Origin of the sequence: Pigmentiphaga soli, from assembly GCF_039541095.1 — a bacterium.
Taxonomy (GTDB): domain Bacteria; phylum Pseudomonadota; class Gammaproteobacteria; order Burkholderiales; family Burkholderiaceae_B; genus Pigmentiphaga; species Pigmentiphaga soli.
This window is the reverse complement of sequence record NZ_BAABFO010000027.1, coordinates 1-42,884: the sequence shown is the minus strand read 5'-3', so window position 1 is coordinate 42,884 and position 42,884 is coordinate 1. Positions and strand designations below refer to the sequence as shown.

35 protein-coding genes, 1 tRNA gene and 1 pseudogene are annotated in these 42,884 nt (G+C 69.5%); 15 read left to right on the top strand and 22 right to left on the bottom strand.

The window, feature by feature from the left end:
• Positions 1-140: 140 nt before the first annotated feature.
• A complete protein-coding gene (hemC, locus tag ABD927_RS20865) occupies positions 141-1,103 on the bottom strand; it encodes a hydroxymethylbilane synthase (RefSeq protein WP_425570320.1) in 963 nt (320 codons plus the stop codon).
• Positions 1,104-1,159: 56 nt separating this feature from the next.
• Here hemC and ppc point away from each other — a divergent pair, with 56 nt between their 5' ends.
• On the top strand, positions 1,160-3,982 hold the full coding sequence (ppc, locus tag ABD927_RS20860; protein WP_345251792.1) for a phosphoenolpyruvate carboxylase: 2,823 nt from the start codon (positions 1,160-1,162) through the stop codon (positions 3,980-3,982).
• Positions 3,983-4,325: 343 nt separating this feature from the next.
• On the opposite strand, the gene ABD927_RS20855 is transcribed toward ppc, so the two are convergent.
• From ABD927_RS20855 to metE, 5 genes are all read right to left on the bottom strand, one after another.
• Positions 4,326-5,057 (bottom strand): TerC family protein, encoded by a 732-nt coding sequence (locus ABD927_RS20855; RefSeq protein WP_345251790.1) that lies wholly within the window; start codon positions 5,055-5,057, stop codon positions 4,326-4,328.
• Between the two features lie 224 nt (positions 5,058-5,281).
• The gene (locus ABD927_RS20850; RefSeq protein WP_345251789.1) at positions 5,282-5,992 is read right to left on the bottom strand and encodes a TerC family protein; all 711 of its coding nucleotides are present in this window, start codon (positions 5,990-5,992) and stop codon (positions 5,282-5,284) included.
• A gap of 111 nt (positions 5,993-6,103) precedes the next feature.
• Entirely contained in the window at positions 6,104-6,985 is an 882-nt protein-coding gene (gene sucD / locus ABD927_RS20845; protein WP_345251788.1) for a succinate--CoA ligase subunit alpha, read from the bottom strand.
• Between the two features lie 32 nt (positions 6,986-7,017).
• Positions 7,018-8,178, bottom strand: a complete 1,161-nt coding sequence (gene sucC, locus ABD927_RS20840; protein ID WP_345251787.1) for an ADP-forming succinate--CoA ligase subunit beta — start codon at positions 8,176-8,178, stop codon at positions 7,018-7,020.
• Between the two features lie 422 nt (positions 8,179-8,600).
• A complete protein-coding gene (metE, locus tag ABD927_RS20835; protein WP_345251786.1) occupies positions 8,601-10,907 on the bottom strand; it encodes a 5-methyltetrahydropteroyltriglutamate--homocysteine S-methyltransferase in 2,307 nt (768 codons plus the stop codon).
• Positions 10,908-11,078: 171 nt separating this feature from the next.
• On the opposite strand from metE, the gene ABD927_RS20830 reads away from it, so the two are divergent.
• Positions 11,079-11,999, top strand: coding sequence for a LysR family transcriptional regulator (locus ABD927_RS20830; protein WP_345251785.1), 921 nt, complete (start codon positions 11,079-11,081; stop codon positions 11,997-11,999).
• A gap of 145 nt (positions 12,000-12,144) precedes the next feature.
• Positions 12,145-13,116, top strand: coding sequence for a Bug family tripartite tricarboxylate transporter substrate binding protein (locus ABD927_RS20825; protein WP_345251784.1), 972 nt, complete (start codon positions 12,145-12,147; stop codon positions 13,114-13,116).
• Positions 13,117-13,135: 19 nt separating this feature from the next.
• Here the strand turns inward: ABD927_RS20825 and ABD927_RS20820 are convergent, their stop codons facing one another.
• The 4 genes from ABD927_RS20820 to recA all read right to left on the bottom strand — a co-directional run bounded on the left by ABD927_RS20820 (position 13,136) and on the right by recA (position 16,849).
• Entirely contained in the window at positions 13,136-14,812 is a 1,677-nt protein-coding gene (locus ABD927_RS20820) for a M30 family zinc metallopeptidase (protein WP_345251783.1), read from the bottom strand.
• Positions 14,813-14,972: 160 nt separating this feature from the next.
• Positions 14,973-15,278, bottom strand: a complete 306-nt coding sequence (locus ABD927_RS20815; RefSeq protein WP_345251782.1) for a hypothetical protein — start codon at positions 15,276-15,278, stop codon at positions 14,973-14,975.
• A gap of 25 nt (positions 15,279-15,303) precedes the next feature.
• On the bottom strand, positions 15,304-15,792 hold the full coding sequence (gene recX, locus ABD927_RS20810) for a recombination regulator RecX (protein ID WP_345251781.1): 489 nt from the start codon (positions 15,790-15,792) through the stop codon (positions 15,304-15,306).
• A complete protein-coding gene (gene recA, locus ABD927_RS20805) occupies positions 15,779-16,849 on the bottom strand; it encodes a recombinase RecA (protein ID WP_345251780.1) in 1,071 nt (356 codons plus the stop codon). Before recA ends, recX begins: the two co-directional genes overlap by 14 nt.
• Before the next feature lie 174 nt (positions 16,850-17,023).
• Here recA and ABD927_RS20800 point away from each other — a divergent pair, with 174 nt between their 5' ends.
• The 3 genes from ABD927_RS20800 (at position 17,024) to ABD927_RS20790 (ending at position 21,136) form a co-directional block, all read left to right on the top strand.
• Positions 17,024-17,710, top strand: a complete 687-nt coding sequence (locus ABD927_RS20800; protein WP_345251779.1) for a response regulator — start codon at positions 17,024-17,026, stop codon at positions 17,708-17,710.
• Positions 17,711-17,906: 196 nt separating this feature from the next.
• Complete coding sequence (locus ABD927_RS20795) at positions 17,907-19,262, top strand: sensor histidine kinase (protein WP_425570322.1); 1,356 nt, start codon at positions 17,907-17,909, stop codon at positions 19,260-19,262.
• Positions 19,263-19,510: 248 nt separating this feature from the next.
• On the top strand, positions 19,511-21,136 hold the full coding sequence (locus ABD927_RS20790; protein WP_345251812.1) for an MFS transporter: 1,626 nt from the start codon (positions 19,511-19,513) through the stop codon (positions 21,134-21,136).
• Here the strand turns inward: ABD927_RS20790 and ABD927_RS20785 are convergent, their stop codons facing one another.
• Together ABD927_RS20785 and ABD927_RS20780 are read right to left on the bottom strand one after the other, a co-directional pair.
• Complete coding sequence (locus ABD927_RS20785) at positions 21,137-21,613, bottom strand: cyanophycin metabolism-associated DUF1854 family protein (protein WP_345251778.1); 477 nt, start codon at positions 21,611-21,613, stop codon at positions 21,137-21,139.
• Positions 21,610-23,859 (bottom strand): cyanophycin metabolism-associated ABC transporter, encoded by a 2,250-nt coding sequence (locus tag ABD927_RS20780; protein WP_345251777.1) that lies wholly within the window; start codon positions 23,857-23,859, stop codon positions 21,610-21,612. Before ABD927_RS20780 ends, ABD927_RS20785 begins: the two co-directional genes overlap by 4 nt.
• Before the next feature lie 442 nt (positions 23,860-24,301).
• Here ABD927_RS20780 and ABD927_RS20775 point away from each other — a divergent pair, with 442 nt between their 5' ends.
• Positions 24,302-26,479, top strand: coding sequence for a cyanophycin synthetase (locus ABD927_RS20775; protein WP_425570319.1), 2,178 nt, complete (start codon positions 24,302-24,304; stop codon positions 26,477-26,479).
• A 74-nt stretch (positions 26,480-26,553) separates the two neighbouring features.
• Positions 26,554-29,124 (top strand): cyanophycin synthetase, encoded by a 2,571-nt coding sequence (gene cphA / locus ABD927_RS20770; RefSeq protein ID WP_345251776.1) that lies wholly within the window; start codon positions 26,554-26,556, stop codon positions 29,122-29,124.
• Positions 29,125-29,128: 4 nt separating this feature from the next.
• Here the strand turns inward: cphA and ABD927_RS20765 are convergent, their stop codons facing one another.
• Together ABD927_RS20765 and ABD927_RS20760 are read right to left on the bottom strand one after the other, a co-directional pair.
• On the bottom strand, positions 29,129-29,989 hold the full coding sequence (locus ABD927_RS20765) for a spermidine synthase (RefSeq protein ID WP_345251775.1): 861 nt from the start codon (positions 29,987-29,989) through the stop codon (positions 29,129-29,131).
• 37 nt (positions 29,990-30,026) lie between these two features.
• Entirely contained in the window at positions 30,027-30,437 is a 411-nt protein-coding gene (locus tag ABD927_RS20760; RefSeq protein ID WP_345251774.1) for an RcnB family protein, read from the bottom strand.
• 312 nt (positions 30,438-30,749) lie between these two features.
• On the opposite strand from ABD927_RS20760, the gene ABD927_RS20755 reads away from it, so the two are divergent.
• Positions 30,750-31,022 (top strand): hypothetical protein, encoded by a 273-nt coding sequence (locus ABD927_RS20755; RefSeq protein WP_345251773.1) that lies wholly within the window; start codon positions 30,750-30,752, stop codon positions 31,020-31,022.
• A gap of 133 nt (positions 31,023-31,155) precedes the next feature.
• Here ABD927_RS20755 and ABD927_RS20750 read toward each other — a convergent pair whose 3' ends face one another.
• From ABD927_RS20750 to ABD927_RS20720, 7 genes are all read right to left on the bottom strand, one after another.
• The gene (locus ABD927_RS20750; protein WP_345251772.1) at positions 31,156-31,305 is read right to left on the bottom strand and encodes a hypothetical protein; all 150 of its coding nucleotides are present in this window, start codon (positions 31,303-31,305) and stop codon (positions 31,156-31,158) included.
• A gap of 138 nt (positions 31,306-31,443) precedes the next feature.
• On the bottom strand, positions 31,444-32,394 hold the full coding sequence (locus ABD927_RS20745; protein ID WP_345251771.1) for a LysR family transcriptional regulator: 951 nt from the start codon (positions 32,392-32,394) through the stop codon (positions 31,444-31,446).
• Positions 32,395-32,419: 25 nt separating this feature from the next.
• On the bottom strand, positions 32,420-33,205 hold the full coding sequence (locus tag ABD927_RS20740) for an HpcH/HpaI aldolase family protein (RefSeq protein ID WP_345251770.1): 786 nt from the start codon (positions 33,203-33,205) through the stop codon (positions 32,420-32,422).
• Positions 33,206-33,213: 8 nt separating this feature from the next.
• Positions 33,214-34,290, bottom strand: coding sequence for a 3-isopropylmalate dehydrogenase (gene leuB, locus ABD927_RS20735; RefSeq protein ID WP_345251769.1), 1,077 nt, complete (start codon positions 34,288-34,290; stop codon positions 33,214-33,216).
• A 13-nt stretch (positions 34,291-34,303) separates the two neighbouring features.
• A complete protein-coding gene (locus ABD927_RS20730) occupies positions 34,304-35,554 on the bottom strand; it encodes an aconitase/3-isopropylmalate dehydratase large subunit family protein (protein WP_345251768.1) in 1,251 nt (416 codons plus the stop codon).
• Between the two features lie 33 nt (positions 35,555-35,587).
• Complete coding sequence (locus ABD927_RS20725) at positions 35,588-36,571, bottom strand: tripartite tricarboxylate transporter substrate binding protein (RefSeq protein WP_345251767.1); 984 nt, start codon at positions 36,569-36,571, stop codon at positions 35,588-35,590.
• 76 nt (positions 36,572-36,647) lie between these two features.
• Positions 36,648-37,172, bottom strand: coding sequence for a 3-isopropylmalate dehydratase small subunit (locus ABD927_RS20720; RefSeq protein WP_345251766.1), 525 nt, complete (start codon positions 37,170-37,172; stop codon positions 36,648-36,650).
• 202 nt (positions 37,173-37,374) lie between these two features.
• Here ABD927_RS20720 and ABD927_RS20715 point away from each other — a divergent pair, with 202 nt between their 5' ends.
• Entirely contained in the window at positions 37,375-37,707 is a 333-nt protein-coding gene (locus ABD927_RS20715) for a hypothetical protein (protein ID WP_345251765.1), read from the top strand.
• Between the two features lie 77 nt (positions 37,708-37,784).
• Here the strand turns inward: ABD927_RS20715 and ABD927_RS20710 are convergent.
• Positions 37,785-37,861: transfer RNA gene (locus tag ABD927_RS20710), tRNA-Met, on the bottom strand.
• 436 nt (positions 37,862-38,297) lie between these two features.
• Here ABD927_RS20710 and miaB point away from each other — a divergent pair.
• The 5 genes and pseudogenes from miaB to ABD927_RS20685 form a co-directional block, all read left to right on the top strand.
• Entirely contained in the window at positions 38,298-39,671 is a 1,374-nt protein-coding gene (gene miaB, locus ABD927_RS20705; protein WP_345251764.1) for a tRNA (N6-isopentenyl adenosine(37)-C2)-methylthiotransferase MiaB, read from the top strand.
• Positions 39,668-40,681: a PhoH family protein gene (locus ABD927_RS20700; RefSeq protein ID WP_345251763.1), complete on the top strand. Its 1,014-nt coding sequence runs from the start codon at positions 39,668-39,670 to the stop codon at positions 40,679-40,681. The genes miaB and ABD927_RS20700 overlap by 4 nt, the downstream gene beginning before the upstream one ends.
• Before the next feature lie 43 nt (positions 40,682-40,724).
• A complete protein-coding gene (ybeY, locus tag ABD927_RS20695) occupies positions 40,725-41,153 on the top strand; it encodes an rRNA maturation RNase YbeY (RefSeq protein WP_345251762.1) in 429 nt (142 codons plus the stop codon).
• 27 nt (positions 41,154-41,180) lie between these two features.
• Positions 41,181-42,068, top strand: a complete 888-nt coding sequence (locus tag ABD927_RS20690; RefSeq protein WP_345251761.1) for a CorC family transporter — start codon at positions 41,181-41,183, stop codon at positions 42,066-42,068.
• A gap of 110 nt (positions 42,069-42,178) precedes the next feature.
• Positions 42,179-42,884: pseudogene (locus ABD927_RS20685) on the top strand (apolipoprotein N-acyltransferase); the annotation flags it as partial.

The window sequence follows — 42,884 nt, the reverse complement described above, 5'->3', positions numbered from 1 at the left end:
CGCGGCATCCTCCCCGTGGGAGGACGCGCGCCCTCCGGGCGGCCGCGCGGGCGCGCCGGATGGACCACCCTCCTGCCGCTGCGCGGCATCCTCCCCGTGGGAGGACGCGCGCCCTCCGGGCGGCCGCGCGGGCGCGCTCATCACAACCCGGCAAGAACGCCGCGGGCGCCGGCGGCCAGCAGTTCGTCGGCGATGGCCTGGCCCAGGGCTTGCGGGTCGCCGCCGCCGGTGCGGTCGGCGCGGACCACGCGGCTGCCGTCGGGCGCGGCCACCAGGGCGCGCAGGCGCAGGCCGCCGGCCACGGGTTCGGCATAGGCTCCCAGCGGCACCTGGCAGGAGCCGCCCAGCGCGCGGGAGACGGCGCGCTCGGCGGCGGCCGCCGCCGCCGCGATGGGGTCGGCCAGCGGCTGCAGCAGCTGGCGCAGATCGTCGCGGTCGGCGCGGATCTCGATGCCCAGCGCGCCCTGGCCGGCGGCCGGCAGGCTGTCGTCAGGATCGAGCAGGCCGCGGATGCGCTCGCCCAGCCCCAGCCGCCGCAGGCCGGCGGCCGCCAGCACGATGGCGTCGTAGTCGCCGCGGTCCAGCTTGGCCAGCCGCGTATCCAGGTTGCCGCGCAGCGGCCGCACTTCGAGATGGGGATGGCGCATGCGGATCTGCGCCTCGCGCCGCAGGCTGGAGGTGCCGATCACCGCGCCGGGCGGCATTTCCGCCAGGCTGCCGTAGCGCGCCGATACCAGCGCGTCGCGCGGGTCTTCGCGCGTCATCACGGCGCACAGCGCGAACTCGGGAGCGAGGTCGACGGGCACGTCTTTCAGCGAATGCACGGCCAGGTCGGCCCGGCCGTCGAGCAGCGCGGCCTCCAGTTCCTTGACGAACAGGCCCTTGCCGCCGACCTTGGACAGCGTGCGGTCGAGGATCTGGTCGCCGCGCGTGGTCATGCCCAGCAGCGCGACCTCGGCCGCCGGGTAGCGCGCGCGCAGCGCGGCCTGCACATGCGTGGCCTGCCACAGGGCCAGCCGGCTTTCGCGCGTCGCGATGATGAAGCGTGGTCGTTCCAAGGTATGCGTCTCTCGATGGGCTCGCCCGCGGCCCGGGCAGGGCATTATAGTTTCATGGCGCGGCGCGCCTCCCCCGGGGTGGGCCCATCCCCCGGAGAATCATGAGTACTACGCCTGATACCGATCTGCCCCTGCGCGATGACATCCGCCTGCTCGGCCGCCTGCTGGGCGACATCGTGCGGGCCGCCGAAGGCCAGGGCATCTTCGATACCATCGAAACGGTGCGCCGCACGGCGGTGCGCTTCCGCCGCGACGGCAACGCCGTCGACCGCCGCGCGCTGGAAAGCCGGCTCAAACGGCTGTCGCCCGACGAAACGAACACGGTGGTGCGCGCCTTCAGCTATTTCCTGCACCTGTCCAACATCGCCGAAGACCGCGACCAGAACCTGCGCCGCCGCACCGAGGCGCTGGCCGGCGGGCCGCCGCCGCGCGGCAGCCTGCGCGACGCCGTCGGCCGCATCCGGGGCGCCGGCGTGGCGCAATCCCGGCTGCGGCACCTGCTGGCCGGCGCGCTGGTGGTGCCGGTGCTGACCGCGCACCCGACCGAAGTACAGCGCAAGAGCACGCTCGACGTCCACCGCGAGATCGCCCGCCTGCTGCAGGAGCGCGACCGCCCGCGCACCGGCGACGAAGACGCCGAACTCTTGCAGGCAATGCTCGGCCGCATCGCCACGCTGTGGCAGACCCGCATGCTGCGCTACACCCGGCTGACGGTGGCCGACGAAATCGAGAACGCGCTGTCGTACTACCGCAGCACCTTCCTGCCGGTCATCCCCCAACTGTACGCCCACCTGGCGCGCCTGCTGGGGCGCGACGGCGGCGACCCGCTGGCCGCGCCGCCCGAACCGCTCGAGCCCTTCCTGCGCATGGGAAGCTGGATCGGCGGCGACCGCGACGGCAATCCGAACGTCGACGCCGGCACGCTGCGGCAGGCGCTGCTGCGCCAGACCGCCATCGCGCTGGAGTTCTACCTCGACGAGGTGCACGCGCTGGGGGCCGAACTGTCGCTCAGCACCCTGCTGACGCCGGCCTCGCCGGAGCTGCTGGCGCTGGCCGAGCGTGGCGGCGACGACTCCCCGCACCGCGCCGACGAACCGTACCGCCGCGCGCTGGTGGGCGTGTACGCGCGGCTGGCGGCCACCGCGCGCGAGCTGGCCGGACGCGAACTGGCGCGCCGCGCCGCGCGTCCGGCCGAGCCCTATGCCGACCCGGCCGAGTTCGCGGCCGACCTGGCGGTGGTGGCGCATTCGCTGACCGCCCATCACGCGGCGCCGATCGCCCGCCTGCGCCTGGCCGCGCTGCGGCAGGCGGTGGCGGTGTTCGGCTTTCACCTGGCCACGATCGACCTGCGCCAGAGTTCGGACGTGCACGAACGCACGCTGGCCGAACTGTTCGCCCGCGCCGGCGTGCAGGCCGACTACGCCGCGCTCGACGAGGCCGCGCGGATCGAATTGCTGCGGCGCGAACTGGCCGAGGCGCGGCCGCTGGTCTCGCCCTGGTTCGACTACGGCGAAGAAACCACGCGCGAACTGGAAATCTTCCGCGCCGCGGCGCAGGCACGCCGCAGCCATGGCCTGCGCGCGGTCCAGCACGCCATCATTTCGCACACCGAAAGCGTCAGCGACCTGCTGGAAGTGCTGGTGCTGCAGAAGGAAACCGGCCTGGTCGCCCCCGGCGGCCGCCCGCCCGCGGCCGGCGAAGGGCTGATCGTGGTGCCGCTGTTCGAGACCATCCCCGACCTGCGCAACGGCCCGTCGATCATGGCGCAATACCTGGACCTGCCCGAAGTGAAGGCGCGGGTGCGGCAGGCGCAGGACGGCGTGCAGGAAGTCATGCTGGGCTATTCCGACAGCAACAAGGACGGCGGCTTCCTGACCTCGAACTGGTCTCTCTACCATGCCGAGCGCGCGCTGGTGGAGGTGTTCGCGCAGCGCAAGGTGCGGCTGCGCCTGTTCCACGGCCGCGGCGGCACGGTGGGCCGCGGCGGCGGCTCCAGCTACGACGCCATCCTGGCGCAGCCGCCCGGCACCGTGGCCGGCCAGCTGCGGCTGACCGAGCAGGGCGAGGTGATCCAGAGCAAGTACAAGGACGCCGACATCGGCCGCTGGCACCTCGAACTGCTGGTGTCGGCCACGCTGGAGGCCAGCCTGGCCGACGCCGGCGCCGCCGCCTCGGCCGAAGACACGCTGTTCGAGCGCTACGGCGCCACCATGGATTTCCTGTCGGAGCGCGCCATGCAGACCTATCGCGCGCTGGTGTACGAAACGCCCGGCTTCACGGACTATTTCTTCGCCTCCACGCCGATCCTGGAGATCGCCGACCTCAACATCGGCTCGCGGCCGGCCACGCGCAAGGCGAGCAGCCGGATCGAAGACCTGCGCGCGATCCCGTGGAGCTTTTCGTGGGGACAGTGCCGGCTGCTATTGCCCGGCTGGTACGGCGTGGGCGCCGCGATCGAGGCCTACCTGGACCAGCCCGGCGGCCGCCGGCGCGACCGCGTGCGCCACCTGCGCGAGATGGCGCGCGACTGGCCGTTCTTCCGCACGCTGCTGTCGAACATGGAAATGGTATTGGCCAAGACCGACCTGGCGATCGCTTCGCGCTACGCGCAACTGGTGCCCGACCGCGCGCTGCGCGCCCGCATCTTCGGCGCCATACGCGACGAGCTGACCCGCACCATCGCGGCGCTCAAGCTGGTGACCGGGCAGCGCCAGCTGCTGGCCGACAACCCGGCGCTGGCCCGCGCGATCCGCGACCGCATCGCCTATATCGACCCGCTCAACCACCTGCAGATCGAACTCATCCGGCGCCATCGCGCCCGGCGCGGCACGCGCGCCAAGCCGAACGCCACCGATGAACGGGTCCACCGCGGCATCCACCTCACCATCAACGGCATTTCGGCAGGTCTTAGGAATACGGGGTAACCCCCTGCGCGCTTCGCGCGCCCCCCAAGGGGGGCGATGCGGGCGGACCGGAGGGGAAGTCCACCCCCGCGCGGCCTGCGGCCGCCCCCTCCAGGGGGCGATGCGCGCGGACCGGCGGAGCCGGATCGGCCGCATCCTGGGTGGGGCGGCTAGGTGCGAGGAACTGCGCTCAGCGGATATAGGCTACGGCCGCGGCTATGACGGCGCCGGCGGCGCCTATGACGACCAGCATTTGCATCAGGGTGAGACCACGTTGGAACCGCTTCATTTCAGGACCTCTGTTCGAATTCGGGGCGTGCACGGCGCGCCTGGCGCGCCGCGCGGTCGCCAGCATAATACCCGATCAGGCAGTAGGGGCTTGGACCCGGGCCTTCCTGCGGCGCGCAAGCAGCGTGCCGACCGCGATCACGATCAGCGCGCCGATCACTTCGGCCGCGTAGGTCCAGGCCTCGAGCTGGCCCGCGGTGGCGCCGGCTTCGGTGAGCTGCCTTACCACGGCGACGTCGGTCAGCAGCATGCCACCGGCGATCCAGCCCAGCAGCCCGCCGCCCAGCGTGATGACCAGCGGGAAGCGGTCGATCAGCTTGAGCACCAGCGTGCTGCCCCAGACGATGATGGGCACGCTCACCAGCAGGCCGAAGATCACCAGCGGGATCTGGTGCGCCTGGTCGGCGCCCTGGGCGGCGCCGGCGATCGCGATCACGTTGTCCAGGCTCATGACGAAGTCGGCCACGATGATGGTCTTGACCGCCGACATCAGCGTGGCGCCGCCTTCGATGTTGCCGTGCTCATCATGCTCGGGCAGCAGGAGCTTGATGCCGATCCAGAACAGCAGCAGCCCGCCCACCACCTTCAGGTAGGGAATCTGCAGCATCGTGACGGCGAACGCGATCAGGATCACGCGCAGCACGATGGCGCCGGCGGTACCCCACAGGATGCCCTGCATCCGGCGTTTGGGCGGAAGGTTGCGGCAGGCCAGCGCGATGACGACGGCGTTGTCGCCGCCCAGCAGCAGATCGATCAGGATGATCTGGAAAACGGCCGCCCAGCTGAGCGTCTGGAAAAATTCGAGCACGTGCGATCCCCTAACAAGTGATTAGGTCGTGGAAGGGTGTTCCCCTTCCCTGTTTTTGTGAAAGCGGGCCTCGTTGGGCCCAGGGCCGGTCCGGATGCGCCCGCGCGCATCGGTCCGTTCCCGCAAAAACCAAAAAGAAACGCCGGCTATTTTGCCTCAAGCCGGCATTGTTTTCCCGTCCCAAGTTGCAACCACCGGCCCCCCGCGGGAAGCCGGCGGCACCGTCACGACTGCGCGGCTTCGACGTGCGAGCGGCGCGACAGCAGGATCTTGCCCAGCGCCAGCACGATCACCGCGCCGATGATGCCGAACGCGATTTCCGCGCCATGATGGCTCAGGCCCATCGAGGCCTCGATCGCGTCGGGATGCACCGCCCTGTCGTTGACGAACAGCTCGCCGGCGATGTAGCCCAGCAGCGCGGCGCCCAGCCAGACGATGACCGGGAAGCGCTCGATGACCTTCAGCAGCAGCGTGCTGCCGAAGATGACCAGCGGGATGCTGATGGCCAGGCCGAGGATCAGCAGCACGTCGTCGCCCATCGCCGCGGCGGCCACCGCCACCACGTTGTCGATGCTCATCACCAGGTCGGCGATCAGGATGGTGCGGATCGCCGCCATCAGCGTGGTGTGGATGGCGTGGCCTTCCTCGTCTTCGCCTTCGGGCAGCAGCAATTGCACGCCGATGTAGATCAGCAGCACCGCGCCGATCAGTTTCAGCCACGGCAGCTGCAGCAGTTCGGCCGCCACCAGCGTCAGGATGATCCGCATGACGATGGCTGCGCCGGAGCCGATGACGATCGCCTTCTTCTGTTTGTCGGCCGGCAGCGAGCGCGCGGCCAGCGCGATGACGACGGCGTTGTCGCCGGACAGCAGGATGTTGATCCAGATGATCTTCAGCAGCGCCAGCAGGAACGCCACGGACAAATACGTTTCCATTCAAACCTCCTGGGGGTGGTGCCGCGGTTCCCCCCCGGGGCCGCGGTTCCACTGGTTGTTTTTAGGGGGCAGCCCGCCTGAACGGCGGGCTTCTTGCATGGCAGGCGGTTCTTAGAGGACCGACTTGACCAGCTTGCCCATTTCGGACGGGTTCTTGGTGGTCTTGATGCCGCAGGCTTCCATGATGTCGAGCTTGGCCTGCGCCGTGTCGGCGCCGCCCGAGATCAGCGCGCCGGCATGGCCCATGCGCTTGCCCGCCGGGGCGGTGACGCCGGCGATGAAGCCCACGACCGGCTTCTTCATGTTGTCTTTGGCCCAGCGCGCGGCATTGACTTCGTCCGGCCCGCCGATCTCGCCGATCATGATGACGGCGTCGGTGTCGGGATCGTCGTTGAACAGCTTGAGCACGTCGATGTGCTTCAGGCCATTGATCGGATCGCCGCCGATGCCGACCGCCGACGACTGGCCCAGGCCGAGTTCGGTGACCTGGCCGACGGCCTCGTAGGTGAGCGTGCCCGAGCGGCTGACGATGCCGATGCGGCCCTTGCGGTGGATGTGGCCGGGCATGATGCCGATCTTGATTTCGTCGGGCGTGATCAGGCCGGGGCAGTTCGGGCCCAGCAGCAGCGTGCGCTTGTTCTGGTCGCGCATGCGGGCGCGCACCTCGAGCATGTCGCGCACGGGGATGCCTTCGGTGATGCAGATGACCAGGTCGAGGTCGGCCTCGACCGCTTCCCAGATCGCGGCGGCGGCGCCGGCCGGCGGCACGTAGATGACCGAGACGTTGGCGCCGGTGGCGGCCTTGGCGTCGGCGGTCGTGGCGTAGATGGGAATGCCTTCGAAATCCTCGCCGGCCTTCTTGGGGTTCACGCCGGCCACGAAGCAGTTGCGGCCGTTGGCGTACTCGCGGCTCATCCGGGTGTGGAACTGGCCGGTCTTGCCGGTGATCCCCTGCGTGATGACCTTGGTGTCTTTGTTGATCAGAATCGACATTTCGAATCCTTCTGTGCTGTGCGGCTCGGCGGTTACTTGGCGGCGGCGACGACCTTGGTGGCCGCTTCGGCCATCGTGTCGGCGCTGATGATCGGCAGGCCCGAGTCGGCCAGCATCTTCTTGCCCAACTCTTCGTTGGTACCCTTCATGCGGACCACCAGCGGCACGCTCAGGCTGACCGCCTTGCAGGCGGCGATCACGCCCTCGGCGATCACGTCGCAGCGCATGATGCCGCCGAAGATGTTGACCAGGATGGCCTTCAGGCCGGGGTTCTTCAGCATGATCTTGAAGGCCTCGGTCACCTTCTCGGCCGAGGCGCCGCCGCCCACGTCGAGGAAGTTGGCCGGCTCGCCGCCGAACAGCTTGATGGTGTCCATGGTGGCCATGGCCAGGCCGGCGCCGTTGACCAGGCAGCCGATGTTGCCGTCGAGCTGGATGTAGGCCAGGCCGAACTTGCTGGCTTCGATCTCGGCCGGGTCTTCCTCGTCGACGTCGCGGTAGGCCATGATCTCGGGATGGCGATACAGCGCGTTGGAATCGAAGTTGAACTTGGCGTCGAGCGCGATGATGCGGCCGGCGCCGTCGACGATCAGCGGGTTGATCTCGGCCAGGTCGGCGTCGGTTTCGTAATAGGCGGTGTACAGCTTCTGGATCTGGGCGGCGGCGTCGGCCACCGAGGCCTCGGGCACGCCGATGCCGCGGGCCAGGCCGGCGGCTTCCTCGGTGGTCAGGCCGGCGAGCGGGTCGACGAACACCTTCAGGATCTTCTCGGGCGTGGCGTGGGCCACTTCCTCGATCTCCATGCCGCCTTCGCTGGAGGCCATCACGCAGATGCGCTGCGAGGCGCGGTCGGTCACGATGCCGACGTACAGTTCCTTCTTGATGTCGGCGCCTTCTTCGATCAGCAAGCGGCGCACCTTCTGGCCTTCGGGCCCGGTCTGGTGGGTGACCAGCTGCATGCCGAGGATCTGGCCGGCCAGCGTGCGCACTTCGTCGATCGAGCGCGCCAGCTTGACGCCACCGCCCTTGCCGCGGCCGCCTGCGTGGATCTGGGCCTTGACGACCCACACCGGGCCGCCGAGCTGTTCCGCCGCCTTGACCGCCTCGTCCACGGAGAACGCGGGGATGCCGCGCGGGACCGTGACGCCAAACTTCTTCAGGAGCTCTTTGCCCTGATATTCATGGATTTTCATGCGGAGCCTTCGCTATCGGGGAAACGTTGAATGTTCGGTTGAATCAGGCCTGCGCGGCACGGCGCCGCGCCATGAACCGGATGGCGCGCCTTCCGCGGGTGCCGCCGGCGCCGTGGCCCGCGGCGGCAGCGCGAGGCGGCCGGGAACGGACGGGCGGAAAGGTCGGAAATGCGGAAACTGGCATGCGCGGCTATACCCGGTTGCGTTGTGGCATAGCCGCAACGGGGATGATAAAACCCATCAAGTATAGCGCAGGCCCGGCGGGCGGGCCGGGCGGAAAAAAGAGGTAATGCCTCGGGACACCTAGGGAAATCGAGGGGGCGGCCCCTCGCCGGACATGCCTGGCCGGTGCCTGCCGTGGCATGTCGCAACGCAGCATGAGCTGGCGCCGCGCCCGGACCGGGGCGCGGCGCCAGCGGCGTTCAGGCTTGCGCGCGCAATTGCCGCGCCGCTTCCACCATCCGCGCCAGGGAAGCCTCGGTTTCCGGCCAGGCCCGGGTCTTCAGCCCGCAGTCGGGGTTCACCCACAGACGTTCCCGCGGCAGCCGGGCGGCGGCGCGCCGCATCAGGCCCACCATCCAGCCGACGTCGGGCACGTTGGGCGAATGGATGTCGTAGACGCCGGGGCCGATGTCGTTGGGATAGCTGTAGTCCTCGAAGGCCTCCAGCAGCGCCATGCGCGAGCGCGAGGTCTCGATGGTGATCACGTCGGCGTCCATCGCGGCGATCGACTCGATGATGTCGTTGAACTGCGAATAGCACATATGGGTGTGGATCTGGGTCGCCTCGCCCACGCCCGAGGTGGAAAGGCGGAAGCAGTCCACCGCCCACGCCAGATAGGCGTCCCAGTCGGCCCGGCGCAGCGGCAGGCCTTCGCGGAAGGCCGGCTCGTCGATCTGGATCGCCGGGATCCCGGCCGCCTCCAGGTCCTGCACCTCGTCGCGCAGCGCCAGCGCGATCTGCGCGCAGGTGTCGCGGCGCGGCTGGTCGTCGCGCACGAACGACCACTGCAGGATGGTGACCGGGCCGGTCAGCATGCCCTTGACCGGCCGCGCCGTGAGCGACTGCGCATAGGCGGTCCAGCCCACCGTCATCGGCGCCGGCCGCGACACGTCGCCGAAAATGACCGGCGGCTTGACGCAGCGCGAGCCGTAGCTCTGGACCCAGCCGTTCTGCGTGAAGGCGAAGCCGGCCATCAGTTCGCCGAAGTATTCGACCATGTCGTTGCGTTCGGCCTCGCCGTGCACCAGCATGTCGATGCCGATGCGCTCCTGGAACGCGATGCAGTGGGCGATTTCCTTGCGGATCGCGGTTTCGTAGGCGTGGTCGCCCAGCGTGCCGGCCTTCCAGTCGCGCCGCAACGCGCGGATCTCGGCCGTCTGCGGGAAGGAGCCGATGGTGGTGGTGGGAAAGGCCGGCAGCTTCAGCCGCTCGCGCTGGGCGGCGGCGCGGCGGGCGAACGGCGCCCGGTCGCGCGGCAGGCCCAGGTCTTTGGCCAGGCGCGCGCGCACCGCGGCGTTGCGGGTGCGGGGCGAGGCGCGGCGCGACTGCAGCGCCGCGCGCTGGCGGGCCAGCGCGGCGGCCAGTTGCGGTTCGTCGCCGGCGTCCTCGCCCGGTGCCAGCGCGCGGCCCAGCAGCGCCAGTTCGTCCAGCTTCTGCACGGCAAAGCTCAGCCAGCTCTTCAGTTCGTCGTCCAGCAGCGTTTCGGCCGACAGGTCCACCGGCACGTGCAGCAGCGAGCACGATGGCGCCAGCCACAGGCGCTCGCCCAGCCGCGCCGCGGCGGCGGCCAGCTCGCCGCGGCGCGCATCGAGATCGGTGCGCCAGATGTTGCGGCCGTCGATCACGCCGGCCGACAGCACGCGATCGGGCCCGAGGCCGGCCAGCACCGGGTCCAACTGTTCCGGGGCGCGCGCCAGGTCCACGTGCAGGCCGGCCACCGGCAGCGACAGCGCCGTGGGCAGGTTGTCGCCCAGGCCGCCGAAATAGGTGGCCAGCAGCAGCCGGGGCGCGCCGGCAGTGGCGAGGATGGCGTAGACGCGGCCGAAGGCCTCGCGCCAGGCCGGCGGCAGGTCGAGCACCAGAATGGGTTCGTCGATCTGCACCCATTCCACGCCCTGCGCGGCCAGCCGCGCCAGCACCTGGGCGTAGACCGGCAGCAGCGCGTCCAGCAGCGCCAGCTTGGCGGCGTCGCCGGCGCCGGCATAGGCTTCGCCCTTGCCCAGCCACAGCCAGGAAAGCGGCCCAGGGATCACCGGCTTGGGCCGGTAGCCCAGGGCCAGGGCCTCGTCCACCTGGTCGAACAGGTCGGAGCGGGCGATGCGGAAAACCTGGCCAGGCGCCAGTTCAGGCACCAGGTAGTGGTAATTGGTGTCGAACCACTTGGTCATTTCGCAGGCGGCGGCCGGCGTGCCGGTGGGCGCGCGGCCCCGCGCCATGCGGAACACGGTATCCAGGGCCACCGGCCGGGCGGCGTCCTGGCCGAAGCGCGGCGGCACGGCGCCCAGCGTGGCGCTCCATTCGAGCATGTGGTCGTACCAGGCGAAATCGCCCACCGGCAGCAGATCGAGGCCGGCATCGGCCTGGATCTTCCAGTGCCGCTGGCGCAATTCGCGGCCAACGGCGAGCAGGCCGTCAGCGTCCAGCCCGCCCGACCAATAGGATTCGAGCGCCCGCTTCAATTCGCGGCGCAGGCCGATGCGGGGAAAACCGAGGTTGTGCAGAGTCATGGTGGAAAGTCCCGTTCGTCGCGCGTGATGTACGCAGTCGCGCGGCCGCCCCGGCCGGGGCGGCGCAAACAGGGATTCTGGCGCCGATACTCAATGAATCAAAATCAAGTTTCGCATCCGTACTATGAGATATATTCAAGTCTACAACCCATACCGCATTCCGGGCCCACGATGGTAGAAATACGCCACCTCGACACCTTGACCGCCATCCGCGACGGCGGCAGCCTGCTAGAAGCCGCCGAGCGGCTGCACGTCACGCAATCCGCGCTGTCGCACCAGCTGCGCGAACTGGAAGACCGGCTCGGCACCCAGCTGCTGAACCGCCGGACGCGGCCGCTACGCTTCACCACCGCCGGGCTGCGGCTGCTGGCGCTGGCCGACGACGTGCTGCCCCGCGTCCGGCTGGCCGAGCGCGAATTGCGCCGGCTGGCGGCCGGCCGCACGGGGCGGCTGCACATGGCCATCGAATGCCATTCCTGCTTCCAGTGGCTGATGCCGGCGCTCGACGTTTTCCGAGAGCAATGGCCCGAGGTGGTGCTGGACCTTTCGGCGGCGTTTTCCTTCGCCCCGCTGCCGGCGCTGGTGCGCGGCGACCTGGACCTGGTCATCACCTCCGACCCGATCCGGCAGGACGCCATCCGCTACCTGCCGCTGTTCCGCTACGAGCTGGTGCTGGCCGTGGCGCGCGGCCATCCGCTGGCCGAACTGCGCTTCGTCGAGCCGCGCCACCTGGCCGACCAGGTGCTGATCGCCTACCCGGTCGACCGCGATCGCCTGGACATCTTCACGGTGTTCCTGGATCCGGCCGACGTCGAGCCGGCCGGCATCCGCACCGCCGAGCTGACGCCGATGATCGTGCAGCTGGTGGCCAGCGGCCGCGGCGTGGCCGCCCTGCCCAACTGGGCGCTGACCGAATATCTCCACCAGGGGCTGGTGCGAAGCTGCCACCTGGGCAGCGAAGGCGTATGGCGCACGCTCTACGCCGGCGTGCGGGCAGAAGACGAAGACGCGCCCTACATCCAGGATTTCCTGGGCGTGGCGCGCGAACTGAGCTTTCGCGACCTGGACGGAATCCGCGCCCCCAGGGCGTGACCGGCCGTCGCGATTCCCGCCATTCCGGATTGCGCCTGCCCGGGCACCGGGGACTTTCCCCATGGACGCCGCCGCGCCTTGACGGTGGCACGAGCGGTCTCTTACGTTAAGGCGCTGCACGCCTAAAACGATAACGGAAGAGACAATGAAACAAATGACGCAGAAGGCCCTGCTGGCCGCTGCCGCGCTGGGCTTCGCCCATGCCGGCCTGGCCCAGCCCTATCCCGACCATCCGGTCCGTATCATCGTGCCGTTCCCGCCGGGCGGCAACGTCGACCAGAGCGCGCGCATCATCGCGCATTCGCTCACCGAGGCGCTGGGGCAATCGTTCGTGGTCGAGAACAAGGCCGGCGCGAGCGGCATGGTGGGCAGCGACATGGTGGCCAAGGCCAGGCCGGACGGCTATACGCTGCTGGTGTCGTCCAATTCCGCCATCAGCATCGTGCCGCTGACCAACCCGAACGCGCCCTACGAGCCGCTGCGCGATTTCTCGATGATCGGCATGCTGGCGCTGACGCCGATGGTCATTGTCGTCAACCCGGACGTGCCGGCCAAGTCCGTGACCGAACTGATCGCGCTGGCGAAGAAGAAGCCCGGCCAACTGGCCGTGGCCACGCCCAGCAGCGGATCGATCAACCACATGGCGATCGAACTGTTCCAGGCGTCCACCGGAACCAAATTCAATCTGGTGCACTACAAGGGCAACGCGCCGGCCGTCAACGACGTGCTCGGCGGGCACGTGCAGCTCAGCTTCGACCAGTTGACCTCGTCGCTGCCCCACATCAAGGCCGGCAAGCTGCGGGCGCTGGCGGTCACCAGCGCCAAACGCGCGCCCGAACTGCCCGAGACGCCGACGCTCGACGAAGCGGGCTACCCCGGCCTGCAGGCCGTCACCTTCACGGCCATGGTGGCGCCCAAGGGCACGCCGCCCGAGATCGTGAACAAGCTCAACGCGGCGATCAACGAGGCCCTGAAGACTCCCGCGGTCCAGGAACGCTTCGCCGGCATCGGCGCTCAGGTCAACGGCACGACGCCCGACGAGTTCTACCGCTTCCTGCAGTCGGAGCAGGCGCGCTGGAGCAAGGTCATCAAAAACGCGAACATCAAGTCGGAATGACCGTCCCCGGACGGGGCGCCTAGCGCACGACGACCGACAGGGTGGTCGCCGGCGGCACGGTCACCGATTCCGTATAGCGAGCGCCCGACACGCTGCGCAGCACCGGGAAGTGGGCGTCGGGCTCCAGCGAGGCCGGCACGTGGTCGGGCAGAACGCGCACCGATTGCATGGCCGTGCCGTCGTAGCCGCGCAGGACGTAGCCGTCTTCCTCGCGCTGCGGATAGCCGTAGCCGCCGGGCAGGCCGCTGGCCGGCAGCAGCGCCAGGTTCGCCCCCCAGCGCCGCAGCGCCCCGTGCAGGCCGTCGCCGCCGGCCTGCCGGATGGCGTGGTCGAGCACGGCCTCGGACCAAGTGGAATAGGTGTCGCGCAGCAGGCTGCGATAGAAGCCCAGCCCGAACTGCCGCAGCAGGAAGGAGCCGAAGGCGGAGGCATGATCGTACGAGAAGCAGTCCGAATCCGGGTCGGGATTCCACTGCCGGATGAAGCCGCAGTTCGGGTTGGCGCGCAGCCACTGCCCGAGCTCGGTATCGGCCGCCGGCCGCGACTGCCCCAGCCGCGTGCGCACGATGTCTTCCATCATCAGCGCGGTCATTTCCTCCAGCCAGGTTTCGTTGACGTAGTACTGCGCCGCATGGCCGGCCGACAGCAGCACGCCGCGCTGGTAGAAATTCACCATGTGCAGGAATTCGTGAGCCAGCGTGCTCACCCCCAGGTCGAAACCCGACTGGCCGCCCAGGTACAGCGTTTCGGTATCGAGGAAGATGGCCAGCGCCTCGGCGCTGGTCTGGCCCAGGTTGTTGCCTTCGTTCAGAAAATTGTTCAACGAGAAGAAATAGCCGATGGTGCCGTAGGCCGCGCCGTCGGGCTGCAGGTTGAGCAGCACGATATTGATGTCCTGCTCCGGACCGATCAGCCTCGGCCCGGCGTCGTAGGGGCCCCAGGGCTGGCCGGCCAGCCCGGTGACCATCGGATAGACGGCCGAGTCGCCGGCGGTGAAGCGGCTGGCGAGATCGTCCACCATCGCGGCCGTGATCTTGCCGGGCTGGTACTCAGCGTCGGCCACCCAGAGATTGACCATGCGGCCATCGCCAGCCGCCCGCTGCGCGAGCAACGTAGTGGCCCGCGCCGTGCCGCCATAGTCGTTCCATTCGCGATGCGCCCCCACGGCCACCGCCGCAGCCGGCGCCACCCGCGCCGATGGCCGGCTCGCGGCCCCCGTGGACGCCGCCTCCAGCGCCGCCCGCACGTCGAAATCGCGCACGACCGCCGGCACGCGGTTGAAGCGCGGCACGGGCGCCTCGGCGCGCGCGACGCTGCGCGCTGCGGTCTGCGCGGCATCCAGCCGGATCGATGGAATCGCGACTTCGGTATCCCCCGTATTGGTGAAGACCAGTGTCACGCTTTTGCCGGCCACGCCATCGATCGAGACCGGCACCGTGGCATTGCCGGTGCCGACATTGGCATAGCGCCACACGCCGATGCCGCTGCCGCCATACGTTTGCGAATCCACAGCCCCGCAGCCCGTCCCCGAACAAGCAGCCACGAACTGGCCGACCGCGCCGGTATCGGGCCCCAGGCCCGGCTGCGAAGTATCCGTCGAATCCGCAGCCTCCCCATCGCCACCGCCGCCGCACGCTGCCAGCACGGACAGCAACACCGCCACGGCCGACAGGCCGGCGACACGGATCGCATGCATGAAAAACCGGGCTGGCGCGGTGCTCGAACTCGCAATGCAAAGCCGGCGATACGAGCCGGGAGGGGGCGGCTGGTGGCGGGACATGGTTTGCTCGGCGGAAGGAATGGGTGAACATAGCATGGCGTTGTGGCGGGTTGTTGGGTTCCAACTCCCCAACAAATTACTTACCCCTTTCTTCAATCCGAACCTCTTCCACCCTCAAGACAGCAGGCAACGCAGCCCCCACCTGCAAAACCGTCCCGCTGACCCGCAACATGGTGGATTGCAACCGAAGCGCTTCACTCCGTTCCATCCCGCGCAATTCCCATTGCCCGCCCTGCTCTCCAGCCACGATCAGCACAGGCGTGAACAATGGGTCGCTGCCTTTCAGCACCAGCCGCCCCTGCAAGCTGAGATGGTCCCCCGGCTGCGGCCCGGCATGGGCACAGGCAAGAAGGCTCGAGGAGAAGGCAATGGCCGCGGCCATGCGAAGAACGCGACGGAGGAGGGAGTCAGTATTCGGAGTCGGCATCGTCGGACTCCATATCGCCCAATACCCGGCGTATGGTGGACTGCGAAAAACCGCGCGCCATCAGGAAACGGATCTGCTTGGCCCGTTCGTTCGCATCGGCCGGCGGCGCCTTGAAACGCTTGCGCCAGACATCGCGCGCGCGCGGCAGCTCGGATTCGTGCAGGGACTGGCGGAGTGCGGACACCTGATCGGTATCGATGCCGTGCTGCCGCAACTCCTGCACGATGCGCGCCGCGCCGCGCTTGGGCGCCAGGCGGTGCACCAGGCTTTGCGCGAAACGCTCGTTCGACAGCCAGCCTTCCTTTTCGAGGCTGTCGAGCACCGCGCGGACATCGTCTTCGTCGGCCGCGTGGCGGGCCAGCTTGCGCTCGAGTTCGGCGCGGCTGTGCTCGCGGCGCGACAGGTAGCCTACCGCCCGGGCCTTCAGCGAAAGGCCGGACGGCGGGCTGGCGGCATCATTCGCCTTCAACGGACTCGGCCACGTCGCCGCCCACGCGCGCGGTCACGCCCAGGCTCTCGCGCACGCGGTTTTCGATTTCCATCGCCATCGCCCGGTGCTCCTTCAGGAACTCGCGGGCGTTGTCCTTGCCCTGGCCGATGCGCTCGCCGCCATAGCTGAACCACGAGCCGGACTTCTCGACGATGTTGGCAGCCACGCCCAGGTCGAGGATCTCGCCCTCGCGCGAAATGCCGGCGCCGTACATGATGTCGAACTCGGCGGCCTTGAAGGGCGGCGATACCTTGTTCTTGACGACCTTGACCCGGGTCTCGTTGCCAACGACCTCGTCGCCCTTCTTGATCGAGCCGGTGCGGCGGATGTCGAGCCGGACCGAGGCGTAGAACTTCAGCGCGTTGCCGCCGGTGGTGGTTTCGGGGTTGCCGAACATCACGCCGATCTTCATCCGGATCTGGTTGATGAAGATCACCATGCAGTTGGTGCGCTTGATGGAAGCGGTCAGCTTGCGCAGCGCCTGGCTCATCAGGCGGGCCTGCAGGCCGGGCAGCGAATCGCCCATCTCGCCTTCGATTTCGGCCTTGGGCACCAGCGCCGCCACCGAGTCGATCACGATCAGGTCGACCGCGCCGGAACGCACCAGCGCGTCGGTGATTTCGAGCGCCTGCTCGCCGGTGTCGGGCTGCGAGATGAGCAGGTCGGTCAGGTTGACGCCGAGCTTGGAGGCGTACTGGACGTCGAGCGCATGTTCGGCGTCGATGAAGGCGCAGGAGCCGCCGAGCTTCTGCATTTCGGCGATCACCTGCAGCGTGAGCGTGGTCTTGCCCGACGATTCGGGGCCGTAGATCTCGATGACCCGGCCGCGCGGCAGGCCGCCCACGCCCAGCGCGATGTCGAGCCCGAGCGATCCGGTGGAAACCACCTGGATGTCGTGCTCGACTTCGTTGTCGCCATAGCGCATGACGGACCCTTTGCCGAACTGCTTTTCGATCTGCGACAGCGCGGCGGCGAGCGCCTTGCTTTTTTCGGCCTGGGCGGCGGCAGCGGCTTTGGAAACTTTGGTGTCGTCCATTGAAAGGTCCCTTGTGGAATGGGCGGATTATGGCATTGCCAGATACTGTATAAAAAAACAGTATGGGACTGCAAGCTCCTACGCGAAAAATAAAGCGCCCGCGGCAAAAATAAAACGGCCGCCGGGCCGCGCCGGGCGGCGCACCGCGCCGGGGCGCGGGGATACAATCGCCGCATGCGCATTCTCATCGCCGAAGACGACAGCATCCTGGCCGACGGCCTGTCGCGTTCGCTGCGCCAGGGCGGCTACGCGGTCGACGCCGTGCACGACGGCCTGGCGGCCGATTCCGCCCTGGCCGCGCAGCCGTTCGACCTGCTGATCCTAGACATCGGCCTGCCCCGGCTCAACGGCATCGAGGTGCTGCGCCGGCTGCGCGCCCGCAACTCGCACCTGCCGGTGCTGATCCTCACCGCCGCCGACAGCATCGAACAGCGCGTCAAAGGGCTGGACCTGGGCGCCGACGACTACATGGCCAAGCCTTTCGCGCTGTCGGAGCTGGAAGCCCGGGTGCGCGCGCTGACCCGGCGCGGCGCCGGCGGCGGCCCCACCGTGCTGCGCCACGGCCGGCTGGCCTTCGACCAGGTCGGCCGCGTGGTCACGATAGACGAACAACCGGTGGAATTGTCGGCGCGCGAGGTCAGCCTGCTGGAAGTGCTGCTGTCGCGCAGCGGGCGCATGGTCAGCAAGAAGCAGCTGGTGGACCACCTGTGCGAATGGGGCGAGGAAGTCAGCACCAATGCGATCGAGGTCTACGTGCACCGGCTGCGCAAGAAGCTGGAGCCGGGCGACGTCAAGATCGCCACCGTGCGCGGGCTCGGCTACTGCCTCGAGCGCGAGGCGGGCACGCCCGGCCCGGCGTGAGCGCTTCGCGCATGGCCGCTCCGCCTGCGGCGCAGGTGCCGCGCGGCGGGCAGGCAGGCCGGTGAGCCGCCCCGCCGGCGCCGCCGGGGGCGACGCGCCCGCGGCCCAGGCCACTGCGCCGGACGGCGCCTTCCCGGCGGCCGGCGGCCCTTTCGAACCGCCTCCCCGCTCCCTGTTCGGCGAGATCCTCGACTGGATGCTGGCCCCGCTGTTCCTGCTGTGGCCGATCAGCGTGGCCATCACCTACGTGGTGGCGCAAGGCATCGCCGTGGTGCCGTACGACCGCGGGCTGGCCAACACCGTGCTGGTGCTGGCCCAGCAGGTGAAAGACGTCAACGGCCGCGCGCGGCTGCAGCTGCCGCTGCCGGCGCGCGACATGCTGCGCGCCGACGAAACCGACAGCGTGTTCTACCTGGTGGTGACCGGCGGCGGCGACTACCTGGGCGGCGACCGCGAGCTGCCGCTGCCTTCGCTGGAAGCGCCGCTGCCGGGCATCGTCCAGTACCGCGACGACACCATGCGCGGCTTCGGCGTGCGGGTGGCCTATACCTGGGTGGCGCTGCCCGGCGTGCGCGGCGGACCGGTACTGGTGCAGGTGGCCGAGACGCTGCAGAAGCGCTCGCAGCTGGCCAACGAGATCATCAAGGGCGTCATCATCCCGCAGTTCGTGATCCTGCCGCTGGCGGTACTGCTGGTATGGTTCGGCCTGTCGCGCGGGCTGGCGCCGCTGAACCGGCTGCAGGCGCGGCTGCGCGCCCGGCGGCCGGACGATCTGTCGGCCATCGACGAACGCGAAGTGCCGCAGGAAATCGCGCCGCTGATGGCCGCCATGAACGACCTGCTGCACCGCATGGCGGCCAGCGTCGAGGCGCAGAAGCGCTTCGTGGCCGATGCCGCGCACCAGATGAAGACGCCGCTGGCCGGCATCCGCACCCAGGCCGAACTGGCGCTGCGCAACGCCAGCCCGGAAGACATGCAAGCCAGCCTGCGCCAGCTGATCGCCGGCGCCGAACGGGCCACCCGCCTGGTCAACCAGTTGCTGGCGCTGGCGCGCGCCGAGAACGCCGGCGGCCCGGGCGACGCCGCCGCGCCCACCGACCTGGCCGCGATCGCCCGCGAGCAGACCCAGAACTGGGTGCACGAGGCGCTCGACCGCCAGATCGACCTGGGCCTGGAAGCGCCCGACATGCCGGTCACGATCCGCGGCCAGCCGCTGCTGCTGGCCGAGCTGCTGAACAACCTGATCGACAACGCCCTGCGCTACACGCCGCCCGGCGGCACGGTCACGGTGCGCGTGGCCGACGACGGCGACGCCGCCCTGCTGGAGGTGGAGGATTCCGGCCCCGGCATCCCGGAGGAAGAACGCGAACTGGTGTTCGACCGCTTCTACCGCATCCTGGGCTCTTCCACCGACGGCAGCGGCCTGGGGCTGGCCATCGTGCGCGAGATCGCCCAGCGCCACGGCGCCACGCTGGCCGTTGCGGGAAACTCCCAATCCGGCCCCGACGACCCGCCAGGGACGCGCATTACCGCAAAATTTCCCAAGGCCTGAGCGCCGGTCCTGCGTCTCCAGGTAAGCGGGTCTTCATTCTTTCCTGCCTTCCAGGCGTGTTTTCGGCCTTTTCGTCACACGAACGTCAGCTTCCAGTCAGCAACTGTTCCTACTCTGGCCCTACGCCCGCACCGCGAGGCGGCCCGGCAAGTCTGCATTACTCCAAAAAATCACCGCAGGCATCGAGGAGACACCCTTTCATGAGCATCCCCGCCAACAGCATCCCGGCACAACACGCCCACCGGCCGATGACGCGCGACGAACGCCGAGTCATCTTCGCCTCGTCGCTGGGCACCGTCTTCGAGTGGTACGACTTCTACCTGTACGGATCGCTGGCGGCGATCATCGCCCGCCAGTTCTTCTCCGGCGTCAACGAAACCGCCGCCTTCATCTTCGCGCTGCTGGCCTTCGCGGCCGGCTTCGCGGTGCGCCCCTTCGGCGCGCTGGTGTTCGGCCGGCTGGGCGACCTGGTCGGCCGCAAGTACACCTTCCTGATCACCATCCTGATCATGGGCCTGTCGACCTTCCTGGTCGGCATCCTGCCCTCCTACGCCTCGATCGGCATCGCCGCCCCGGTCATCCTGATCGCGCTGCGGCTGCTGCAGGGCCTGGCGCTGGGCGGCGAATACGGCGGCGCGGCCACCTACGTGGCCGAGCATGCGCCGGCCAACCGGCGCGGCGCCCACACCAGCTGGATCCAGACCACCGCCACGCTGGGCCTGTTCCTGTCGCTGCTGGTGATCCTGGGCGTGCGCAACGCCACCGGCGAGGAAGCCTTCGCCGCCTGGGCCTGGCGCGTGCCGTTCCTGGTGTCGATCGTGCTGCTCGGCATCTCGGTGTGGATCCGGCTCAAGCTCAACGAATCGCCCACCTTCCAGCGGATGAAGGCCGAAGGCAAGCAGTCCAAGGCGCCGCTGACCGAATCGTTCGCCCGCTGGGGCAACCTGAAGCTGGTGCTGCTGGCCCTGTTCGGGCTGACGGCGGGACAGGCGGTGGTCTGGTACACCGGCCAGTTCTATTCGCTGTTCTTCCTCACGCAAACGCTGAAGGTCGACGGCAACACCGCCAACATCCTGATCGCGCTGGCGCTGCTGATCGGCACGCCGTTCTTCGTGATCTTCGGCACGCTGTCCGACCGCATCGGCCGCAAGCCCATCATCATGGCCGGCTGCCTGCTGGCGGCGCTCACCTACTTCCCGATCTTCAAGGGCATCACCCACTACGCCAACCCGGCGCTGGAAGCGGCGCTGGCCAGGTCGCCGGTCACCGTGGTGGCCGACCCCGCCAGCTGCTCGTTCCAGTTCAACCCGGTGGGCACGGCCCGCTTCACCAGCTCGTGCGACCAGATCAAGGCCTTCCTGGCGGCTAATTCGGTCAACTACGAGAATCAGGCCGCATCGGCCGGCACGGTGGCGCAGGTCAAGATCGGCGACACGGTCATCAACGCCTTCGAAGGCGCCGGGCTGCCGCCGGCCGAACTCAAGACCCGCGGCGACGCGCTGCGCGCCCAGCTCACGCAGGAGATCCGCAACCACGGCTATCCGGCCAAGGCCGACCCGGCGCAGATGAACAGGCCGATGGTGGTGCTGCTGCTGACGCTGCTGGTGATCCTGGTCACCATGGTGTACGGGCCGATCGCGGCGATGCTGGTCGAGATGTTCCCGACCCGCATCCGCTATACCTCGATGAGCCTGCCCTACCACATCGGCAACGGCTGGTTCGGCGGCTTCCTGCCGACCACCTCGTTCGCGCTCGTGGCGGCCACCGGCAACATCTACTACGGCCTGTGGTACCCGATCGTGATCGCTGTCATGACGCTGGTCATCGGCATGCTGTTCGTGCGCGAGACCAAAGACCGCAGCCTGGACGACTGACTACAGGAAGCGGTCCAGCAGGCGGCGGCTCGCCCTGTCGAGCGCCGCCACGTCGCGCACCAGGAAGTGCAGGCCATTGCCGTCGGCGATCAGCAAAGACGACGGCGCCACGCGGCGGATGTCCTGCTCGCTCCTGAGCGACAGCACGGCCGGGCCGCGGTCGGTTTCCACCTGCCAGGTGCAGGGCGTGGCATAGCCCGATACCGACACGATGCGCAGGATGCCGGGCATGAAATCGCGCCCGGCCAGTTCTTCCGACACCAGCCGCCGCATCGCCTCGGGCAGCGCATCCAGCCGCTCGATCCACGCCAGCTCGCGGCCCGCGGCGTTGACCAGCGCGATGCAGCCGTCGGGATCGCCGAGCGGGAACGCCCGCACCGGCACCACTTCCTCGCCGGCCGCGCCGGGCGCCGACCACACCAGGCGGCCGAAGGCGTTGCGCGCCAGGCGTCCCGGCGGCGGTTCCACCGTATTCATGCGGCCTCCTCGTCGTCCTCGTCCCAGCCGCCGTCCGCGCCGGGGCTGCCGCCGACGGCCTCGCCCTGGGACTGCGCCTGGTGCAGGCGGAAATACGCGCCGCCGCGCGCGATCAGTTCCTCGTGCCCGCCTTCCTCGACGATCTGGCCGCGGTCCAGCACCACCAGCCGGTCGGCGCGGCGCAAGGTGCTGAGCCGGTGCGCCACCGCGATGGTGGTGCGGCCCTGCACGAGGTTGTCGAGCGCCTTCTGGATCTCCTTTTCGGTGGCGGTGTCGACCGACGAGGTGGCCTCGTCCAGGATCAGGATGCGCGGGTCGATCAGCAGCGCCCGCGCGATCGAGATGCGCTGGCGCTCGCCGCCCGACAGCGACTGCCCGCGCTCGCCCACCAGCGAGTCGTAGCCCTGCGGCAGCCGCAGGATGAATTCGTGCGCGTGCGCGGCGCGCGCGGCGGCCACGATTTCCTCGCGCGTGGCCTGCGGCTTGCCGTAGGCGATGTTCTCGGCCACCGTGCCGAAGAACAGGAAGGGCTCCTGCAGCACCACGCCGATGTTGTGCCGGTAGTCGGCCACGGCCAGCGAACGGATGTCGACGCCGTCGACCAGGATCGCGCCCTGCGACACGTCGTAGAAACGGCAGATCAGGTTGACCAGCGTGCTCTTGCCCGAGCCGCTGTGCCCGACCAGCCCGATCATCTCGCCCGGCGCGATGTCGAGGTTCAGGCCGTGGATCACCGTCCTGTTGCCGTAGCGGAAGCCGGCGTCGCGCAGCTGGATGCGGCCCTGCACCCGGCCCAGCCGCACCGGCGCGGCCGGCTCGGGCACGCTGGAGACGCGGTCGAGGATGTCGAAGATGCGCTTGGCGCCGGCCGCCGCCTTCTGCGTGACCGAGACGATGCGGCTCATCGAGTCGAGCCGCAGGTAGAAGCGGCTGATGTAGGCCAGGAAGGCGGCCAGCACGCCCACCGAGATCCGGTGCCGCGAGATCTGCCAGATGCCGAAGATCCACACCACCAAGAGGCCGATTTCGGTCAGCAGCGTGACCGTGGGCGAAAACAGCGACCACACCGCGTTGACCCGGTCGTTGACCGCCAGGTTGTGCTGGTTGGCCTCGCGAAAGCGCGCCACCTCGCGCTTTTCCTGGGCGAAGGCCTTCACCACGCGGATGCCGGGGATGGTGTCGGCCAGCACGTTGGTGATCTCCGACCAGATGCGGTCGGCCTTCTCGAAGCCGTAGCGCAGCCTGTCGCGCACCACGTGGATCATCCACGCGATGAAAGGCAGCGGCAGCAGCGTGACCGCGGCCAGCCAGGGGTCGATCGATACCAGGATCGCCGCCGTCATCGCGATCATCAGCACGTCGGTGGCGAAATCGAGCAGGTGCAGCGACAGGAACACGCAGATGCGGTCGGTTTCCGAGCCGATGCGGGCGATCAGGTCGCCGGTGCGCTTGCCGCCGAAGTATTCCAGCGACAGCTGCTGCAGGTGCTCGTAGGTGGCGGTGCGCAGGTCGGCGCCGATGCGCTCGCTGACCCAGGCCAGGATGTAGGTGCGGCACCAGCCCAGCAGCCAGGCCGCCAGCGCCGCGCCCAGCAGCCCCGACAGGTACAGCGCCGCCTTGCCGTAGTCGATCGGGGCGCCGTTCTGGAACGGGATCAGCACCTCGTCCATCAGCGGCATGGTCAGGTAGGGCGGCACCAGCGTGGCCGCGGTGGCCAGCAGCGTCAGCACGAAGCCGGCGGCCAGCGGCCGGCGGTAGGGCCGCGCGAAACGGGCCAGCCGCAGCAGCGCCCAGCGCCGCGGCGGCACCGGCTCGCCTTCGGCGGCAGACGGGGCAGCCGATGGCGCCTCGGCAGCGACCTCGTCGGGCGGGGGCTCGCCGGCGGCCAGGCGGGCGAAGGCATCGACCAGCCGCGATACCTCGGCCTGGCGCGCCAGCGTATAGCGCCAGCAGCCCAGGCGTGCCGCGTCGTCGACCAGCTCCAGCGTGCCGACGCCGGCATGGTCGTGGCTGCGCAGCCGCAGCCGGCCTTCCAGCGGCCATGCCTGCCAGGCGTCGCCGCCGCCGGCAAGGGCCAGCAGCCGCGCCGAGGTCAGCGCCACCACGCCGGCGGCGAAGCGCAGCCCGGCATCGAGGTCCAGCGCGGCCCAGGCGAGCAGGCGCTCGCCGGGCGCGAGCCGGGATTCCAGGCTGCCGCGCCAGGCGTCCGGCAAGGCGCCGGCAGGAGCTAGGGAAGGGGTTGTCATCGATACCGTGGAAAGAGACGGCCCTGCGGCAAAAACGCCGCGACGTGCGAGCTGGCGCTATTCTTTTTTCGAAAAATATGGCAGCCTGTCAGGCCCACGTAAGAGTATAGAGTTATAGGCCACCGCCGCACCAGGAAGCAACGCAAGGAACGCCGAATGCACGCCGAACCCGACGCCGACCGTTGCGGCGCCGCATCGGGGGTATCCCCGGGTGGGGCAACGGAGTATTGCGCAGCACGCATGGCGCCCCTACATTCTCGCCCACCACAGACTGAAAAACTACTGAAACGCCGGTTCGCACGCGCCAGGAGGCGCGCATCCTTGGCCCTCGCCCCCCCTTTCCTGCCGCTAGGTTCCCACCGCAGCCCGCACGCGTCCGCCGTCCGCACATCCCCACCCGCGGCCGGCCGCCCCCGCCCCTTCCCCTTCCCCTGCCCCTCCCATGAAAAAGAAACACATTGAATTCCTCGATGTGCTCAGCCTGCGCGGCCCCAACATCTGGACCTACCGTCCGGTCCTGGAGGCCTGGGTCGACATCGGCGAGCTGGAGGAATACCCCTCCAACCGAATCCCGGGCTTCTACGAGCGGCTGGTCGACTGGCTGCCGACGCTGATCGAGCACCGCTGCAGTCCCGGCGTGCGGGGCGGCTTCCTGCAGCGCCTGCGCGAAGGCACCTGGCCCGGCCACATCCTGGAACACGTCACGCTCGAACTGCAGAACCTGGCCGGCCTGCCGGGCGGCTTCGGCAAGGCGCGCGAAACCTCCACCCGCGGCGTCTACCGCGTGATCGTGCGCGCCTGGCACGAAGACGTGACGCGCGCCGCGCTGTACGCCGGCCGCGACCTGGTCATGGCGGCGATCGAAGACCGGCCGTTCGACGTGGCCGGCACCGTGGAATCGCTGCGCGCGCTGGCGCAGGCGCGCTGCCTGGGGCCGAGCACGGCCTGCATCGTCGACGCGGCCGACGACCGCGACATCCCGGCCATCCGGCTCAGCGACGGCAACCTGGTGCAGCTGGGCTACGGCGCCCGCCAGCGCCGCATCTGGACGGCCGAGACCGACCGCACCGGCGCCATCGCCGAAGGCATCTCGCGCGACAAGGACCTTACCAAGCGCCTGCTGGCCGCCTGCGGCGTGCCGGTGCCCGAAGGCCGCATGGTCGACAGCAAGGAAGACGCCTGGGAAGCGGCGCAAGACATCGGCCTGCCGGTGGTGGTCAAGCCCTGCGACGGCAACCACGGCCGCGGCGTGTTCACCGACCTGCGCACCCGCGAGGAAATCGAGACCGCCTTCGGCGTGGCCGACGGCGAAGGCAGCGGCGTGATCGTCGAGCGCTTCGTGCCGGGCAACGAGCACCGCCTGCTGGTGGTGGGCGGGCGCATGGTGGCGGCCGCGCGCGGCAAGTCGGCGTCGGTGGTCGGCGACGGCCGCTCGACCATCGACGAACTGATCGACGCCCAGCTCAACACCGATCCGCGCCGCGGCAGCACCGAAGACCACCCGCTGAACCTGGTGCGCCTGGATTCCGCCGCGCGGCTCGAGCTCGCGCGCCAGGGCTTCGCGGCCGAGGCCGTGCCGCCCGCCGGCGCCGAGGTGCTGATCCAGCGCAACGGCAACGTCGCCTTCGACGTGACCGACGCCGTCCATCCCAGCGTGGCCGCCCACGTGTGCCTGGCCGCGCGCATCGTCGGGCTCGACGTCGCCGGGGTCGACCTGGTGGCCGAAGACATCTCGCGCCCGCTGGAGGCGCAGCGCGGCGCGGTGGTGGAAGTCAACGCCGGGCCGGGCCTGCTGATGCATCTCAAGCCCGCCGACGGCGAACCGCGCCCGGTGGGCCGGGCCATCGTCGAGCACCTGTTCCCCGCCGGCGACAGCGGCCGCATCCCGATCGTCGGCATCACCGGCAGCCACGGCACGACGCTGGTCGCCGAGCTGGTGGCCGAACTGATGCACCTGGCCGGCCATCGCGTGGGGCTGGCTTGCGGCAACGGCTTGTACTTCGACCGCCGACGGATCGAGGCGGGCGACGCCGCCCACTGGGCGCCCGCGCAGCGCGCGCTGAAGAACCGCGCCATCGACGGCGCCGTGTTCGAAACCGGCGCCCGCGCCATCCTGACCGAAGGGCTGGCCTACGACCGCTGCCAGGTCGGCGTGGTCACCGGCCTGGACCCGGCCTGCACCCTGCCCGACCTGTCGATCGACGAGCCCGCGCAGATCGCCAACGTGCTGCGCACCATCGTCGACGTGGTGCTGCCGCAGGGCTGCGCGGTGCTCAACGGCGCCGACGAGCGGGTGGCGGCCTTGGCCCCGCTGTGCGACGGCGACGTGATCCTGTTCGCCCGCGACGGCGGGCTGGCCACGCTGGCGGCGCACCGCGCGGTGGGCGGCCGCGCGGCCTTCGTGCGCGACGGCTGGATCGTGCTGGCCACCGGCCAGAACGAGCAGCAGCTGGCGCCGCTCGACCAGGTGCCGCTGGCGGCCGACGCGCACGGCGCGCAGGTCGACGCCGTGCTGGCCGCGGTGGCGGCCGCGTGGGGCCTGTGGATCTCGCTCGACGGCATCCGCGCCGGCATCCGCACCTTCGACCCGGCCGGCCGCGCCTGCGCGCCGGCCCGCTGACCCGGCGGCCCGACACCTTCCCCTCGGCAGACTATGGAGACGCGGCGCCACGGCGCGCCGCACAGGAAACGTTCATGCAAGTCTCTCGCATCCGCGCGCTGCGCGGCCCCAATCTGTGGAGCCGGCGCACCGCGCTCGAAGCCATCGTGTCGTGCAGCGGCGCCGAACTCTCGATCGCCGACATCCCGGGTTTCGAGGCCCGGCTGCGCGCGCGTTTTCCCGACATCGGCTTCCTGAAGCCGGCCGGTCTGGAACGCTCGGTGCCGATGGCCCGCGTGCTGGGCATGGCGGCGCTCGGCCTGCAGTCGCACGCGGGTTGCCCGGTCACCTTCATGCGCTGCGTGCCGACGCTGGATCCGGGCGTGTTCCAGGTGGTGGTGGAATACAGCGAAGAAGCGGTCGGCCGCCTGGCGTTCGAACTGGGCCGGCAGCTGTGCGCGGCCACCGAAGGCGACACGCCGTTCGACCTCGACGCGGCGCTGGCGCGCGTGCGCGACCTGGACGAATCGGTGCGGCTGGGCCCCAGCACGGGCGCCATCGTCAACGCCGCCGCCGCGCGCGGCATTCCGTATCGCCGGCTCACCGACGGCAGCCTGGTCCAGTTCGGCTGGGGCCGCCGGCAGCGCCGGATCCAGGCGGCGGAAACCGACATGAGCGGCGCCATCGCCGAGTCGATCGCGCAAGACAAGGAACTGACCAAGTCGCTGCTGCATGCGGCCGGTGTGCCGGTGCCGTTCGGGCGCCCGGTCGACGACGCCGAGGACGCCTGGCGCGCCATGCAGGAAATCGGCGCCCCGGTGGTGGTGAAGCCGCGCGACGGCAACCAGGGCAAGGGCGTGGCCGTCAACATCACGACCCGCGAGCAGTTGCTGGCGGCCTACGACGTGGCCGCCCGCTACGGCCCGGTGCTGGTCGAACGCTACATCCCGGGCCACGACTTCCGGCTGCTGGTGGTGGGCGACGCGCTGGTGGCGGCGGCGCGGCGCGATCCGCCGCAGGTGGTGGGCGACGGCGCGCACACCATTCGCGAACTGGTGGAACAGCTCAATCTCGATCCGCTGCGCGGCGAAGGCCACGCCACCACGCTGACCAAGATCCGGCTCGACGCCACCGCGCTGGCCACGCTGGAGAAGGCCGGCTACACGCCCGAATCCGTGCCGCCGCACGGCACGCTGGTGGTGCTGCGCGCCAACGCCAACCTCAGCACCGGCGGCACCGCCACCGACGTGACCGACGACGTGCACCCGGAATTCGCCGCGCGCGCGATCCTGGCGGCGCAAAGCGTGGGCCTGGACGTGTGCGGCATCGACGTGGTGGCCACCACCGTGCTGCAGCCGCTCGAAGCCCAGGGCGGCGGCATCGTCGAGGTCAACGCCGCGCCGGGGCTGCGCATGCACCTGTCGCCCTCCTACGGCAAGGGCCGGCCGGTGGGCGAGGCAATCGTGGCGTCGATGTTCGCGCCCGGCGACGACGGCCGCATCCCGCTGGTGGCGGTGGCCGGCACCAACGGCAAGACCACCACTGTGCGGCTGATCGCCCACCTGCTGGGCCAGTCCGGGCACCGCGTGGGCATGACCAATTCCGACGGCGTCTACATCGGCGCGCAGCGCATCGACACCGGCGACTGCAGCGGCCCGCGCAGCGCGCGCAACGTGCTCGCGCACCCCGACGTCGACGCCGCGGTGTTCGAGACCGCGCGCGGCGGCATCCTGCGCGAGGGGCTCGGCTTCGACCGCTGCGACGTGGCCGTCGTCACCAACATCGGGCTGGGCGACCACCTGGGCCTGAACTACATCAGCACGGTGGAAGACTTGGCGGTGGTCAAGCGGGTCATCGTCGAGAACGTGGCGCCCGGCGGCGCCGCGGTGCTGAACGCGGCCGACCCGCACGTGGCGCGGATGGCCGGCAGTTGCCCGGGCGAGGTGATCTTCTTCTGCGCCAGCCGCCAGCACCACGTCATCACCACCCACCGCGCCCTCGGCAACCGCGTGGTCTACCGCGACGGCGACGACATCGTGGCGGCCCAGGGCCGCGCCGAGCACCGCCTGCCGCTGCGCGACATCCCGCTCACCTACGGCGGCACGCTGCCGTTCCAGGTCGAGAACGCGATGGCGGCGGTGGCCGCCGGATGGGCCCTTAACCTCAACTGGGACACGATACGCGCCGCCCTGGCGGGCTTCGTCAACGACGCGCGGACCGCGCCCGGCCGCTTCAACCGCTTCGACTACCGCGGCGCGGCGGTCTATGCCGATTACGGCCACAACCCCGACGCCATCCAGGCCCTGGTCGACGCCGTCGCCCGGCTGCCCGCGCGCCGCCGCACGGTGGTGATCAGCGGCGCCGGCGACCGCCGCGACGAAGACCTGCGCCGCCAGACCGAAATCCTGGGCGACGCCTTCGACGAGGTGCTGCTGTACGAAGACCAATGCCAGCGCGGCCGCGCCGACGGCGAGGTGCTGGCCCTGTTGCGGCAGGGCCTGGCCGGCGCCCGCCGCGCGCGGCACGTGGAAGAAATCCGCGGCGAATTCGCCGCCATCGACCGCGCACTGGAACGGCTGGGCGAAGGCGACCTCTGCCTGATATTGATCGATCAGGTGGACGAGGCCCTCGCCCATATTGCCGGGAAGGTGGCCGCCGCAGGCTGACCCGTCAGTCCTTCAGCACGCGCGCGGCGTAGGGCCAATCCTGCCGCGTCGAGAACATCGGCAGCAGCCGGTCGGCATCGACGCCCAGCGGCTCCAGCCGCGGCGCCCATTCCCGGGCGCGCCGCTTCAGCAGCGACGGCGGCGGCAGGCCGTCCTTCTTGGCCAGGATCACGCGGTTGTTGCCGCGCAGGTTGTAGAACACGCCGAACACCGACGCATAGGTGGCCGATTCGTCGGCGTACTGCCGGCTGGCCGTGAACGTGTTGGCGGCCAGCACGCCGTCGTCGGACAGGATGCGGCCCACCTCCTGCAGGAACTCGCGCGTCATCAGCCGCCGGGGAATGTAGTTCTCGTCGAAGGCGTCGAGCATCACGATGTCGTATTTCTCGCCGCGCGCCGCGGCCTGCCGCACGAAGTCGCGGCCGTCGTCGGTGAACACGCGCAGCCGCGGCCCGGTCTTGAGCCCGAAATAGCGCTGCGCCACCGACACCACCGCCGGGTCGATCTCGACGCAGTCGATGCGGGTTTCCGGCAGCACCTCGGCCAGCGCCCTGGGCAGGCTGCCGCCGCCCAGCCCGATGACGAGGATGTTGTGCGGATCGGGCTTCAGGTATAGCGAGCCCAGCATCATCTTCGTGTATTCGAACAGCAGCGTATCGGGGTGCGCGAGCGACTGGCAGCTTTGCCGGCCGGGCGCGTCGATGCTGCCGAACTTCATGCAGCGCTCGCCATCGCTTTCGTAGACGACGATGTTCTCGAACTTCGATTTTTCCGTGTAGACGACGGTCTGGCCGCTGGCGGACGCGGCGGCGGCCGCCGCCGCCAGCATCACGGCCGCCGCGGCGCGCTGCGGGAATATCGGCATGGGACTCCGGGCACCGCGCGCCAGGCGCGGACGGGTTTCAACGAGATGACAGGATGATGTTGGCGATCACGCCGGAGGCAATCGCCACCAGCAGATAATCGGCGCCGACCTGGACCCATTGATAGCCAGGGGCGGGCCGGTACAGGCGGCGGGCGTGCCAGTCGTTGACCACATAATACCGTTCGCGATAGACGGGCGGAAGCCGGGCGCCCCGCACCCAGCGCACCTGCGCCGGGGGCCGGTATGCATAGGCCGGCGGGCCCGACCAGTGCCGCCCGCCCGACCACCGGGGCCCGGGCCCATGGTAATGGCCGGGCCCGGGGCCGTGTCCCTGCCCATGCCAGTGGCCGCCGCCATGGCCGCCACGGTGAGGGCCGTCGGCATGCACGGCCGGCGCCAGCGCCATCGTGCCGGCGGCCAGGATCACTGCGAGAGTCTGTTTGATCATGATGCGATCCCTCAGGGTTCGATGGCTTACTCTACCCTTACAGCGATTACGCAATCCGACATAGAAGTAAGCAAAGGTAGAAGATCGCGCCGCGGCGCCCCTACCGCGCTAACAATGTGCCGTCGGATGAACGAAGGACGAAATGCGCGCAACGACGGCCCGCCGCACCCGTCCGACGCAATCCGGCAACAGTGCCAGCCCGGCCCGGCGCCGGTCCGGCCAAATGTAAACGATTGCCAACTAGAATGGACAATCGCAGCCTTGCCCGAATACGGTGCAAGCTCCGCGTTCAAAACGCGACGGGAGGCCATCATGTTCAAGTGGATTGCAAACATCGTGCTGGATCACCAGCCCACGCCCGAAAGGCTGGCGGAACGGGCATTGCGCGAAGCGCGGCTCGAACTGTTCAGGGCCGAACAACGGGTCCACGACGCGTTGCTCTACGCCAACTACCACCGCGACCGCGTGCGGTTCCTGGAGCGCGTGAAAGACGAAGGCATCGAACGGGTGGCCGACCAGGGCCCCGCCCGCCAGAGCATGCTGGCCGAACTCAAGCCCCATCCGAAGCTGGCCTCCGGCCAGTAGCTTGCCCCGCCGCCCTGCCCCGCCAGCCGGCATCGCGCCCCGGCGGCCCGGAAAAAACAAAAGGGGCAGCGGCGCACGCCCTGCCCCCTCGCGATGCGGCCACGCCATCGCGCGCCGCCCGGCGCATCCCGAATCAAAGCCCCATCAGCACCCACTGCGCAACGTGGTCGCTGAACAGCGCGACCATCCCGAGAAACAGGGCGGAGGTACCGACCACCACCATCACGTCGGTCATCGGCACGACCGAGCCGACGCGCTGCCGAAGGGCTCGAAGAGTACTCATGGCGTATGTTCCACGCTTAAATCACGGGGAAGAATGTAACATTCTCGATTACAGGTGATAGCAAACAATTACAAACGCAAGCGACTCGCAATCCCGGACCGATGCCGCGGCGCCGGGAAATCCTCGGCGCGAAGCTCACTAGGCGGTCGTGGCGATGGGCGATCGCCGCGTTTCGAACGGCAGCCCGTGCCAGTTCGGCGGCGACGGCACCAGCCTGGACAGGAAATCGATGAAGACCCGGATCCGCGGAGACAGATTGCGGTTGGGAAGGTAAGTGGCCGACACGACGGTGCCGGGCGGAATGTATTCGGTCAGCAGCATTTTCAGCTTGCCGGCGCGTATGGCCTCGGCAGTATACATGGTGCTGAGCATCACGATCCCGAGGCCGGAGATCGCGGCGTCCAGCAGCGCCTCGGCATTGTTGGCGTTGACGCGGCCCGCCACGTGCATGTTGAAGGAGCGGCCGTTGCGGGCGAATGTCCACTCGCGATGCCGGCTCATCTGCGGTCCCATGTAGGCCATGCAGTGGTGGTGCACCAGGTCTTCCGGCGTGGCGGGCTCGCCATGGCGGGCGATGTACTCGGGCGAGGCGCAGGCGATGAAGTCCAGCGTGCACAGCTTCTTGGCGATCAGGCGGGAATCGGGCACCGCGCCGCGCACGATCGCGATGTCGACCGGCTCGTAGAACAGGTCGACCACCCGGTCGCTGAACTCGACCTCGAGCGTGATCTCGGGATAGCGGGCGGCGAAGGCGGGCAAGGCGGAGGAAACGACGCGGCGGCCGAACCCCATGGGCATCGTCATGCGGATCGTTCCCTTGAGCGAGCCGTGCGTCTCGAACAGGGCGTCCTCGGCCTCGGCCACCATCGACAGCACCTGCTTGCAGCGCTCCAGGAAGCTGATGCCGTCATTGGTCAGGCTGACCGATCGCGTCGAGCGGTTGAACAGCCTGACGCCGAGCTCCGCCTCGAAGCGCGAGATGATCCGGCTGACGCCGGAACTGGTGATGCCGAGCAGCGCGCTGGCCTCGGTAAAGTTCCTGGCCTCGGCGACCTTCACGAAGACATGGATGTTGTTCAGGTCTTTCACGACGGCCCTCCTCTGGCCCGGATCATCATGCCCCCCGGGCGGCGGCTGCCGGCCACGCCCGCATCTCATTCAGGGCCTGGGCCGCGCCGGCATTCAGGATCTGGCTGTCGCTGGCGCAGGTGACGAAGCCGTATCCGAGCTCGATCAGCCGCAGCGCGAACCCGGTGCTCGACGTATGGGCGCAGGGGAATACGCCATGCTCCCGGGCCTTGGCCAGGACGTGGCGGGTGGCCGCGCCGATCTCCCCTTCCAGGGTGTCGCGCATGACGCGGCCGGTCAGCGACAGGCTCAGGTCGGCCGGTCCCAGGTAGATCGCATCCAGGCCGTCGACCGAGCAGATCGCGTCGATGTTTTCCAGCGCCTGCGCGGTCTCGATCATCGCGAAATTCAGCACCGTGTCGTTGGCCGCCGCCAGGTAGTCCGGGCCGCCGTACAGCGCCGCGCGCAGCGGGCCGACGCTGCGGTTGCCGCGCGGGGCGTAGCGCGTGGCCGCGACCAAGCGCTCGGCGTCGTCGCGGGTGTTGATCATCGGGCAGATCACGCCGTAGGCGCCGGCATCCAGCACCTTCATGACGATGCCGGGATCCAGCCAGGGCACGCGCACCAGCGGCACCGCGGCGGTGGTGGAGATGGCGGTCAGCATCGACAGCGCCGCGTCGAAATCGATCATGCCGTGCTGCATGTCGATCGTCAGCGAATCGAAGCCGGCATGGGCCATGAATTCCGCCGGCAGGCTGCCGGGCATCATCAGCCAGCCGTTCAGCACCGGCTTGCCTGCCTGCAGCATCTGCCGGACTGGGTTCTCGCGCATGGCGCACCTCATCGTGTCAGTTCGGCGACCACCGCGTCGCCCATTTCGCGGGTTCCGGCCGGCCGCGTGCCGGGCTGGCGGATGTCGGCCGTGCGCCAGCCCTTCGCCAGCACGCCCCGCACCGCCTGCTCCACGCGCCGGGCCTCCGGCTCCAGGCCGAAGGAATGGCGCAGCATCATCGCGGCCGACAGGATCATGGCCAGGGGATTGGCCAGGTTCCTGCCGGCGATGTCGGGCGCGCAGCCGTGCACCGGTTCGTACATGCCTTTGCTGCCGGCGCCCAGCGACGCCGAGGGCAGCATGCCGATCGAACCGGTCAGCATGGCCGCCGCATCCGACAGGATATCGCCGAACACGTTCGGGGTCAGCACGACGTCGAATTGCCGGGGGTTGCGCATCAACGCCATGGCCGCCGCGTCGACGAACATATGCGAAGTCTCGACCTCCGGGTATCCCCTCGAAACCCGGGTCACCACCTCGCGCCACAGCAGCATCGCCTCCAGCACGTTGGCCTTGTCCACCGAGCACAGCTTCCTGCGGCGGGCGCGCGCGGCCTGGAAGCCGGCATGGGCCACGCGTTCGATTTCGGACTCGGCGTAGCTCATCGTATTGATGCCTATCCGCTCGCCGGACGGCAGCTCGCGGATGCCGCGCGGCTCGCCATAGTAGAGGTCGCCATTGAGCTCGCGCAGGATCATCAGGTCCAGGCCCTCGACCACCTCCCGCTTCAGCGTGGAAGCGTCGGCCAGCTCCGGGAACATGAAGGCGGGGCGGAAGTTGGCGAACAGGGCCAGGCGCTTGCGCAGCAGGCGCAGGCCGGTGGCATTGCGCAGTTCGGCCGGCAGCGCGTCGTAGGCCGGACCGCCGGTGGCGCCGAACAGGATGGCGTCGGCCCGGTCGGCCGCGTCCAGCGTGGCGTCGGACAGCGGCGTGCCGTCCTGCAGATAGGCGGTCATGCCGATCTGGCGCTCTTCGATGTCGAAGCGGGAGCGGCCGCCGTCGAGCGCGTGCAATACCTTGACCGCCTCGGCCATCACTTCCTTGCCGATGCCGTCGCCCGGCAATACCAGAACTTTCTTCCCCATTTCGGATTCCTGTCTATGGCTGGAAATAAGGCGCCGGATCGGCGATGCGGCCGGCCAGGGCGGACGCGGCCACCGTGGCCGGCGAAGCCATGTAGATGCGCGCCGAGGGGTGGCCCATCCGCCCCTTGAAGTTGCGCGTGCTGGCGGTGATGCAGGTTTCTTCCGGCCCCAGCACGCCCATGTGGCCGCCGATGCACGCGCCGCAGGTGGCCGACGTCACCACCGCGCCCGCCTCCGCCAGCGTCTGCAGGTGCCCCGCGCCGGCCGCGGCGCGGTAGATTTCCTGCGAACCGGGCGTCACGATCAGCCGCACGCCGGGCGGCACCCGCCGGCCCGCGACAATGCGCGCGGCGACCTCGATGTCGTCCAGGCTGCCGTTGGCGCAGGAACCGATGAAGGCCTGGTCGATCGCCACGCCCTCGGCCTCGCCCACCGGCACCGAGCTGTTCACGACCGCGTCGGGCAGCGCCACCAGCGAACGCATCGCCGACAGGTCGATCGTGCGTACCTCCCGGTATCCGGCATCGGCATCCGGCCAGGTCGGATGGAAGGGCTGGGTGCTCCTGCGCTTCACGTAGTCGATCAGCAGCTCGTCCGGCTCGAAGATCGTGAACTGCGCCGACAGCTCCGCCCCCATGACGGCCAGCGTGCGGCGCGCGTTCAGGCCGAGTCCGGCCATGCCGGGGCCGCCGAACTCGATGTTCTGGTTCACGTGGCCGCCGTAGGTGCCGGCGATGTGCAGGAACACGTCCTTGGCCGACACGCCCGGGGGCAGCGTGCCCACGAGCTCGTAGCGTATCGTCTCGCCCACGCGGAACCAGGCCTCTCCCTTGGTGATGGCCAGGTACATGTCGGGATACCCGACGCCGCGCGCGGCGCAGTTGAACGCGCCGCCGCCGCAGGCATGCGAATCGCCGTTGACCAGTATCGTGCCCGGCAGCGCGTAGGCATAGTCGGTCGCGATCACGTGGCTGATGCCCTGCTCGCGGCCGACGTCGTGGAAGCGCCGGATCCCGAAGCGGCGGGCGAACGCCCGCCCCACCGCGTGGCTGGCCGCGCTGGCGGCGTCGACCGCCGGCACCAGGTGGTCGAAGACGATCACGATCTTCGACGGATCGGCCACTTTCAGGATCTCGCGCCACATGGCGGGCGAGAACATGCCGTCGATCATCACCGCGGTGCCGACTTCGCCCACCACCAGGTCGTCCGGCCGGACCAAGGGCTCGCCGCTGGCGCGGGCCAGGATTTTCTCTACGATGTTCACGTTTGCCCACCTTCCCTTGCGCGGTCCGCGGCGTCACTGCGGCTTGATGCCGACCGCCTTGATCAGGGCGGCGTTCTGCCGGTAGTTCCTCGCGATGAAAGCGCCGAACTCTTTGGGCGTGCCGCCGGCGATCTCGATCCCGGTCGGCGCCAGCTCCTTGATCACCTCGGGGTCGCGCAGGGCGTCCACCACGATCTCGTTCAAGCGGTCGACGATCGGCTGCGGCGTGCCGGCCGGCGCCAGCAGGCCGTAGAAGCCGAACGATTCGTAGCCGGGCAGGCCGGCCTCGCCCACGGTCGGAACGTCGGGCAGCAGGGCGGAGCGGCTGTGCGAGGTAAAGGCCAGCGCGCGGATGCGCCCGGCCTGGATCAGCGGGATCGTGGTCAGCATCGACGCGAACGCCACCTGGATCTGGCCGCCGGTCAGGTCGGTCAGCATCTTGGGCGAATTGTTGTAGGGCACATGGGTCATGTGGACGCCGGCCTTCTGGTTGAACAGCTCGCCCGACAGATGCTCGCCGCCGCCGATGCCGCCCGAGCCGAAATATACCTTGCCCGGATTGGCCTTCGCGTACGCGATCAATTCCTTGACGCTGGCCACCGGGATGCCGGGATAGCCGACCAGGATGTACGGCGTGCGCGCCACCAGCGCGATCGGCGCGAAGTCGCTCACCTTGTAGGGCAGTTCTTCGTACAGGGAGGGATTCACCGTCAGCGGCTGGCCGGCCATCAGCAAGGTGTAGCCGTCGGGCGCCGAACGCGCCACATAACCCATGCCGATGTTGGAGGCGGCGCCGACGCGGTTCTCGACCACCAGGCTCTGGTTCAGCGCCTGCTGCATCTTGCGGCCGAGGATGCGCGCGAACTGGTCGCCGGTGCCGCCGGCGGCGAACGGGACTTCGATCTTGATCGGCCTGGACGGGTAACCGTCTTCGGCGCGGGCCGCGCCGGCCGCGGCGGCCGCAATCAGGGTGGACGACAGGAACGCCGAAGCGCGGATCGACAGGGACTTTTTCATGATCGGAGAGGCACGGTTGCTGCGTGGAGAAACGCGGCAGGCACCCGCCTGCCGCAGGAAACCGGGCAGGAACGGCTCAGGAAGAGGCCGACACGTAGGCGCGGGAAGCCGGCGGCGCGATCAGGCCCTCGGCTTCCAGCATGGGGTAGATGCCGCCTTCCCGCATCATGGCCAGGAACTTCGCGGGCACCCGGGCGGGGTGGAGCACGGCGCCGGTGCGCGCGTTGCGCACGGTCCAGGCATCGAGGTCGAGTTCGGCGGTGTCGCCCTCTTCGAAGGCCGCCGTCACGCCCGGGCAGTCGAGCGCCAGGAAGCCGAAGTTCACGCAGCTGCGCAGGAACAGGCTGTTGATCTGCTCGGCCAGCAGCAGGCCCAGTTTCAGCTCGCGCAAGACGCGCGGCGCCGGCCGGGCGGAACCCATGCCGAAATTGCGCCCGCCAACCAGCACATCGCCCGGCCGCGCCGCGTCGACCCAGCCGGGCCGGTTGGCCGCGAACACATTGCGCAGTTGCACCGCGATGGGCTGGTGCACGACGGGGCCGGGCAGGATCAGGTCGGTATTGATGTCGTCGCCGAACTTCCAGACTCGTCCGCTGATCATGTCGTCTCCTGGCTGTACTGTCGCCGCCGCTGCGTCGCGTTGCGTTTCTTGTGTCATTGATGACGCATCGGAACTATAGCTACGCAGGGTCCGCGCATTAAGTACCGCAGGATTCGAACAGAGATGACCTCCCGTCATAAGTTCATTGACGGTCGGCGCAGCGCATACTGGTTAATATCGTCGGCATCCATCGGGAGGAGATATGAGGCGATCGACGGTCGGGAACTGGATGCTGCTGTCGTGTTTTTTGGTGACGGCACATGCGCGTGCGGGCACCTCGCCCCTGCGTCACGACGCCTATGTGAAGGACGAGCCGGTGGCGCCGGGGGTGTTCCGGGTCACGGCGCGGGCCGGCGGCGGGGAAAGCGCGACGCTCGCGGAGGAACGGCTGCGGCGCCGCGCCCGCGAACTCTGCAATGGCGAGCCACTGGCGATCAGTACGCCGTCCATCGCCAGCGAGACCGCCGGCGCGGAAATGATGCGCGTTGCGGTGGCAACGCTGTATACGGCCGACGTGGCCTGCGACGGGCGATAGGCGCCGGGCGGTCGAGCATGGCGATCATTGCGGCGCAAAAAGAAACGGCCCGCATCGCTGCGGGCCGCATGGATTCCTGGTGGCGCATCCCTGATTCGAACAGGGGACCTGCGGATTATGATTCCGTCGCTCTAACCGGCTGAGCTAATGCGCCAAAAACGCAGACCGCAGATTATACAGAGTCCGCAAGCTCCCAGCAAATCACCCGCCGGCACGCAAAAAAATGGCCCGACATCGCTGTCGGGCCAATAGGGAGCACACGGCCCGCACCTCAATATGCTCGCGGGGGAAGTACGGACCGGTGTCGGATGAGCAACCTCGCAAGGCCATTCGGGGGATCTGCGGATTCCGCCTGGCCCGCACAGCGGGGTTGTCGTCTGAGCCTTCAGTCTATGCCCAAGGCTCTGACATAGACCTGAACATTGGCGCGCCTTCGGCGTGGAGTGCCCGCCGACCTGCGGCGGGCGGCGAAGAGCCATGGGCCGCGGGGCCGGCGCGGCATCTGTGCTAACCTATCAGGTCGCCCGGCGCCTTCGCGCGCCGCCCGCGCCTTTCCTGCCCACGGGCTGTAACCCCGCCACGGCAACGCCATGACCGCGCCACGCAAACTATACATCCGCACTTTCGGCTGCCAGATGAACGAGTACGACTCGGACAAGATGGTAGACGTGCTCAATGCCGACCAGCCGCTCGAGCTGACCGATTCCCCCGAAGACGCCGACGTCATCCTGTTCAACACCTGCTCGGTGCGCGAAAAGGCGCAGGAAAAGGTGTTCTCCGACTTGGGCCGGGTCCGCCAGCTCAAGCGCGCCAAGCCCGAGCTGGTGATCGGCGTGGGCGGCTGCGTGGCCAGCCAGGAAGGCGAGGCCATCGTGGCGCGCGCGCCGTATGTGGACGTGGTGTTCGGCCCGCAGACCCTGCACCGGCTGCCCGAGCTGATCGCGCGGCGGCGCCGTTCGGGCCGGCCGCAGGTCGACATCAGCTTTCCCGAGATCGAGAAGTTCGACCACCTGCCGCCCGCCCGCATCGACGGCCCGGCGGCCTTCGTGTCGATCATGGAAGGTTGCAGCAAATACTGCAGCTTCTGCGTGGTGCCGTACACGCGCGGCCAGGAAGTCTCGCGGCCATTCGAAGACGTCCTCACCGAGATCGCCGACCTGGCCGACCAGGGCGTGAAGGAAGTCACGCTGCTGGGCCAGAACGTCAACGCCTATCGCGGCCGCATGGGCGACGGCGACGAGATCGCCGACTTCGCGCTGCTGCTCGAATACGTGCACGACATCCCCGGCATCGAGCGCATCCGCTACACCACCTCGCACCCGAAGGAAATGACGCCGCGCCTGATCGAGGCCTACGGCCGGCTGCCCAAGCTGGTGTCGTTCCTGCACCTGCCGGTGCAAGCCGGCAGCGATCGCGTGCTGATGGCGATGAAGCGCGGCTACACCGTGCTGGAATACAAATCCATCGTGCGCCGGCTGCGCGCCGTGCGGCCTGACCTGGTCATGTCGTCCGACTTCATCGTCGGCTTCCCGGGCGAAACCGAAGAAGATTTCAACAAGACCATGCGGCTGATCGAAGACGTCGGCTTCGACAATTCCTTCTCTTTCGTCTATTCGCGCCGGCCCGGCACGCCGGCCGCCGACCTGGCCGACGACACGCCGCAGAACGTGAAACTTGCGCGCCTGCGCCAGTTGCAGCAGCAGATCGACGCGCAGGCCGCGGCGATCAGCGCGTCGATGGTGGGTTCGGTCCAGCGCGTGGTGGTGGAAGGCCGCTCGCGCCGCGACCCCGGCGAGCTGATGGGCCGCACCGAGAACAACCGTATCGTCAATTTCCCGGCGCCCGCCCGCCTGATCGGCCAGATGGCCGACATCCGGATCACGACGGCGATGTCGCACACGCTACGCGGCGAAGTGCTCACCGTTGACGACCGCCGTCCCCTGTCCGCCGCCTCCGCCGCATGACGACCGCTCCCCCCCGTTCCCCCCGCCGCCCCGCCCCCGTCACGGTCACGCTCGACAACGACAATGCCCGGCTCGCCAACCTGAGCGGCCCGCTCGACGAAAACCTGCGCCAGCTGGCCGCCGCCTACGGCGTCGAGCTCAACCGCCGCGGCAACCGCGTCACCCTCGAAGGCGAACGCGCCGACGCCGCGGCCGCCGGCCTGTTGTTCCTGCAGGATCGGGCCGAGGCGCCGCTGTCGGTGGACGACGTGCAGCTGACGCTGGTCGAGCTGGGCGCGATGTCGTCGCGCCAGGCCGAGCCGCGCGACCTGCCGCCGGCGCCGGCCGGCGAAGACGACGTGGTGCTGCGCATCCCGCGCCGGCACGACCTGCGGGGCCGCACGCCGCGCCAGCGCGACTACCTGCGCAACATCCTGTCGCACGACATCTCGTTCGGCATGGGGCCGGCCGGCACCGGCAAGACCTACCTGGCCGTGGCCTGTGCGGTCGACGCGCTGGAGCGCGAGTCGGTGCGCCGCCTGGTGCTGACCCGGCCGGCGGTCGAGGCCGGCGAACGGCTCGGCTTCCTGCCCGGCGACCTGGCGCAGAAGGTCGACCCCTACCTGCGCCCGCTGTACGATGCGCTGTACGACCTGCTGGGCTTCGAGCGCGTCGGCCGTCTGTTCGAAAAACAATCGATCGAGATCGCGCCGCTGGCCTATATGCGCGGCCGCACGCTCAACCACGCCTTCGTCATCCTCGACGAGGCGCAGAACACCACGCCCGAGCAGATGAAGATGTTCCTGACCCGCATCGGCTTCGGCAGCAAGGCCGTCATCACCGGCGACCCGTCGCAGGTGGACCTGCCGCGCGGCCAGCGCAGCGGCCTGCTCGACGCCGCGCAGGTGCTGTCCGTGGTCAACGGCATTTCCTTCACCCAGTTCACCAGCAGCGACGTGGTCCGTCATCCGCTGGTGGCGCGCATCGTCGATGCCTACGAAAAACAGCAGCAGAACGCCGCGCCGCGCTGAACCCGCGCCGCCAACGGCGCTGTCGCTGGCGGTGCAGTACGGCATGGACGAACCCCGGCTGCCGCGCTGGCGCCTGCGCCGCTGGGTGGCCGCGGCGCTGGCCGGCTCGGGCCCGGAGGCGCCGCCGGCCGCCGCCTTCACGCTGCGGCTGGTGGGCGTGGCCGAGGGCCGGCGCCTGAACCGCGAATTCCGCCAGCGCGACTACGCCACCAACGTGCTCACCTTCGAATACGGCGCCGACCCGTCGGGCGCCGTCAGCGGCGACATCGTGCTGTGCCTGCCGGTGCTGCGGCGCGAGGCGCGCGAGCAGGGCAAGCCCTTCCTGCACCATGCCGCCCACCTGGTGGTGCACGGCGTGCTGCATTCGCTGGGCCACGACCATCTGGACGATGCCCAGGCGCAGCGGATGGAAGCCCAGGAAACCCGTATCCTCGCCGCGATGGCAATACCCGATCCGTATCGGGTATGCTGAAATCTTTGCAACTGTCCTCCCAGGACGATGTCAGACTCCGCCCCTAGTCAGGCGTACGCCCCGCGTACGCCCAAGCCCGCACCAAAAACCTTCTTCGAGCGCCTGTCCGCGCTGATCCACCGCGAGCCGGAAGACCGCGAAGACCTCAAGGCCGTGCTCGAGGCGGCCTACGGCCGCGACCTGCTCGACGCCGAGGCGCTGTCCATGATCGAAGGCGTGCTGGCGGTGTCCGAACTGGCCGCCGGCGACATCATGGTGCCGCGTTCGCGCATGGACATGCTCGACGTGGCGCAGCCCATCCAGGCGTTGCTGCCGGGCGTGATCGAAACCGCCCACTCCCGCTTCCCCGTCTACGAAGACCACCGCGACAACGTGATCGGCATCCTGCTGGCCAAGGATCTGCTGCGCTGCATGTGCGACCAGGGCATCGAGCTGCGCAGCCTGCTGCGGCCCGCGGTCTTCATTCCCGAATCGAAGCGCCTGAACGTGCTGCTGCGCGAGTTCCGCAGCAACCGCAACCACATCGCGATCGTGGTCGACGAGCATGGCGGCACCGCCGGCCTGATCACGATCGAAGACGTGCTCGAGCAGATCGTGGGCGAGATCGAAGACGAATACGACGACGCCACGCTCGAGCAGTCGATCTTCCCCGACGGCCGCAACCGCTGGCGGGTGATGGCCGTGACCGACATCCGCCGCTTCAACGAAACCTTCGGCAGCTCGCTCGACGACGACGAATACGACACCGTGGGCGGCTGGCTGGGCGGCGCGCTGGGGCGCATCCCCCGGCGCGGCGACCACATCGAGCGCGACGGCCTGCGCATTGACGTCATCCGCGCCGACGCGCGCCGCGCGCTGTGGTTACGCGTGGAGCGCCTGGGCGGCCAGGACAACGGCGCGGCGGGGTCATCCTGAAGCCTGTACCGCGGGCCGACCGTCTCGGGGCGCGGCGGGCGGACCGCCTCGGCCCGCGGCTGGCGGCCGCCGCCGCGACCGGCGCGCTCCACGCCCTGGCCTTCGCGCCGGTGCCGCTGCCGGGCTGGGCCCTGCCCTATCTGCAACTGGCCGCCTTCGCCGTCTTCTGCCGGCTCGCCTGGGGCGCCGCGACGACGCGCCGGGCGGCGGCCGTGGGGCTGGCCTTCGGGCTCGGGCATTTCTGTACCGGCATTTCCTGGATCTACACCAGCCTGCACGACTACGCCTACATGGCCGCGCCGATGGCCGCCATGGGGGTGCTGCTGCTGGCGGCCTACCTGTCGCTGTTCCCGGCCCTGGCGGCGGCTGCCGCGCGCTGGCTGGGGCGGCCGTGGCTGGACGACGCGCCGCCGGCGCAACCGGCCGGGACGGGCAACGGCACGCCCTCGGCCACCAGTCCGCGCCGCGGCGCCGCAGCGGGCCTGGCGCTGACCACCGCCGCCGCATGGACCGGCGCCGAATGGCTGCGCGGCGTGCTGTTCACCGGCTTTCCCTGGCTCAACGCCGGCTATGCCCACGTCGACGGGCCGCTGCATGGCTGGGCGCCGTGGCTGGGGGTGTACGGCGTCGCGCTGGCGGCCACGCTCACCGCCGCGCTGGTCGCCGCGGCATGGCGCCTGCGCCGCAGCCCTGCGGCCGCCCCGGCGGCGCCCTCCCCGGCGGCACCCGCGCCGCCGACCCGCGGCGCCGCCGGCGCGGCGGCGCCGGCCGCCGCCGCCGCGCTGCTGGCCGTCGGCATCGCCTCGGCCCGCATCG

Coding starts and splice junctions, on each gene's coding strand:
- hemC (WP_425570320.1), bottom strand. CDS start 1,103: ATGCCCTGCCCGGGCCGCGGGCGAGCCCATCGAGAGACGCATACCTTG.
- ppc (WP_345251792.1), top strand. CDS start 1,160: ATGAGTACTACGCCTGATACCGATCTGCCCCTGCGCGATGACATCCGC.
- ABD927_RS20850 (WP_345251789.1), bottom strand. CDS start 5,992: ATGGAAACGTATTTGTCCGTGGCGTTCCTGCTGGCGCTGCTGAAGATC.
- sucD (WP_345251788.1), bottom strand. CDS start 6,985: ATGTCGATTCTGATCAACAAAGACACCAAGGTCATCACGCAGGGGATC.
- sucC (WP_345251787.1), bottom strand. CDS start 8,178: ATGAAAATCCATGAATATCAGGGCAAAGAGCTCCTGAAGAAGTTTGGC.
- metE (WP_345251786.1), bottom strand. CDS start 10,907: ATGACTCTGCACAACCTCGGTTTTCCCCGCATCGGCCTGCGCCGCGAA.
- ABD927_RS20830 (WP_345251785.1), top strand. CDS start 11,079: ATGGTAGAAATACGCCACCTCGACACCTTGACCGCCATCCGCGACGGC.
- ABD927_RS20825 (WP_345251784.1), top strand. CDS start 12,145: ATGAAACAAATGACGCAGAAGGCCCTGCTGGCCGCTGCCGCGCTGGGC.
- ABD927_RS20820 (WP_345251783.1), bottom strand. CDS start 14,812: ATGCATGCGATCCGTGTCGCCGGCCTGTCGGCCGTGGCGGTGTTGCTG.
- ABD927_RS20815 (WP_345251782.1), bottom strand. CDS start 15,278: ATGGCCGCGGCCATTGCCTTCTCCTCGAGCCTTCTTGCCTGTGCCCAT.
- recA (WP_345251780.1), bottom strand. CDS start 16,849: ATGGACGACACCAAAGTTTCCAAAGCCGCTGCCGCCGCCCAGGCCGAA.
- ABD927_RS20800 (WP_345251779.1), top strand. CDS start 17,024: ATGCGCATTCTCATCGCCGAAGACGACAGCATCCTGGCCGACGGCCTG.
- ABD927_RS20795 (WP_425570322.1), top strand. CDS start 17,907: ATGCTGGCCCCGCTGTTCCTGCTGTGGCCGATCAGCGTGGCCATCACC.
- ABD927_RS20790 (WP_345251812.1), top strand. CDS start 19,511: ATGACGCGCGACGAACGCCGAGTCATCTTCGCCTCGTCGCTGGGCACC.
- ABD927_RS20785 (WP_345251778.1), bottom strand. CDS start 21,613: ATGAATACGGTGGAACCGCCGCCGGGACGCCTGGCGCGCAACGCCTTC.
- ABD927_RS20780 (WP_345251777.1), bottom strand. CDS start 23,859: ATGACAACCCCTTCCCTAGCTCCTGCCGGCGCCTTGCCGGACGCCTGG.
- ABD927_RS20775 (WP_425570319.1), top strand. CDS start 24,302: ATGAAAAAGAAACACATTGAATTCCTCGATGTGCTCAGCCTGCGCGGC.
- cphA (WP_345251776.1), top strand. CDS start 26,554: ATGCAAGTCTCTCGCATCCGCGCGCTGCGCGGCCCCAATCTGTGGAGC.
- ABD927_RS20765 (WP_345251775.1), bottom strand. CDS start 29,989: ATGCCGATATTCCCGCAGCGCGCCGCGGCGGCCGTGATGCTGGCGGCG.
- ABD927_RS20760 (WP_345251774.1), bottom strand. CDS start 30,437: ATGATCAAACAGACTCTCGCAGTGATCCTGGCCGCCGGCACGATGGCG.
- ABD927_RS20755 (WP_345251773.1), top strand. CDS start 30,750: ATGTTCAAGTGGATTGCAAACATCGTGCTGGATCACCAGCCCACGCCC.
- ABD927_RS20750 (WP_345251772.1), bottom strand. CDS start 31,305: ATGAGTACTCTTCGAGCCCTTCGGCAGCGCGTCGGCTCGGTCGTGCCG.
- ABD927_RS20740 (WP_345251770.1), bottom strand. CDS start 33,205: ATGCGCGAGAACCCAGTCCGGCAGATGCTGCAGGCAGGCAAGCCGGTG.
- leuB (WP_345251769.1), bottom strand. CDS start 34,290: ATGGGGAAGAAAGTTCTGGTATTGCCGGGCGACGGCATCGGCAAGGAA.
- ABD927_RS20725 (WP_345251767.1), bottom strand. CDS start 36,571: ATGAAAAAGTCCCTGTCGATCCGCGCTTCGGCGTTCCTGTCGTCCACC.
- ABD927_RS20720 (WP_345251766.1), bottom strand. CDS start 37,172: ATGATCAGCGGACGAGTCTGGAAGTTCGGCGACGACATCAATACCGAC.
- ABD927_RS20715 (WP_345251765.1), top strand. CDS start 37,375: ATGAGGCGATCGACGGTCGGGAACTGGATGCTGCTGTCGTGTTTTTTG.
- miaB (WP_345251764.1), top strand. CDS start 38,298: ATGACCGCGCCACGCAAACTATACATCCGCACTTTCGGCTGCCAGATG.
- ABD927_RS20700 (WP_345251763.1), top strand. CDS start 39,668: ATGACGACCGCTCCCCCCCGTTCCCCCCGCCGCCCCGCCCCCGTCACG.
- ybeY (WP_345251762.1), top strand. CDS start 40,725: ATGGACGAACCCCGGCTGCCGCGCTGGCGCCTGCGCCGCTGGGTGGCC.
- ABD927_RS20690 (WP_345251761.1), top strand. CDS start 41,181: ATGTCAGACTCCGCCCCTAGTCAGGCGTACGCCCCGCGTACGCCCAAG.